Below are 56,182 nucleotides of genomic sequence, written 5' to 3' on the forward strand. Positions count from 1 at the left end.
GAAGGGGGAGGAATGCAAAAGGCCCCGGGGTTTCCCCCGGGGCCTTGGCTAGTTCGGTAGAGACTTCAGAAGGTCGAAGACTATTCGACGATCTTGGCCACCACGCCGGCGCCGACCGTGCGGCCGCCTTCGCGGATGGCGAAGCGCAGGCCCTGATCCATGGCGATCGGGGTGATCAGCTCGACGTCCAGCTCGGCGTTGTCGCCCGGCATGATCATTTCCACGCCTTCGCGCAGCTTGATGATCCCGGTCACGTCGGTGGTGCGGAAGTAGAACTGCGGACGGTAGTTGGTGAAGAACGGCGTGTGACGGCCGCCTTCTTCCTTGGTCAGGATATAGGCCTCGGCCACGAACTTGGTGTGCGGGGTGATCGAACCCGGCTTGCACAGCACCTGGCCGCGCTCGACGTCTTCGCGCTTGGTGCCGCGCAGCAGCACGCCGACGTTGTCGCCCGCCTGGCCCTGGTCCAGCAGCTTGCGGAACATCTCGACGCCCGTGCAGGTGGTCTTCTGGACCGGGCGGATGCCGACGATCTCGACTTCTTCACCGACCTTGACGATGCCCTTTTCGATCCGGCCGGTCACCACCGTGCCGCGGCCCGAGATCGAGAACACGTCTTCGACCGGCATCAGGAACGGCAGGTCCAGCGGACGGGCCGGCTGCGGGATGTAGTCGTCGACCGTCTGCATCAGCGCCAGCACCGACTCTTCGCCGATCGTCGGGTTGCCGCCGTCGATCGCCACCTTGGCCGAGCCCTTGGTGATCGGGATGTCGTCGCCCGGGAAGTCATACGACGAAAGCAGCTCGCGCACTTCCATCTCGACCAGCTCGAGCAGTTCTTCGTCGTCGACCAGGTCGACCTTGTTCATGTAGACGACCAGGGCCGGCACGCCGACCTGACGGGCCAGCAGGATGTGCTCGCGGGTCTGCGGCATCGGGCCGTCGGCCGCCGAAACCACCAGGATCGCGCCGTCCATCTGCGCCGCGCCGGTGATCATGTTCTTCACGTAGTCGGCGTGGCCGGGGCAGTCGACGTGCGCGTAGTGACGGTTGGCCGTCTCATATTCCACGTGCGCGGTGTTGATCGTGATGCCGCGGGCCTTTTCTTCCGGCGCCGCGTCGATGTCGGCGTAGTTCATCGCCTTGCCGCCACCCGACTTGGCCAGGGTGATGGTGATCGCCGCCGTCAGCGTCGTCTTGCCATGGTCAACGTGACCAATCNCGTGCGCATAGTGACGGGCGGCCGTCTCATACTCGACGTGCGCCGTGTTGATCGTGATGCCGCGCGCCTTCTCTTCCGGAGCCGCGTCGATGTCGGCGTAGTTCATCGCCTTGCCGCCACCCGACTTGGCCAGGGTGATGGTGATCGCCGCCGTCAGCGTCGTCTTGCCATGGTCAACGTGACCAATCGTGCCGATGTTGCAGTGCGGCTTGTTACGTTCGAACTTTTCCTTGGCCATTTTTCTCTAGCTCCGACCCCAGAGGGGTCTGCGATGGATTGGATTTCTGGGGTGGCTCCGGGCGGATCAGGGGATCCACCCGGACTCTTAAGTCCGCTTTTCCCGAAGGAAAAGCTTAGGCGTACTTCTTGATCACTTCGTCGGCGACGTGTTGCGGCACCGGCTCGTAGTGGTCGTACTGCATGGTGAACTGGGCGCGGCCCTGGCTCATGCCGCGCAGGGTGTTCACGTAGCCGAACATGTTGGCCAGCGGCACGAAGGCGTTCACCACCGTGGCGTTGCCGCGCATGTCTTGGCCCTGGATCATGCCACGACGGGCGTTCAGGTCACCGATGACCGAACCCAGGTACTCTTCCGGGGTCACGACCTCGACGGCCATGATCGGCTCGAGCAGCTTGGGAGCGCCCTTTTCACGCAGTTCCTTGAAGGCGGCGCGCGACGCGATTTCGAACGCCAGCACGCTGGAGTCGACGTCGTGGTACTTGCCGTCGGTCAGGGTCGCCTTGAAGTCGATCAGCGGGAAGCCGGCCAGCAGGCCGTTGTCCTTGACGGACATCAGGCCCTTTTCGACGCCGGGGATGTATTCCTTCGGCACCGCGCCGCCAACGATGTCGTTCTCGAACACGAAGCCCGAACCCGGCTCGCCCGGTTCGAAGGTGATCATGACGCGGGCGAACTGGCCCGTACCACCGGTCTGCTTCTTGTGGGTGTAGTCGATGTCGACCTTGCGGCCCAGGCTTTCGCGATAGGCAACCTGCGGCGCGCCGATGTTGGCTTCGACCTTGTAGGTCCGCTTCAGGATGTCGATCTTGATGTCCAGGTGCAGTTCACCCATGCCCTTCAGGATCGTCTGGCCGCTTTCGAAGTCGGTCGAGACGGTGAAGGACGGATCCTCGGCGGCCAGCTTGGCCAGGGCGACGCCCAGCTTTTCCTGGTCGGCCTTGGACTTGGGTTCCACGGCGATCTCGATGACCGGGGCCGGGAATTCCATGCGCTCCAGGATGACCGGCGACTTCAGGGGATCGCACAGGGTGTCGCCGGTGCGGGTGTCCTTGAGGCCGGCCAGGGCGACGATGTCGCCGGCATAGGCTTCCTTGATGTCTTCGCGGTTGTTGGAGTGCATGAGCAGCATGCGGCCGACGCGCTCGCGCTTGTCGCGCGTGGCGTTCAGCAGGCTCATGCCGGTTTCCAGCTTGCCCGAATAGATCCGGCAGAAGGTCAGCGAACCGACGAAGGGGTCGTCCATGATCTTGAACGCCAGAACCGACAGCGGCTCTTCGTCCGAGGCGTGACGCACGACGTCTTCTTCGGTCTTGAAGTCGATGCCCTTGGTCGGCGGGATGTCCAGCGGCGACGGCAGGTAGTCGACGACGGCGTCCAGAAGCGTCTGCACGCCCTTGTTCTTGAAGGCCGAGCCGCAGAGGATCGGATAGAAGGCGCCGACCAGCACGGCCTTGCGGATGCACTTCTTCAGCACGGCTTCCGAGGGCTCTTCGCCGCCCAGATAGGCTTCCATCGCCTCGTCGTCCATTTCGACGGCGGCTTCGACCAGATAGGCGTGAGCCTCCTGGGCCTTGGCCAGCAGGTCGGCCGGGATTTCCTCGTCACGGAAGTTGGCGCCCAGGGCGTCGTTGTCCCAGATGACGGCCTTCATGCGGACCAGGTCGACCAGGCCGCTCAGCGAGGTTTCCGAACCGATCGGGAACTGGATCGGCACGGCCTTGGCGCCCAGACGGTCGCGGATCGACTCGACCGACTTGTCGAAGTCGGCGCCGATCTTGTCCATCTTGTTGACGAAGACGATGCGCGGAACCTTGTACTTGTCGGCCTGACGCCAGACGGTTTCCGTCTGCGGCTCGACGCCGGCGTTGCCGTCCAGCACCGCGACGGCGCCGTCGAGCACGCGCAGCGAGCGCTCGACTTCAATCGTGAAGTCGACGTGTCCGGGGGTGTCGATGATGTTGAGGCGCTTGTCTTTCCAGAAAGCGGTCGTCGCGGCCGACGTGATGGTGATGCCGCGCTCTTGTTCCTGGTCCATCCAGTCCATGGTCGCGGCGCCGTCGTGGACTTCGCCGATCTTGTGCGACTTACCCGTGTAATACAGGATCCGCTCGGTCGTCGTCGTCTTCCCGGCGTCGATGTGCGCCATGATGCCGAAGTTACGGTAGTCTTCGATTTTATGCTGGCGGGCCATGGTCTAGCTCTGTTGACTGCCTCGCCCGGATGGTTGGGCGGGGACATTTAAACGTGCGGCGCGGGCGGTTTATCTCAAACCGCCCGCGCCTGAAAGAGTGCTGGTAAGAAAGGTTACCAGCGGTAGTGCGAGAACGCCCGGTTGGCTTCAGCCATCTTGTGGGTGTCTTCGCGCTTCTTCACCGCGGTGCCGCGGTTGTTGGAAGCGTCGAGCAGTTCACCGGCCAGCTTTTCGGTCATGGTGTTTTCGCCACGCTTGCGCGCGGCGGTCACCAGCCAGCGGATGGCCAGGGCGCGACGACGGTCCGGACGGACTTCCACGGGCACCTGATAGGTGGCGCCGCCAACGCGACGCGACCGGACTTCGATCGCCGGGGCGACGTTGTCCAGGGCGGAGTGGAAGGTCTCAAGCGGACCTTGGTCCTTGCGCTTGTTTTCCAGGATGTCGAAAGCACCATAGATGATGTTTTCGGCGACGGCTTTTTTGCCCTCGTACATCACGTAGTTCATGAACTTCGTGACAATCAGGTCCCCAAACTTGGGGTCCGGCAGGACTTGGCGTTTCTCGGCGCGACGGCGGCGGGACATACTTCTTTTTCCTTACTTCGGACGCTTGGCGCCGTAGAGCGAACGACGCTGCTTACGATCCTTGACACCTTGGGTGTCGAGGACGCCGCGCAGGATGTGATAGCGGACGCCGGGCAAATCCTTGACGCGGCCGCCGCGGATGAGCACCACCGAGTGCTCCTGCAGGTTGTGACCTTCGCCGGGGATGTAGCAAACGGCTTCGATGCCGGTGGTCAAACGGACCTTGGCGACCTTACGCAGAGCCGAGTTCGGCTTCTTCGGGGTGGTCGTGTAGACGCGCGTGCAAACGCCGCGACGTTGAGGGCAGCCCTTCAGGGCGGGCACCTTGTTCCGGACCGGCTTAGGTTGGCGCGGTTTGCGGATGAGCTGGTTGACGGTAGGCATTCAGTCTCTGCTCTGATGGAAGCGTGTGCCTGTCGGCCGAAGCGCTTCGGGTCCTTGTTGTTTTTCTTCCGGCTTTCTCGGCCCCGGAGGGGGACCTGATAAACACGAAACTCGCCGGGACGCGGGTGGCGTTCCGGCGGGCTATCCGTCGGGTTAGGGACGGGCGCTCATCAGGACGGACAAGGTCCGCCTCGAAAAGAGCGCGGAAACTACTCGCGAACGCTTCCGACGTCAATCGCGGCGTTTGCGTCGGTTAATGGGGCCCTAACGGCCACGCTTTCGCCACTTGGGATGGCAAGCCTGGGACCTGTCCACCCGCGTGAAGAGACCGCCTTGCGCCTGTCAGAGAGACGTCTTCGTCGGCGCGAGCGTGGCGCGGTGCTGGTCGCCGCCGTGGGGCTGCACGCGGCGGTGCTGGCCTTCCTGGCCTGGCCGGTCGCCCTGCGCTTTCCCGACCGGTCCACCGACGAGGGCGCCATCGATGTCACCCTGGAGCGCCCCCGGCGCGCGACCGGCGGGGCTTCGTCGTCGGGACCGGCGAGGTTGAGCCCACGGCCGCGCGCGCCACGACAGGCCCCGACCGCCGAGGCCGTCGCGGTCCTTCCCATCGCCCCCGCCCCAACGGCCTCCGCTTCGGGACCGGCGCCCGGCAAGGCCAACGGCGATCTGGGCGCCGCCCTGCGCCGCGGCGGCGTCGGTTGCGCCAACGCCCGGGCCGTCGGGCTGAACCGCGAGGAGCGCGAACGCTGCGCCGAGAAGCTGGGCGCCCAGGCCCGCGACGCCCCCTTCCTGCCGGCCCCGATCGATCCGGGGAAGCGCGCCTACTACGACGCCGTGGCCCAGGCCTACGACCATGGCGGTCCGATGGTTCCGCTGACGGCGCGGGGCGGCGCCGGGATGTTCGACGCCGACGCCAGCGCCAATTCCGGCCACGGCCCGCGCGTCGGCTGCTCGGTGAAGTTCGGCCCCAACGCACGCAAGGCGCCCAAGGGTCCGCCCAACGCCCTGCGGGCCGGCCCGTGCTTCATCCAGCCGCCCAACGGGTCGCTGACGCCGGAGGCGGACCTGCGCAAACCCTACTAGCGCGCGGTCGCCCTTCCCATCTAGCGTTCAGCGGCCATGGTTTCGCCACTCCTGGTGGAAAGTCTGACCACCCCAGTTCCTGTCGAGTTTGTTCTTGGTCCAGTTCGCGGCGCGCAGAACCCGGTTGAGAAACGGCGCCGTCCTGGCCGGGTCGGTGATGCTGCACGCGGCGATCCTGGCCGCCCTGGCCTGGTCGACGGGCGCGCGCTTTCCGGACCGCTCGAACGACGAGGACGCCATCACGGTGACCCTGGAGCGCAGCGCCGTCCCGCGCCGGGCCGCGCCGACCATCGCCGCCAGTCCGGACCGCGCGGCGTCCGTCTCGCCGTTGAAGCCGCGCGCGCCGCGTCTGGTCGCGCCGTCGTCGGTGACGCCGCTGGGCGTCGCGCCCGTTCCGGCTCCCGGCCCGCCGACCCGGCCGACCGGCATCCATCCCGCCCCCCTGCCCGCCGGACCGCGCGGCGACCTGCGCACCGCCCTGCGCGGCAGCGGCGTCGGCTGCGCCAACGCCCGGGCCGTCGGCCTCAACCGCCGCGAACAGGAACATTGCGACGAGCGGCTGGGAAACATTCCCCCGGGCGCTCCGGTCTATGACGCGCCGATGGACCCGGCCAAGCGCCGCGCCCTCGACCGACAGGCCATCCGCCAGCAGGCCGACCGCGCCTATCGCGACGCGCCAATGGGGATCGGCGTCGACCATCGCAGCCGCGAGGGTCCTGGCACGATGAAGGAGATTCCCTGGGTGCTGGGCGCCGAGCAGGACGGGTTGGGCCGGCAGAGGTCAGGCGCCTCGCAACAGCTCAAGCGCCTGGACGACGCGGACAAGGCCGACGAACGCCGGAAGAAGGCCGCGCGGGAGAGCGAGCAGCGGTAGCCTGTTTGTTCAACCTCGGACCGCCGCCCTCTTTTCCGTTTCCCCGACGAAGGTCGGGGCCCAGGTGAAACCCACGAGCCACCCCGGATGAATCTGGGTCCCGGCCTTCGCCGGGAAAACGGAGGTGGAGGACACCCTTCATGGGAGACAGCCCCCTCAGGCGGCGTTCCAGGCGGCGGTGGCCAGACTCATCGGCGAGTAGTCGCCGAACGCCCAGCGCAGCGGCAGGGCGGCCGGGCGACGCCAGGCGCGCTCGACCCGCAGGCGCCATTGGCGCTGCACGCCCTCGGGCCAGGCCCCGTCGCCCGGCGCGTCCCAATCGATCTCGGCGCGGCCTTGCAGGTGCAGCAGGTCGCCGGTCTCGAAATCGACGAACAGCAAGGCGGCGCGCGGGTCGAGCATCAGGTTGCCCAGGGTGTTGAAGAACCGATTGCCCCGGAAGTCGGGGATGGTCAGCACCTCGCCCGAGACCTTGACGAAGCCGGGCAGGCCGCCGCGGTGCGAGATGTCGACGCCGCCGTTCCGGCCACCCGCGACCGTGGCCACGAACAGGGTGTCGGCGCGGGCGATCTGGGCCAGGGCGTCCGGGGTCGGGAAGGCGATGGCCTCGGCGGGGATCGTGGAGGGGGGGCCCGGCTCCACCGCGCGGGTCTGAATATATTGCGGGCAGTTGCCGAAGCTCTGCAGCACGCGCAGCGTCAGCCCGCCCTCCTCCGCCTCGGTGATCACGCCGTTGACGCGGTTGCGGCGGCGGGTGGCGAAGTCCAGGCCCAGCGCCCCGAACGGCTGGCCGGGGCGGAACAGTTCGCCGCCCGGCTCGCCCTCCCGGGGCCGGGCGGCGACGCTCAGGGTCGTGGGGTCGGGGCTGCGGACGAAACCCGCCTCCCCGGTCAGCACGGTGGCGACCGGCCAGCCGTCCTCGTCCACCGTGGCCAGGAACAGATAGGGCAGCAGGGCGAAGAACTCTCGGTGCTGGTCGGGCATGAACGGCCGGATGCCGCCGCTACCGGGCGATCCCACCCCGGCCCGCGTCTGGGCGGCCAGTTCGCCGGGGTGGAACACACCGTCCATCTCGGCTTCCATCTCAGGCGGCCTTCGGAACGAAGTCGGGCATGGGCTGGAACCAGGGCTGGCTCTCCACCCGCGCCAGCCAGGCGCGCACGGCGGGATAGGGCTCCAGCGCCACGCCGCCGTCCGGGGCGTGGGCCACATAGCTGTAGCAGGCCAGGTCGGCGAGGGTGACGTGGTCGGCGGCCAGGAAGGTCCGGCCCGCCAGGTGGCCGTCCATGAAGGTCAGCACCCGCTCGGAGATGAGCGCCGCGCGGGCCGGGTCGTCGGGAAAGCCGAACAGGCTGATCATCCGGGCGATGGCCGGGCCGTGCATCACTTCGCCGGCGGCGATCGACAGCCAGCGCTGCACGGCGGCGGCCGCCACGGGCTCTTCCGGCAACCAGGGGCCCTCGGGCGCGTAGCGGCGGGCCAGATAGACCAGGATGGCGTTGCTGTCGGCCAGGGTCAGGTCGCCGTCCTGCAGCACCGGGATCTGGCCCAGCGGGTTCAGCGCCCGGAAGGCGGCGGAGGCGCGCACGTCGCCGGGCGCGTCCACGAACCGGTAGGGCAGGCCCAGGGCGTTCAGCATCAGCGCCACCCGGTGGGTGTGACCCGACAGGCCCATGCCATGCAGGACGATTTCGGACTTGGTCATGGGAGATCCCCTTCGATTGCGATGAAGGGATATTGGCTGTTGTGGTTTTCGGAATGAATTTAGCAGATTTGAAAGATATAATTGCGATATCCGGAATAGTCGAAACCCTCCACCTCCGTCTTCCCGGCGAAGGCCGGGACCCAGATTCATCCTGAGCGGCTCGTGGGTTTCACCTGGGCCCCGACCTTCGTCGGGGAGACGGGCGTGGGGTAGGCCGAACGAGGATACACAACCCATGGACCGTCTCGACGAACTGGCCATGCTGGTGGCGGTGATCGACGCCGGGGGACTGGCCGCCGCCGGTCGCAAGCTGCGCAAGTCTCCGGCCGCCATGACCCGGGCCCTGGCGGCGCTGGAGGAACGGATGGGCGCGCGGCTGATCGAGCGCACCACCCGTCGCCTGGCCCCCACGGAGGCCGGCCGCGACCTGGCCGACCGGGCCCGCCGGCTGCTGGCCGACTACGAGATCGCCCTGCGGGCCCCGGCCCCGGACGCCGTGCGCGGGACCTTGCGGGTCACCGGCCCGACGGTGTTCGGCCGCCGCCACCTGACGCCGGTGGTCAGCGACTTCCTGGCCGATCATCCGGGCGTCCGGGCCGACCTGACCCTGCACGACCGCAATCTGGACCTGATCGAGGGCGAGCTGCATGTGGCGCTGCGCATCGGTCCGCTGGCCGATTCCACCCTGCTGGTCCGCAAGCTGGGCGCGGTGCGCCGGCTGGTGGTGGCCTCGCCCGACTACCTGGCCCGGCGCGGCGTGCCGCTGGAGCCGGCCGACCTGGCGGCCCACGACACCATCCTGACCACCGTGATCTCGGCGACGCCGGAATGGCGGTTCGAGGCCCAGGGGCGGGTCCGGGCCGTGCGGCTGGAGCCCCGGCTGCAGATCAACCACGTCGAGGCGGCCCTGTCGGCGATCCGCGCCGGCCGGGGCGTCGGGCGGGCCCTGTCCTACCAGGTGGCCGAGGACCTGGCGGCGGGCCGGCTGGTGCGGCTGCTGCGCGACTTCGAACCGCCGCCCCTGCCGGTGCAACTTCTGACGGCGGGCGGGCGGTTCATGCCGCCGCTGGTGCGGGCGTTCCTGGACTACGCGGCGCCGCGGCTGGAACGGCTGGCGGTGTTGCGGGAGTAATAACGGTTGTCATCCCGAACGAGCGCGCAGCGCGAAGATCCGGGACCGACGCCAGGGCTCGGCGCTTCCGGCGGTCCCGGATAACGGCTTCGCCGTTTCCGGGATGACAGCCGTTATTGAGCTCCCCCTCCGTCGGCTCCGCCGACACCTCCCCCACAGGGGGAGGAACAAAACAAAACGGCCCGGGATCGCTCCCGGGCCGTTCCGTTTCGTTGCCGCGAAAGCCTTAGTTGGCTTCGGCGATGACCGCGGGCAGCGGCTCCATCGCTTCTTCGCGCTGCTGGGCCAGCTGCTCGTCGCGCTTGGCGGCGACGCGCTGCAGGCTGCGCAGGTAGGAACCCGTGCCGGCGGGGATCAGGCGACCCACGATGACGTTTTCCTTCAGGCCTTCCAGGGTGTCGGTCTTGCCGTGCACCGAGGCTTCGGTCAGGACGCGGGTCGTTTCCTGGAACGACGCGGCCGAGATGAAGCTCTTGGTCTGCAAGCTCGCCTTGGTGATGCCGAGCAGCACCGGCTGGGTGGTGGCCGGACGGCCGCCACGGGCGACCGCCTTGTCCTGCTCGATGTAGAACTCCGGCTTGTCCAGGTGGTCGCCCTTGATCAGGCCGGTGTCGCCGGGCTCGAGGATCTCGACCTTTTGCAGCATCTGACGAACGATCGTCTCGATGTGCTTGTCGTTGATCGGCACGCCCTGCAGTCGATAGACCTCCTGGATTTCGTCCACGAGGAAGTTGGCCAGGGCCTCGACGCCCAGGATGCGCAGGATGTCGTGCGGATCCGGGTTGCCGTCGATGATGTACTCGCCGCGCGCGATGAAATCGCCATCGTGCACCGCGATGTGCTTGCCCTTGGGGATCAAGAACTCGACCGGTTCGCCCTGGTTGCCGTCAGCGTCGACTTCCGGGGTGATCTTGATACGGCGCTTGTTCTTGTAATCCTTGCCGAATTCGACACGGCCGTCCATTTCCGCGATGACCGCGCAGTCCTTGGGACGGCGAGCTTCGAAGAGTTCGGCGACGCGCGGCAGACCACCGGTGATGTCCCGGGTCTTGGCGCCTTCGGTGGGGATCCGCGCGATGACCTCGCCCGGCTTCACCGTATCGCCGTCGGCCACCGACAGAATGGCGCCGACCGACATCAGGTAGCGAGCCTCGCCGCCGTTGGCGAGGCGCACATAGGCCCCGCTGTCGTCGAGGACGCCCATGGCCGGACGCAGGTCCGAGGCGCGGGCCGAGGTCCGCCAGTCGGCGATCACGCGTTGCGCGATGCCGGTGGCTTCGTCGGTTTCCTCGCGGACGGAGAAGCCGTCCACCAGGTCCTCGGCGCGGATCTTGCCGGCCACTTCGGTGATGATCGGGGTGGTGTAGGGGTCCCAATCGGCCAGACGCTGGCCACGCTTCACCTTGTCGCCGTCCTTGATCTTCAGGCGGGCGCCGTACGGCGGCTTGTAGTTCTCGCGCTCCTTGCCGTCGACCAGCACGCTCACCGAGGTGTTGCGGCTCATGACGACCAGGAAACCGTCGGCGCCGGTGACGGTGGCGCCTTGGACGCGAACCGTACCGTCGTTGCTGCTTTCGAAGAACGACTGCTCGGCCACCTGGGCGGTGCCGCCGATGTGGAAGGTCCGCATCGTCAGCTGGGTGCCGGGCTCGCCGATGGATTGGGCGGCGATGACGCCGACCGCTTCACCGATGTTGACCGGCGTACCACGGGCCAGGTCGCGGCCGTAGCAGGCGCCGCAGACGCCGACCTTGGCTTCGCAGGTCAGGACCGAACGCACCTTCACCGACTGCACGGCCGCCGCTTCGATGGCGTCGGCCATGTTCTCGGTCAGGTAGGTGTCGGCCGGAACGACGATCTCGCCGGTCGCCGGGTCCTTGATGTCCTCGGCCGAGAAGCGGCCCAGGACGCGCATGCCCAGCGAGACGAGGACGTCGCCGCCCTCGACCACGGCGCGCAGGGTGATGCCCCGCGTGGTGCCGCAGTCTTCCTCGACGATGATGCAGTCCTGCGCCACGTCGACCAGACGACGGGTCAGGTAGCCGGAGTTGGCGGTCTTCAGCGCGGTGTCCGCCAGGCCCTTACGGGCGCCGTGGGTCGAGTTGAAGTACTCCTGAACGGTCAGGCCTTCCTTGAAGTTCGAGACGATCGGGGTCTCGATGATCTCGCCGGAGGGCTTGGCCATCAGGCCGCGCATCCCGCCGAGCTGCTTCATCTGGGCCTGCGAACCACGAGCGCCGGAGTGGGCCATCATGTAGATGGCGTTGATTTCCTTCTCGCGGCCGTTCTCGTCCTTATGCTTGGTCTGCAGCTCGGCCATCATCTCGTCGGCGACGCGATCGGTGGCCTTGGCCCAGGCGTCGACGACCTTGTTGTACTTCTCGCCCTTGGTGATCAGGCCGTCGGCGTACTGTTGCTCGTACTCCTCGGCCAGGGTGCGGGTTTCGGCGACGATCGCCTCTTTCCGCTTCGGGATGATGATGTCGTCCTTGCCGAAGGAGATGCCGGCCTTGGCCGCTTCCTTGAAGCCCAGACCCATGATCTGGTCGGCGAAGATCACCGTCGCCTTCTGGCCGCAGTGGCGGTAGACGACGTCGATCAGGTTGCCGATTTCCTTCTTGGTCAGCGCCTTCTCGATCAGTCGGTGACCGATCGCGGTGTGCTGCGGCAGAAGGGCGGCGATCTTCATCCGGCCCGGGGTGGTGTCGATCACCCGGCGACGGACGACGCCGTCGGCGTCCATTTCCGTGAAGCGCGACTTGATCTTGGCGTGCAGGCTGACGACGCCGGCGTCCATGGCGGCTTCGATCTCGGCGATGTCGCTGAAGATCTTGCCTTCACCCGGTTCGCCTTCGCGGGCCACCGACAGATAGTACAGGCCCAGGACGATGTCCTGCGACGGCACGATGATCGGTCGGCCGTTGGCGGGCGACAGGATGTTGTTGGTCGACATCATCAGGACGCGCGCTTCCAGCTGGGCCTCGAGGCTCAGCGGGACGTGGACGGCCATCTGGTCGCCGTCGAAGTCGGCGTTGAACGCGGCGCAGACCAGCGGGTGAAGCTGGATGGCCTTGCCCTCGATCAGCTTCGGCTCGAACGCCTGGATGCCCAGACGGTGAAGCGTCGGCGCGCGGTTCAGCATCACCGGGTGCTCGCGGATCACCTCTTCGAGGATGTCCCACACCTGGGGCTGCTCGCGCTCGACCATGCGCTTGGACTGCTTGACGGTGCCCGACAGGCCCTTGGCGTCCAGGCGCGCATAGATGAACGGCTTGAACAGCTCCAGAGCCATCTTCTTGGGCAGGCCGCACTCGTGCAGCTTCAGGTCCGGACCCACGACGATGACCGAACGGCCCGAATAGTCGACGCGCTTGCCCAGCAGGTTCTGGCGGAAGCGGCCTTGCTTGCCCTTCAGCATGTCGGCCAGCGACTTCAGCGGACGCTTGTTGGCGCCGGTGATGACGCGACCGCGGCGGCCGTTGTCGAACAACGCATCCACCGATTCTTGCAGCATCCGCTTTTCGTTGCGGATGATGATGTCGGGGGCGCGCAGCTCGATCAGGCGCTTGAGGCGGTTGTTGCGGTTGATGACCCGGCGATAGAGGTCGTTCAGGTCGGAGGTCGCGAAGCGGCCGCCGTCCAGCGGCACCAGTGGGCGCAGTTCCGGCGGGATCACCGGCACGACCGTCAGCACCATCCATTCGGGGCGGTTGCCCGACTCGGAGAAGGCTTCGAGGATCTTCAGGCGCTTGCTGAACTTCTTCTGCTTCATGTCCGACGGGTTGCCGGCCAGCTCTTCGCGCAGGCGTTCGGCTTCCTTGTCGAGGTCGATGGCCTTCAGCAGGTTCTGGACGGCCTCGGCGCCGATTTCGGCGGTGAAGCTGTCGTCGCCGTACTCGTCCTGGGCGCGCATGAAGTCGTCCTCGCTGAGCAGCTGGTGCTGCTTCAGCGGGGTCAGGCCCGGCTCGGTGACGATGTAGTATTCGAAGTACAGGACGCGCTCGATGTCCTTCAGCGGCATGTCGAGCATCATGGCGATACGCGACGGCAGCGACTTCAGGAACCAGATGTGGGCAACCGGCGAGGCCAGCTCGATGTGACCCATGCGCTCGCGACGGACGCGGGCCAGGGTGACTTCAACGCCGCACTTCTCGCAGATGATGCCCTTGTACTTCATGCGCTTGTACTTGCCGCACAGGCATTCGTAGTCCTTGGTCGGGCCAAAGATACGGGCGCAGAACAGGCCGTCACGCTCGGGCTTGAACGTGCGGTAGTTGATGGTTTCCGGCTTCTTGATCTCGCCGAACGACCACGAACGGATCTTTTCCGGCGAGGCCAGCGAGATGCGGATCTGGTCGAAGGTCGGAGCGGCCTGGACCGGATTGAAGATGTTCAGGACTTCCTGGTTCATCTTGGTTCCTTCTGCGGGATTACCCGCGAAAATTCAAAGTTGGAGAGCGGCGATCGAAGGCCCCTCCCCTGCCCCATTCCTTCAAGTGGAAAGAGGGGCAGAGGAGGGAGCGATCGATCAGCTGTTCTCCAGCTCGACGTTCAGGCCGAGCGAGCGCATTTCCTTGACCAGCACGTTGAAGCTTTCCGGGATACCGGCTTCGAACGTGTCGTCGCCACGGACGATCGACTCGTAGACCTTGGTCCGGCCGGCCACGTCGTCGGACTTCACCGTCAGCATTTCCTGCAGGGTGTAGGCCGCGCCGTAGGCTTCCAGAGCCCACACTTCCATTTCCCCGAAGCGCTGACCGCCGAACTGGGCCTTGCCACCCAGCGGCTGTTGCGTGACGAGCGAGTACGGACCGATCGAACGGGCGTGGATCTTGTCGTCGACCAGGTGGTGCAGCTTCAGCATGTAGATGTAGCCGACCGTGACCGGACGCTTGAACTGGTCGCCGGTCTGACCGTCGTACAGGATCGACTGGCCCGACGGATCGAGACCCGCCATGCGCAGGTGGTCCTCGATATCCCCGATGCGGGCGCCGTCGAACACCGGCGTGGCGATCGGAACGCCCTTGCCGAGGTTGCGAGCCAGTTCGACCAGACCCTCCTCGGTGTCCGGCAGTTCCTCGTCCGGGCCGTAGATCTCGGTCAGACGCTCGACCAGGGCCTGCTTCTGGCCACCGGCCTGCCAGTCTTCCAGCAGAGCGGTGATCTGCTTGCCGAGACCGGCGCAGGCCCAACCCAGGTGGGTTTCGAAGATCTGGCCGACGTTCATGCGCGAAGGCACGCCCAGCGGGTTCAGAACCACGTCCACGTGCGTCCCGTCGGCGAGGAACGGCATGTCCTCGATCGGCAGGATGCGCGAGATCACGCCCTTGTTGCCGTGACGGCCGGCCATCTTGTCGCCGGGCTGAAGCTTGCGCTTCACGGCCACGAACACCTTGACCATCTTCATCACGCCCGGGGGCAGTTCGTCGCCGCGCTGCAGCTTGTCGACCTTGTCCTCGAAGCGGCGATCCAGACGCTTGCGGTTCTCGTCGAACAGCTTGCGCAGGCTTTCCAGCTCGCCCATCGCCTTCTCGTCTTCGAGCGCGATCTGCCACCAGAGGCCCGGCTGGACCTCCGACAGGTTGGCGGCGGTGATCTCGCCGCGCGACAGGCCCTTGGGACCCGACAGAGCGACGTTGCCGATCAGCAGTTCGCGCAGGCGACCCGAGATGTTGCGGTTCAGGATCGCGAATTCGTCGTCGCGGTCCTTGCCCAGACGGTCGATTTCCGAGCGCTCGATGGCCAGGGCGCGTTCGTCCTTGTCGACGCCGTGACGGTTGAACACCCGCACGTCGACGATCGTGCCGGCGACGCCCGGGGGCAGACGCAGGCTGGTGTCGCGGACGTCCGAGGCCTTTTCGCCGAAGATGGCGCGCAGGAGCTTTTCTTCCGGCGTCATCGGGCTTTCGCCCTTCGGGGTGACCTTGCCGACGAGAATATCACCGGGCTGCACTTCCGCGCCGATCGCCACGATGCCCGCTTCGTCGAGGTTGCGCAGGGCTTCCTCGCCGACGTTGGGGATGTCGCGGGTGATCTCTTCCGGACCGAGCTTCGTATCGCGGGCCATGACTTCGAATTCCTCGATGTGGATCGAGGTGAAGACGTCGTCGCGGACGATGCGCTCGGAGATCAGGATCGAGTCTTCGAAGTTGTAGCCGTTCCAGGGCATGAACGCGACGAGCGCGTTGCGGCCCAGGGCCAGTTCGCCCAGCTCGGTCGAGGGACCGTCGGCGATGATGTCGCCGGCGCTGATCTTGTCGCCCACCTTCACCAGCGGACGCTGGTTGATGCAGGTCGACTGGTTCGAACGCTGGAACTTGCTCAGACGGTAGATGTCGACGCCCGAACGGGCGGCGTCGGTCTCTTCCGTGGCGCGGACGACGATACGCGTACCGTCGATCTGCTCCACCACGCCGGTGCGCTTGGCGATGACCACGGCGCCCGAGTCACGGGCGACCACGGCTTCCATGCCGGTGCCGACCAGCGGGGCGTCGGACTGCACCAGCGGCACGGCCTGACGCTGCATGTTCGAGCCCATCAGGGCGCGGTTGGCGTCGTCGTTTTCCAGGAAGGGGATCAGGGCCGCGGCCACCGAAACCACCTGACGCGGCGACACGTCCATCAGGTCGACCATCTCCTTTTGCAGGAGCGTGGGTTCGCCGTTGATCCGGCCGGGGACCAGGTCGTCGACGATCTCGCCGTTCAACACCTTGATGTTGGACTGGGCGATGACGTGCTTCGACTCTTCCATGGCCGACATGTAGACGACCTCGTCGAGCGGCTTGCCGTCGGCGACGCGACGGTAGGGGCTCTCGATGAAGCCGTACTTGTTGACCCGGGCGTGGGTGGCCAGCGAGTTGATCAGGCCGATGTTCGGGCCTTCCGGCGTTTCAATCGGGCAGATGCGGCCGTAGTGGGTCGGGTGAACGTCGCGGACTTCGAAGCCGGCGCGCTCGCGGGTCAGACCGCCCGGGCCAAGCGCCGACAGACGGCGCTTGTGGGTGATCTCCGACAGCGGGTTGGTCTGGTCCATGAACTGCGACAGCTGCGAGGAGCCGAAGAATTCACGCACCGAGGCCGCGGCCGGCTTGGCGTTGATCAGGTCATGCGGCATCACGGTGTCGATGTCGACGGACGACATGCGTTCCTTGATGGCGCGTTCCATGCGCAGCAGGCCGACGCGGTACTGGTTTTCCAGCAGTTCGCCGACCGAACGCACCCGGCGGTTGCCGAGGTTGTCGATGTCGTCGATTTCGCCGCGGCCATCGCGCAGGCCGACCAGCAGCTTGAGCACCGCCAGCACGTCTTCCTTGCGCAGGACGCGCATCTCGTCCGAAGCGTCCAGCTCCAGACGCATGTTCATCTTCACGCGGCCGACAGCCGACAGGTCGTAGCGTTCGGCGTCGAAGAACAGCGACTTGAACATCGCCTCGGCGGCTTCCACCGTCGGCGGCTCGCCCGGACGCATCACGCGGTAGATGTCGAACAGCGCGTCCTCGCGGACGGCGTTCTTGTCGACCCGCAGGGTGTTGCGCATGTAGGCGCCGACCGTCACGTGGTCGATGTCCAGCACGTCGATGGTGCTGAAGCCTTGGGCGGCCAGGGCCTCGATCGAGGCCACGTCCAGCTCGTCGCCGGCTTCGGCGTAGATCTCGCCGTTCTCGAAGTTGACGGCGTCGCGGGCCAGGTAGCGGCCGGTCAGGGCCTCGGGAGCCAGCAGCAGGGTCTTCAGGCCGCCGTCGGCCAGCTTCTTGGCCTGGCGAGCGGTGATCTTGATGCCGGCCGGAGCCACTTCTTCGCCGGTGTCGGCGTCGATCAGGGCGAATTCCGGCTTCACGCCGCGCCAGCGCTCGGGCTTGTACGGGGTGGCCCAGCCTTCGGCGCCGGCCGCGGTGCGCTTCTCGAAGGGCACGACGTCGTAGAAGGTGGTCAGGATCTCTTCGCCGTCCATGCCCAGGGCATAGAGGAAGGTGGTGGCCGGCAGCTTGCGGCGACGGTCGATGCGGACATAGACCACGTCCTTGGCGTCGAACTCGAAGTCCAGCCACGAGCCGCGGTAGGGGATCACGCGGGCGGCGAACAGCAGCTTGCCCGAGGCGTGGGTCTTGCCCTTGTCGTGGTCGAAGAACACGCCGGGCGAACGGTGCATCTGCGAGACGATGACCCGCTCGGTGCCGTTGACGATGAAGGTGCCCTTGTCGGTCATGAGCGGGATATCGCCCATGTAGACGTCCTGCTCCTTGATGTCCTTGACGGACCGGGCGCCGGTTTCTTCCTCGGTTTCGAACACGATCAGGCGCAGCTTGACCTTCAGCGGCGCCGCGAAGGTCATGTCGCGCTGGATGCATTCCTCAACGTCGTACTTGGGCTCTTCGAATTCGTACGAGACGTATTCGAGCACCGCGCGCTCGTTGAAGTCCTTGATCGGGAACACCGACTTGAAGACCGCCTCGATGCCCTCGTCCTTGCGCACGCCCGGACGGACTTCGCGCTGGAGGAACTGTTCGTAGGAGGAGCGCTGAACCTCGATCAGGTTCGGCATTTGCACAGCTTCGGGGATGCGGCCGAAAGACTTCCGGATCCGCTTCTTGCCGGTGAAGGATTGCGCCATGTTTTTTCCCTGCGGCGCGGAACTGGAGTCCGCGCGTAAATTCGAATGCCTTAGCGTCCACCCTCGCCGTTCTCCGCTTAGGAGAACGCTGGACGCTGGAATTCCCCTGCCAGGCGACCGGGACCGGAAGCTTGGCGGGCGCCCCTTCGCGCGGATCGGAGGGCGGCTGACCGCGCCTCGGGGCGTAATATGCGGACGCGCGCGTGCGCGCTCCGCCGAATGTCTTCGTGAACGGGCGGATATAGGACAACCAGATGGGGATGGAAAGGGGTTTATCCACAAAAACCCGCGCGAGGCCCGGGAACTGGCCGCGCGGTCGCGAGATAGGGGCCCTCGCCCCCCGCCTAGACCTTGCGAAACACCGCGATCGCCTGGCCGCAGAAGGTCTCGCTGCTGGACCGGTGGGTGACCAGGGTCAGATCCGGCCCTGCCAGTTCGGCCAGTCGCTCCGCCGTGACATAGGCCGACAGCAGGTTGCTGCCCTCGTGGCTGTCGAACCGAACGCCATAGCCCTCGGCGGCCAGCGTGGGCGGCGGCGTCCCGCCGCGCGCGGCGTGGACCAGGTCGTGGAAGGTGATCAGCGCCTGGCCGCCGGGCGTCAGCACCCGGCTCAGGTCGGCCAGCCAGTCGGCGGCGGTGGACTCGCGCAGGTGAGTGATCACCGAGCAGGCGTAGAGGGCCTCGATGCTGGCGTCGGCCACCGGCAAGGGCGCGCCCAGCTCCACCCGGCGCCAGGCGCCCGGCAGATGGCGCCGGCTCCAGGCCAGGAGCCTGGCGTTGATGTCGACGCCGATCAGCCGATCGGCCGCTTCCGGGGGCAGCCAACGCGCCAGCCGGCCGCAGCCGCAACCGATGTCGAGGATGGTCCTGGCCTGGCCGAGGCCCAGGCCGGTCGCGGACAGCAGGGCGTCGAACTCGGCCAGGGTGTTCTGGCCCGAGCTGGCGAAATAGTCGGGGTCGGCGTTCCCCACCACCATGACCCGCAGGATGGCCGGCGGCATCGGCTTGCCGTCCGGGAAGCGCGCGGCGCCGGGATGGGCTCTCGCCGCGCCGATTTCCCACAGGCGGAACCTCAGCCCCTCCAGCCCAAGGGCCCAGATGAGACGGCGGACGAGCGAACGCGGGGAAATCAAGAGGCGGATCCGGGAACGACGCGACTATCCATAGGCCGCCATTTCTCTTCGCACCGCGGGCGCGAAGCGCAAGGCGCTTTCGTCCAGGACCTCATCGTGGTCATAGCGGTCGAAATCGTTCTCCGGCCGGGTGATGTCGCGGTAGCCGCGCCGCATCTTCTCGTCCCACTGGACACGCGACCGCGTGAAATAGTGGTTCAGCTGGCAGACCTCGTAGCCGGGCGGGTCGCGGACGACGCCGTTGTCCGCCCAGTCAACCGGGAGCCCCGACGCCAGCACGTAAGGTCCTTTCGTGCGGAAGGAATGCGGGGTGTGGTAGTGGGCGCCGCGCGGCTTGACGATCGACTTGACCACGCGGTGATCGGACAGGTCGTCCCGCGCCCGCCGGGTGAAGCTTTCGATCACCAGGCCCGGCGGCGGCTGGACGTGGCCAGACGAACCGAACATCGCGAACGGCACGGCGATCGCCGAGGCCGCGGCGTTGGCCTTCAGCAGATCCCTCAAGACGTAGCCCGGCTTGAAGACCAGGAATTCGTCGGAATCCAGGAAGGCGATCCAGTCGAACTCATGGCCGAACAGCCGCAGGCAGACCTCGTAGGCAAAGACCTGGGAGCGCTTGAGCGTCAGCGGCCAGGGCACCAACCGCACGTCCCGGACCTTGCCGGCGGCCCGCACCAGGCGCGGCGTGCCGTCGCGCGACCGGTTGTCGAACACGATCACGGTGTCGAAGCCGATGACGAACTGAAAGGCTATCCATTCCTCGATGCATCGCGCCTCGTCCCGCACATAGAGGCATACCGCCGACTTCATGCTCACCTCGATTGCATCGCACCGCCAAGCCCGATGACGTCCCCACGCCGCCAGGTCAATGGCCGATCGCTCGAACGCGTCGCCCGGCGGAACGACAACGGCCCCGGAGGTTTCCCTCCGGGGCCGCGATCTTGGCGTCGGAACTGACGCCGGCAGGTCGTTCCCACGCCGGAGCGTGGGACGTGAATTACTTCACGGTGACGCTGGCGCCGGCTTCGGTCAGCTTCTTGGCGATCTCTTCAGCGACTTGCTTGGAGACGTTTTCGACGACGTTCTGCGGAGCGCCTTCGACCAGGTCCTTGGCTTCCTTCAGGCCGAGGTCCGGACGGACGCCGCGGACTTCCTTGATCACGTTGATCTTCTTGTCGCCACCGGCGGTCAGAACAACGGTGAACTCGGTTTGCTCTTCGGCGGCTTCGGCCGGAGCAGCGGCGGCGCCGCCAGCGGCGGCGACGGCGACCGGAGCAGCGGCCGAAACGCCCCACTTTTCTTCCAGCATCTTGGACAGATCAGCGGCTTCGAGGACCGACAGGGTGGACAGTTCTTCAACCAGCTTTTCGAGCTTGGACATGTTCATTTTCCTAAAACGAATGAGGGATGTACGCGGAGATGACCGTTACGCGGCGTCTTTGGTCGCATAAGCGTTGAAGACGCGCGCCAGTTGGCCAGCCGGGGCCTGCAGGACGCCGGCGATCTTGGTCGCCGGAGCCTGGATGAGGCCGATAAGCTTGCCACGGATCTGGTCGAGCGACGGCAGCGTGGCGAGAGCCCGCACCGCTTTTTCGTCCAGAACAGTCGTCTGACCCAGGATGCCGCCGACAAGCTTGAGCTTCTCGTTTTCCTTGGCGTACTGGGTGACGATCTTGGCGGCGGAGACCGGGTCCTTGCCGAAGGCGATGGCGACCGGGCCGGTGAACAGGGCGTCGCCCGCTTCACCGATCGAGCCACCGAGGGCCTTCTGGACCAGGGTGTTCTTCACCACCTGGAACGTGGCCTCTTCCTTGCGGAGGCGGCTACGCAGTTCAGTCATTTCCGCAACGGTCATGCCCATGTAGTGGGTCACGACGACAGCGCCGGCGCCTTCGAACACGCCTTTCAGCGATTCGATCGACTCCTGCTTTTGAGCGCGGTCCATTGCGGTCTCCTACTCAATTACAGCGGCCGGACCATTCCGGCAGCCAAATGCCCGACGCATGAGGGATCGCTCCCGCACGCGAGTTGCATCAGCCTGTTCCAAGGAAAGTCAGCCGCGCGTCCCATCCGTGAAGGAGGAAATAGCGTGGTCTTGTCCATCCCTGTCTCCCGACGGCGAGGAAGGGCTCTTCCTCGATTATGGCGTGGTGACCCCACGTCCCGCAGTTCTCAAACAGGATCGCCGCCGGGCGAGCCCAGCGGAGAAGGGGCGGCGTATAGACGGTTTGCAGATGGATTTCAACCGGGGCTTTTCAACGCCCCTCCCTACCAAACATCCGTCATCCCGGGCCTCGTGCCCGGGATCCCTGGTTCAGCTGACACGTGAGGCGCAAGCGGTTCGCTGGCGAACCGCCCCTCCCGCACCTGCGGCGGACGGAGGGGTCCCGGGCACAAGGCCCGGGATGACGAGCATATGAAGCGCGAGGACTAGCCTGCTCCTCACCTTTGTGGATAACAGCAAGGCAGTATCGAGGGGGACTTCACGCATGAAGCGCACGATCACCGCCGGCTTGGCCGCCTTGATGTTTAGTGCTCTGGCCTCCGCTGGCCCCGCCCAGGCCGAGCCACGCTTCGCGCCGATCCCCAAGGCGGTGGTCGCCGACACCGCCCGCGACGCGGCCCATCCGGCCGACCTGGCCGCCTTCACCGTTCCGACCGGCGGCGTCCGCGTCAACGCGGTGATGTACCTGGCCTCCGGCGAAGCGCCCCACCCCACCCTGCTGTTCCTGCACGGCTTCCCGGGCAACGAGACCAATGTCGACATCATGCAGGCCGTGCGCCGGGCCGGCTGGAACGTGATGCGGATCAACTATCGCGGCTCGTGGGGCAGCCCGGGCAAGTTCTCGTTCGCCAACGCCCGCGCCGACGGCGAGGCGGCCGTGGCCTTCCTGCGCGCCCCGGCCAATGTCGCCACGTACCACATCGACCCGACGCGGATCGTGGTGGCCGGCCACAGCATGGGCGGCTTCATGGCCGCCGACGCCTCGTCCGCCGACCCCAAGGTGGCCGGGACCATCCTGGTCGACGCCTGGGACATCGGCGGCGAGAAGGCGAAGATCACCAGCCCGGCCGCGCGCAAGGCCGCCGCCGAGGCCCTGCGCCCGGACACCGTCCCCCTGGCCGGGACCAGCGCCGAACTGCTGATCAAGGAGATCGAGACCAGCGGCTCCAGGCTGAACCTGGAAAGCCTGGTGGCCCGGATCGCCGATCGTCCGCTGCTGCTGGTCGGCGCCGACCATGGCATCGGCGCCGCCAAGCTGGCCCAGGCCGCGCGCCAGGCCGGCGCGCCGGCCCTGACCGAAACCCGCATGGCCACCGACCACAGCTTCTCGGACGCCCGCATCGCCCTGTCGGCCGAGATCCTCCGCTGGCTGGGCCGCTTCGACCCGGCCTCGGCCAAGGTCGGCACGCCGGGGATCCCGCTGAAGGCGGCCTATGACGAGACCAACCCGTTCGCCCGGATCCTGCGCGGCGAGATCGCCGTGCCCAAGGTCTATGAGGACGACCAGGTCCTGGCCTTCATGGACCATGCCCCGGCCGAGCCCGGCCACGTACTGGTGATCTCCAAGACCTCCAAAGCGCGAAACTTGCTGGAGATCGCGCCGCAGGACCTGTCGCGGATCATGGCCGTGGCCGCCCGCGTCGGCCAGGCCCAGGTCGACGGCCTGGGGGTGGAGGGCTTCACGATCGTCCAGAACAACGGCGTCGGCCAAAGCGTGCCGCACCTGCACGTCCACGTCATCCCGCGCGTCGCCGGCAAGCCGCTGATGTTCGTCGAGAACGAGAAGGGCGACCCGAAGGACATCGAGGCGATGGCGGCGAAGATCCGGGCGGCGATGAAATAGGGACGGGCCCCTTTGATCCGCTCATCCCGGCGAACGCCGGGACCCAGATCCCAAAGCGGTGTGGATGATTGGATGGATTCAGCGCTTGTGGCGTCAACCACACCGCCATTCCATCTGGGTCCCGGCGTTCGCCGGGATGAGCGGATTTAAAGAGTCAACCGCTCCATCACCGCCCGCGCCGCCGCCACGCCCGTCGCGAAACAGGCCTGCAGCAGGTAGCCGCCGGTCGGGGCCTCCCAGTCCAGCATCTCGCCGGCCACGAACACCCCGGGCGCCGCCTTCAGCTCCAGCCCGTCCAGCGCCGCGAAGCCCAGGCCGCCGGCCGACGAGATCGCCCGCTCCAGTCCCTGGACGCCGGTCAGCGCGATCGGCGCGGCCTTGATCGCCGCCGCCAGGACGTCGGGCGCGACCGGCAAGGCCACGCCGTGGGCCTCGCGCAGCAGGCCGATCTCGACCGGCGACAGGTGGGCGGCCTTGCGCAGCCAGCTCGACAGCGACTGCCCACCGCGCGGCCGGCTCAGCCTGGCGGTCAGTTGGGCGACGGACAGGTCGGGCCGCAGGTCGACCATCAACCTCGCCGCGCCCCGCGCCTCGACCGCGTCGCGCAACGCCGCCGACAGGGCGTAGACCGCCCCGCCCTCCAGGCCGTAGCCCGCCACCAGGGCGTCGCCGCGCGAGGCCGCGCCCTCGAAGTTCACGGAAATGTTCTTCAGCGGCGCGCCGGCGAAGCGCTCGCGGAACACCGCGCTCCACGCCACGCCAAAGCCGACATTGGCCGGGCGGAACGGCGCCACCGCCGCGCCTCGCGCCGCCAGCAGCGGCGCCCAGGCCCCGTCCGAGCCGAGCCGCGCCCAGCTGGCGCCGCCCAGGGCCAGGATCGTGGCGCGCGGCCGCACGGTCAGCGGCCCCTCGGCCGTGTCGAAGGTCAGGTCGCCCGCCGCGTTCCATCCCATCCAGGCGGTCCGGGTGTTCAGCGCCACCCCCTGCCCCTCCAGCCGCGCGATCCAGGCCCGCAGCAGCGGCGAGGCCTTCAACGCCTTGGGAAACACCCGGCCGCTGGAGCCGACGAAGGTCGCCTGCCCCAGCCCTTCCGCCCAGGCCACGAGATCGGCGGGGGCGAAGGCCTCCAGCATCGGCCGCAACCGCTCGCCCGCCGCGCCGTAGCGTCCGGCGAACTGTTCGAAGTCTTCCGAATGGGTGAGATTCAACCCGCCGCGCCCGGCCATCAGGAACTTGCGCCCCAGGGTCGGCATGCGTTCGTACACCGCCACCGACAGCCCCGCCGCGCTCAGCACCTCGGCCGCCATCAGGCCGGCCGGCCCGCCGCCGATCACGGCGACGTCTGGGGCTTGGAGAGGGGTCACGCGACCTCGATGTCGGTCAAAGGAAAGTCATCGCCCTTGTAGAGCAACGGCACGCCATTCGTTCGCGCGCAGGCATAAGCGAAGCAATCGCCCATGTTGAGGCGAGCGGGATGCACGCCCTTGCCGAAGCGGGCGTGGGCGAGGAGCGCCTGCTCCTGTTCGGCTTCGCCGATCGGCACGAGACGAGCGCCGACGCCTCGCTGATAGCCGGCGACGATCATCTGAACCTTGGCTTGGGATTGAAGCGAAACACGCATGACGGCCCGTACGGTTTCCCAGGTCGCCAGGGCGGACGTCAGAACGAAACCCGCATTGAACACCTTCGCCTCGAACGCATCGACCTCGGGTTCGCTCAGGATGATGGCCGCCCAGGCCGAGGCGTCGACGAACATCAATCGCCGGACAGTTCGTCGAAGAACGCCTTGTCCGCCTTGAGGCCCGTGCGCGGCCAAGACGCGACCTCGTCACGAATTGCCTTGAGAGCGGCCAGCTTCTCGGCTCGCGCCTTCTCGCGCGTCGCCAGCGCCTCGGCGGCCGCCAGCTTCACCGCCTCGGTGATGCCGACATGGGCCTTCTCAGCCAGTTCGCGCACTAGCGCGTCGGTTTCGGGGTCACGGATGTGAAAGGCCATGGATAGTCTCCGTCTAGCCAAAACATAACATCGGCTAGCCGCTCCGCCAAACCCGCGCCCCAGACACGAAAACGGGCGCTGGATCGCTCCAGCGCCCGTTCCGTGATCCTGGGTCGAAAAACGCCTTAGGCGTTGATCGAGGCCACGTCGATCTTGAAGCCCGGACCCATCGTCGAGGACAGGCCGATACGCTTCACATAGATGCCCTTGGCGCCGGTCGGCTTGGCCTTGACCAGCGCGTCGACGATGGCCTTGACGTTCAGCAGCAGGGCTTCGTCGGTGAACGAGATCTTGCCGATGCCGGCGTGGACGATGCCCGCCTTCTCGACGCGGAACTCGACGGCGCCGCCCTTGGCGTCCTTCACGGCTTGGCCGACGTTCGGGGTCACGGTGCCGACCTTCGGGTTCGGCATCAGGCCGCGCGGGCCCAGCACCTTACCGAGGCGACCGACCAGGGCCATCATGTCCGGGGTCGCGATGACGCGATCGAAGTCCATGAAGCCGCCGGCGATCTTTTCGTACAGATCTTCCGCGCCGACGTGTTCGGCGCCGGCCGCGGTGGCTTCGGCGGCCTTGGCGTCCTTGGCGAAGACGGCGACGCGGACGTCGCGGCCGGTGCCCGACGGCAGGTTGACGACGCCGCGGACCTGTTGGTCGGCGTGGCGCGGGTCGACGCCGAGGTTGATCGAGATCTCGACCGATTCGTCGAACTTGGCCTTGGCGTTGGCCTTGACCAGGGCGATGGCTTCGGAGACGGCGTGAGCGGACTCACGGTCGCCGGTCCAGGCCTGGATGCGCTTGGGTTGCTTGGCCATGGTCTTAGGCCTCCACGATCTTCAGGCCCATGGCCTTGGCGGAGCCTTCGATGATCTTGGCCGCGGCCTCGAGATCGTTGGCGTTCAGGTCCTTCATCTTCTTTTCGGCGATCTCGCGCAGCTGGGTGCGGGTCACTTCGCCGACGGTCTCGCGACCGGTCAGCTTGGCGCCGGACTTCAGGCCGGTGATCTGCTTCAGATAGTGCGTCGCCGGCGGAGTCTTGGTGACGAAGGTGAACGACTTGTCTTGGTACACGGTGATCACGGTCGGCAGGGGGGTGCCCTTTTCGACGTTCTCGGTGCGCGCGTTGAACTCCTTGCAGAAGCCCATGATGTTGACGCCGCGCTGGCCCAGTGCGGGGCCGATGGGCGGTGAAGGCGTGGCGGAGCCGGCCTTCACCTGGAGCTTGATATAGCCCAGGATCTTCTTAGCCATTGTATCCTCTCAAGAAAGCCGGGTTTAGCGGCCTTCGCTGTGTGGCCGTGGTGCGGGCTGGCGGCCCTCCCACGGATTTGGGTTCGCCGATAACGACGAGCACGCCCCGGGACAGGGTCCTGGGGCGAAGGCGCGGCATGTAGCAGGCGGCGGCGGGTGAGTCCAGCGAACAGCGCGTACCGCCAGCATACCCCTTAGCATCGCATATCGATCTTATCGAACTCGGCGAACACGGACGGGCTCGTCCATGCCTTCGACCTGTAATTGCGGCCCATCCACACCGTCAATCACGATCGCTTCTGGTCGATAGGCATACTGATAGCTGTATTTATATTCAGCTTGCTGCCACACGTGCCCATTTTGGAATTGAAACAGACTTTGACCTTGAAATCCCTTGAAGTCAGACACAATGACGCCCTCATCCAAGGTATCTACTTGTATAATAGGCACACCGGACGGCATACCTTGGACTTGCAACATAAGCTGTTGCCCATTCCAATAAACGGTTGCCCTAGGCCTATAAGCATACACGTAAACGTAGGCGGCGCTCGCTTGCTGAAGCACCAGCCCGTTGTCCAAGCGAAAAATGGCCCCGTAGTCGTAGCCGTTGAAATCGCCCTCTATCCAACTATCAACCTGACGCGACATGATCGCACCACCACAGGAATGTTCATGATTTGATCCAAATATCAGGGTTTTATCGATTCGCCGAATCTATATGTGCGAATGCGGTGACTAGATTTGCTGAAAACTCCCCATGAGCAGTCTTGCAGAGCCGCCTAGGGTAGAGGGGGGGCAATCACAGCTCAAAACGGATCGACATTCGCTCTACGGAAGCAAAAGCCTCATCCTTCGACCAGCTCAGGATGAGGCTTTCTACCGCTCAGGCCTGCACTGTGGTCCTCATTCTAAACTCGTCGAAAGACAAGGACCAAGCACCGCGCTGGATGTCGATAAATCCTAGAACGTCTCGCCGACCATCCGCTCGCTCAGCGCCCACAGCGCCTGGGCTTGGGCGGGATCGAGGGCGTAGGACCGCACGCCAGCGCGGATCTGCGAGGCGTCGTCGACCAGCTCGGCCACGTGGCAGTCCTCGCTATAGCGGCCGGCGACCTCTTCGACCGGCGCCACGACCCCGGCCCAGACGCTGGTGGCCGCGCCCTGCGGAATGGTCTTCCACTCGATGGGCGGCTGGCCGGCGGCGGCGGCCTGGGCGTTCAGCTGGTCGATCCACTGCTGGATGAAGGCCGGGTCCAGGTGCCGGGCCAGTTCGGTCTGGATGCCGCCCGGATGGACCGCTATGGCCCGCACGCCGCGTTCCTCGTGGCGGCGGTCGAACTCGACGGCGAACAGGATGTTGGCGGTCTTGGAGCGGCCATAGGCCTCGAACGGCACGTACTCGGTGGCCTCGAAGTTCGGATCCTCGAGGTTCACGTCCGAGAAGCGATGGCCCGACGAGGCCAGAGACACCACCCGCGAACCCGCCTTCAGCAGGCTGGCGATGCGGTTGATCAGCACGAAATGGCCCAGGTGGTTGGTCCCGAACTGGGTTTCGAAGCCGTCGGCGGTCTTGCCGAACGGCGGGGCCATCACCCCGGCGTTGGCGATGACGATGTCGAAGGTCCGGCCATCGGCGACCAGGGCGTCGGCGCAGGCGCGCACGCTCTTCAGGTTCGCCAGGTCCAGCTCGACCAGCGCCAGCGAACCACCGCTCTTGGCGGCGGCTTCGCGGACGACGGCGGTCGCACCCTCGGCCTTGGCCAGGTCGCGGGCCGCGCCGACGACGTCCGCGCCGTGGGCGGCCAGGACACGGGCGGTCTCCACGCCCAGGCCGGCCGAGACGCCCGTGACCAGGACTCGCTTGCCCGATAGATCGACGCCGGCCAGGACGTCGTCGGTGGTGGATTTGGCGCCGAATTGCTCGCTCATGACTCTCGATTCCCTTTCAGGGTTGTTGTCCGAGCCCCGCCGCGGGTTTAAATGGAGGAAGGCTCCGGATACATATTCGGAGGAGCCCTCCGTTTTTCAAGGCCGATGCCCGAAGATTCCGCACTCAAACCCCGCAAGCCCCGCGCCGACAGCCTGCGAAACCGCGACCTCCTGCTGACCGCGGCCAAGACGGCCTTCACCCAGCTAGGGGCCGAGGCTCCACTGGAAGAGATCGCAAGGCGGGCCGGCGTCGGCATTGGCACGCTCTATCGGCACTTTCCGACGCGGGAGGCCCTGATCGCCGCCGTCTACGCGCGGGAGATCGAGCAACTCGCCGCCTCGGCCGACGCCCTGCTGGTCGAGCGCTCCGCCGGCGAAGCGCTGGAGGTTTGGCTGAACCTGCTGATCGACTACATGGCCACCAAGCGGGTCGTGGCTCCCGCCTTGCGCGCCGATCCCGGCGAAGGCTCGAAACTCTACGCCAGCTCGGGCGCGACCATCCTGCCGACCCTGGAACGCCTTACCGAAGCGGCCCGCGACGCCAACGACATCCGGCCCGACATCGGCTTCGAAGACGTCCTGCGGATGATGAGCGGCATCAGCCAAGGCTACGAGCAGCCCGGCTGGGAGCACAGCGCCCGGCGGCTGCTGGATGTGATGATGACCGGACTGCGAGCGAAGTGAGCCCTTCCGCCCGAGGCTCAGAGCAGCTTCCGGTAAACCAGAAACCCCGACTTCTCGGCCACCTGGTCGTACAGCCGCATCGCCGTCGCGTTGGTCTCGTGCGTCTGCCAATAGACCCGGGGCGCGCCCGCCGTTCGCGCCGCGCCGTACACCCCTTCAATCAGCGCCCGCCCCACGCCATGCCCCCGCGCCTCTGCGATGGTGAACAGGTCCTGCAGGTAGCAGATGGGCGCGATCGCCGTGGTGCTGCGGTGGAACAGGTAGTGGGTCAGGCCCAGCAGCCGGCCGCCGCGCTCGGCGACCAGGGCGTGGACGGGCTCGTGGGCGTCGAAGAACCGGCTCCAGGTCATGACCGTGACCGCCGGATCCAGGGCGGTGTCGCCGGTCCGGCCGTAGAAGGCGTTGTAGCCGTCCCACAGCGGTAGCCACCGGTCGTGGTCGCCCTGGGCGATCGGGCGGATGATGAGGTCGTCGGCCATGAGGGTCAGTCCGCCCACACCGCCGGCCGTCGGTGGGCCCAGGGCTGGGCCGCCTCCAGTTCGAAAGCCAGTTCGAACAGGGTCCGCTCGTCGCCCGCCCGCGCGGCGAACTGCAGGCCGACCGGCAGGCCGTCGTCGGTCCAGTGCAGCGGGACGCTCATGGCCGGGGCGCCGGCGATGTTGTGCAGGGTGGTGTAATTGCTGAAGCGCCCCAGTCGCTCGAACATGGTCCCGAACGGCACATCGCCGGCGATCTGGCCGATCGGTATCGGCGGGGTGGTCAGCACCGGCGACAGGATGACGTCGAAATCGGCGAACCACCGGTCGTAGGCGGCCGCCACGGCGCGCAGGCGCGTCCGGGCGGCGTCCAGAGCGCCCTCCGGGGCGGCGGCCGCCATCTCCGCCATCGCCAGGGTGAAAGGTTCCAGTTGGCGCGCGTCGGGGGGCTGTCCGGTCATCTGGCGGATCAGCCGCGTGACGTCGAAGGCCGCGTTGGTCCACAGCGTCATGAAATCGGCGCCCTGCTCGCGCCCGTCGATCGGCCAGTCGGTCGGTCGCACCGCGTGGCCCAGGCCGGCCAACAGGCGGACCGTCGCATCGACTCCGGTCTGGACCTGGGGATCCGCCGCCCGTCCGTTCAGGCCATGGGGAACGAGCCCCACCCGCAGTCGACGGAGGTTGGCGGTGGTCACCACGCCGACCGGCGCGAAGACCGCGCTCTCGCCCTGACGTTCCGTGGCCGCGAACAGGGTCGCCGAGTCGCGCACGGTGCGCGTCAGGCCGTGCTGCACCGTCACGTCGAAACCGGCGGCCGGCATCTGGTCGCCGACCATCCGGCCGCGCGACGGCTTCAGGCCGAAGAGACCGCAGGCCGAGGCCGGAATGCGGATCGAACCGCCGCCGTCGGCCGCGTCGGCCATGGGCACGGCGCCCGAGGACACGGCCGCCGCGGCGCCGCCGGACGAGCCGCCCGGCGTGCGCTCCGGGTTCCAGGGACTGCGCGTCGGGCCGAAGGCCAGGGGCTCGGTGGTCGGCAGGAAGCCGAACTCGCCCAGGGCCGAGCGTCCGATCAGCACCAGCCCCGCGCGCTCCAGGGCGTCGATCATCGGTCCCTGCGCCCCGGCCGGCGGCAGGGCGGCGCTGAAGCGCGAGCCGTAGCGGGTGGTCGAGCCAACGACGTCGAACATGTCCTTGATCAGATAGGGCACCCCGGCGAACGGCCCGCTCAGCCCGCCCGCCTTGGCCCGGTCGCGCGCCCGCTCGTAGGTTTCGGCGACCAGGAAGTTCAGCTTGGGCTGCAGGACCTCGATCCGGGCGATGGCGGCGTCGATCGCCTCGATCGCCGTCAGGTCGCCACGCCGGATCATGGCCGCCAGTTCGGTGCCGTCGGGAGCCTCGGCCATCGCGCGTCTTCCTCGTCGCGGCGCTCTCTTCCGTATGCGGACCGCCTGCCCGAGAAAACAATAGTAGTGGCTATCGCCCGTCAATCAGCCACGGCGCGGGCGCTGGAAGTCACGACCCCAGCAGCGCCTCCACCTGGCCCAGGCGCTCCTTGCCGAAGAACATCTCGTCGCCGACGAAGAAAGTCGGGATGCCGAACACGCCGCGGGCGACGGCGGCTTCGGTATTGGCCATCAGCTGGGCCTTGACCTCCGGGTCGCCGGTGGCCGCCAGCAGGGCCGCTCCGTCGAGGCCGGCCGCGTCGAGGGCGGCGGTGAACACGGCCGGGTCGTCCAGCTTCAGCCCCTCCTCCCACATGCCGCGCAGCATGGCGTCCAGATAGGGCTCGCCCGCCCCGGCCCGCTGGGCCGCGACCATGCCGCGCATCAGCAGCAGGGTGTTGACGGGAAAATGCGGGTTGAACCGGAAGGCGGTCAGGCCGTGGACCTCGATGAACCGCCGGGTCTCGAGCATCTCGTAGGCCATCTTGCCCTTGATCCCGCCGAACGCGACCATCGGGGCCTGGTTGCCGGTCAGCTTGAAGATTCCGCCCAGCAGGCAGGGCAGCAGGACGACCGTCGCGCCGGTCCGTGCGGCGATGGCCGGCAGCACCTTCCAGGCCAGATAGGCGTTGGGACTGCCGAAATCGAAGATGAACTCAATGATCTTGGGGTTGGGCGTCTTGGAGTTGGTCATGTCGCGCCCTCACCAGGTCTCGGCCCAGGGCCGCAGGTCCAGTTCGTGGGTCCAGGCCGACCGCCCCTGCTCGTGCAGCCAGACGAAGTTCGCGGCGATTTCGTCGGGCTTGAGGATCTCGTCGCGGGCCAGAAGCCCCTCGACGTCGTCGCGGTTGGACCGGGTAAAGACACCGTCGATCGACCCGTCGACCACCACGTGGGCCACGTGCACGCCCTTGGGGCCCAGCTCCCGCGCCAGGCTCTGGGCCACGGCCCGCAGGCCGGCCTTGGCCGAGGCGAAGGCGGCGAAGCCCTCCTTGCCGCGCAGACTGGCGCTGGCCCCGGTGAACAGGATCGAGCCCCGGCCGCGCGGGACCATGGCCTTGGCCGCCTCGCGCCCGGTCAGGAAGCCGGCGAAACAGGCCATCTCCCAGACCTTGCTGAACACCTGGGCCGTGGTCTCGGCGATCCCGAAGCGCACATTGGCCCCGATGTTGAAGACCACCACCTCCAGCGGCCCGACCTCGCGCTCGATGGTCTCGAACAGCGCCACCATGTCGGCCTCCTGGCGGGCGTCGACGCCATAGGCGCGGGCCCGGCCGCCCGCGGCGCGGATCTGCTCGGCCAGGGCCTCCAGTTGATCGAGATGGCGCGGCCGGCGGGTGACGCAGACCTCCAGGCCCTTGGCGGCGAAGGCCCGGGCGATCGCCCCGCCGACGCCGTCGCCCGCGCCGACCACCAGGCAGACGCCCTTGGAATCAGGTTTGGCGGCCATGTCGCGTCTCCTCCGTTTGTTTCGCCCATCGTTCGTATTGAATCTGTACCGAGTCAATGGCAGTCTGACGGCATGGCGATACGAGACGCGACATGAAGTGGGACGCCCTGGCCGACCAGCCGTGCTCGATCGCCCGGTCCCTGGCGGTGATCGGCGATCGCTGGACGCTGATGATCCTGCGCGACTGCTTCCTGGGCGTGCGGCGGTTCGAGACCTTCCAGGCGCGCCTGGGCATCTCGCGCACCATCGTCACCGACCGCCTGCGGGTGCTGGTCGAGGAAGGCGTGCTGCGCCGCGAGGCCTATCAGCACAACCCGCTGCGCCACGAGTACCGGCTGACCGCCAAGGGGATGGAGCTGCATCCGGTGATCCTGGCCATCGCCCGGTTCGGCGACGACCACTATGCCGGCCAGGCGGGGCCGCCCGTGGTGCGCCGCCACAAGGGCTGCGGCTGCGACTTCCAGCCGGTGCAGGTGTGTTCGGAATGCGGCGAGAGCGTCACGGCGCGCGACGTCGAGGCCCGGCCGGGCGTGGGGTTCGAGGGGCTGTGAACTCCACCAACGTTGTCATCCCGGACAAGCGCGCAGCGCGCCGATCCGGGATGACAGCACGCTTTGGCGCCTCAGGCCGCCCGCGCCTTCAGCGCCGCGACCACATCGGCCAGTTGGTCCAGGCCCGACTCCGTGCCTTCCTTGAAGCCCATCGCGGCGTATTCGTCGCGCACCGCCACGGAGTCGAAGGTGGAGACCGACGTCAAGGTCGTCTTGCCGCCGACCTCCTCGAAGGTGATCTCGACCACGAAACGCGGCGAACCAGGCTTCTTGAAGCCGTTGCTGTAGACGATCCGCCGGTCCGGCTCGATCTCGAGATATTCGCCGCCGAACGGCGGGCCCGGCTCGCCGTCGGGGCCGGTCATGGCGAAGTGGTACCGGCCGCCGACCCGGAAATCCATGTCGCAGGTCGTCAGCGGCCAGCCCACCGGACCGAACCACTTCATGACGTGCTCGGGCTTGCTGTGGGCCAGGAACAGGAGGCGGGCCGGGGCGTCGAACTGGCGGGTGATGATGATCTGGCGGGCGGCTTGCGGTTCATTCGTCGTGGGGGGCGTCGTGGGGGGCGTCGTGGGGGGCGTCATGCGAGGTCTCCTCGGCTTGCAGGGTTTTCACATAGGCGTCGAGGCGGTCGTGGCTCTCCGCCCAGAACCGCCGATAGCCGCCGACCCATTGGGCCACGTCCTCCAGGGGCGCGGCCTCCAGGCGCACGGGGCGGAACTGGGCGCTGCGTCCGCGCGACACCAGGCCCGCCCCTTCCAGCACCTTCAGGTGCTTGGAGATGGTGGGCTGGGCCAGGGCGAAGGGCTCGACCAGGTCGTTCACCGTCGCCTCGCCCAGCGACAGCCGCGCCAGGATCGCCCGCCGGGTCGGATCGGCCAGGGCGGCGAAGACGCGGTCGAGTTGCTGGGGCTGAACGGAGGGCATGAACATCGCCTCATGGCTATATTGCCATATAGCTATATTGTAGGCCGCACGTCAACGCCGAGTAGTCGGCTAGTGTCGGGGACAGGCACATGTGCCTGTCCCCATGTCCCAACCGTTCCAGACAGCAAAAACCCCGCGCCGTTGCCGACGCGGGGTTTTCGAAGCTTCGGAAGGAAAGCCGCCCTTAGGCGATCTTCTCGACCTGGCTGTATTCCAGTTCCACCGGGGTGGCGCGGCCGAAGATCGAGACGGTGACGCGCAGGCGGGCCCGCTCTTCGTCGACCTGCTCGACCGAGCCGTTGAAGCTGGCGAACGGACCGTCGGTGACGCGGACGTTCTCGCCGATCTCGAACAGCACGACCGTCTTGGGACGCTCGACGCCTTCCTCGATCGCGCCGACGATGCGCTGGACTTCCTTTTCCGACACCGGCTGCGGCTTGGACGCGCTGCCCAGGAAGCCGGTGACCTTCGGGGTGTTCTTGATCAGGTGGTAGGCTTCGTCCGTCAGATTCATCTTCACCAGCACGTAGCCGGGGAAGAACTTGCGCTCGGCGTTGACCTTGCGGCCACGACGGATCTCGACGACGTCCTCGGTGGGCACCAGGATTTCGGAGAAGCTGTCTTCCAGGCCGTGGCTCTTGGCCTGTTCGCGGATGCTCTCGGCCACCTTCTTCTCGAAGTTCGAGTAGGCGTGGACGATGTACCACTTGTGGTTCGGGTTGGACGCGGTTTCGGTGCTCATGGTGCTTAATTTCCCGCGGCGAACTTGAGGAGCAGGTTTGCGCCCATGCCCAGCAGCCAGTCGGCGAAGGTGAAGAACAGCGCCGTGATCACCACCATGATGAAGACCATCACCGAGGTGATCCAGGTCTCCTTGCGGGTGGTCCAGGTGATCTTGCGGGCTTCGGCGCGCACTTCACGGGCGAACTGCAAAGGATTGATAGGCTTCTTCGGCGCGGCCGGAGCCTTGGCCAGGGCGCTGGACGCCTGACCCGCGGGCGCGAGCGCCGCCGCCGTCTTGGCGGCGCGGCTCTTGATCGCTGACGGGCTCGAACCCGGTTTCCTGGCCATGACTTAAGAGGCTCGCGACTTTCGGTGGGGCAGCCCGAGAAGCCGGGCCGACCGATGACATATAGTGGCAGGAGTGGAGGGACTCGAACCCACGACCCTCGGTTTTGGAGACCGATGCTCTACCAGCTGAGCTACACTCCTGCGGAACCGCGATCCCTTTAGGGGGAATCTTGGCTTTCTGACAATGAACAGCGCGCCGGTAGGCCTTTGCGGCCCGCCAGCGCGTTGGTCTCATCGCCAGAGCCGCGTCGTTTAGCAGGGTCGTTCGAGCCCGGCAAGCGGCCCAATGCTGGGTTGGCGCGGGTTCTACGACCGTTCCGTCCGATGGGCGTGTCCGGGGGCGTGTCCAGCGGACGCTTTACGTAAGGTTCAGGGTCATAAGGTTCAGGCGCGCGAGCGACGGGCCAGGGCTGGACGCCCAGCCACCCCGCCCGGAGGAACCATGCCATGCCGACGCCGCCAGGCCCGACCCAGGGCCGGCCATCCAGCGGCAAGGTTCGCGTCCACGACTCAGCCTCCCCCAAAAAAAGGAGGGCGCCGAGGATAGCTCAGGCTCGCCAAAGACCCGGACCGATCCGGGCTCCAGCGAGCCCTGAGACGGTCAGCCGGCCTTTTCCGGCGTCGCCGCTGGCGCGGTCGTCAGCGCCGCGCACTGGATGTTGAGATAGGACCACTTCACGTCGTCGAGCTGGCGCCCGCACTCGGTGTTCTTGCCGTTGTCCCGGCCTCGCAGCGAAACCGCCACGCCCTTGCTGGGATCGGGGGCCGGCGAAGCTCCGGAGATGTCGTAATAGCCGCCGCCTGGGCCGCGAACCACGATGCACGACGTCGATTCCACCGGTCGAACACAGCCCGAGGCGGTGACCGCCTTGCCTTCCAGAGACACCGACTGGGCCTTTTGAGACGCTGGTCCCGTTTCCTGCCCGCAGGCAGCTACGCTTAACGCTAACAGACTGGCCGCCGCGGCGGCCTTTACGAACCTTACCCGCATACGTTCCTCCGTATCGTTGGCTTCGCGTCCACTGGACAAACGAAGCGATGGGAAGAGTGCGCCCGGTTTCGGGAGGCGGCAATCACAATTTTGACACGGTTCAAAAAACAGGCGCCGCGTTTTTTGACCGTTTTGGGGAAGATTTTCTCAACGCGCTTTCAGACCACGAAAGTTGACATCGGGCCGGCTCTGCTCACATGAGACGAACGTCGCTTCAGGGCCGTGGCGACGCCCTTTGAAATCGCGCGCGCCTGTTCTCTTCTGGGACGGACGCGGCAAGGACTTAAGAAGACGCAAAGCATGACGGCCATAGAGACGACCATCGCGCCCGTGAAGGAAGCCGCTCAGCACACCGAGACCGTGCTGTGGGTCAAGCACTGGACGGACCGCCTGTTCAGCTTCGCCATCACCCGCCCCGCCAGCTTCCGTTTCCGCTCGGGCGAGTTCGTGATGATCGGCTTGCCGCCGCGCGAGGAACTGGGCGAGAAGAAGCCGATCCTCCGCGCCTATTCGATCGGTTCGCCCAGCTTCGCCGAAGAGCTGGAATTCTTCTCGATCAAGGTGCCCGACGGCCCCCTGACCTCGCGCCTGCAACAGATCCAGCCCGGCGATCCGGTGCTGCTGGGCAAGAAGCCGACCGGCACCCTGGTGCTGGACGCCGTGCGCCCGGGCAAGCGCCTGTTCCTGTTCGGCACCGGCACGGGCCTGGCCCCCTGGCTGGCCGTGGCCCGCGACCCCGACGCCTACAGCCGCTTCGAGCGGGTGATCGTCGCCCACGGCGTGCGCGAGGTGCAGGAACTGGCCTATCGCGACCTGTTCACCTCGGAGATCCACGACGACCCGCTGGTCGGCGACGAGGCCAAGGCCCAGCTGGTCTATTATCCCACCGTCACCCGCGAGCCGTTCGAGCGCCAGGGCCGGTTCACCGACCTGATCGAGAGCGGCCAGCTGTTCCGCGACCTCGAGATCGACGGCGTGAAATTCGACCCCGAACACGACCGCGCCATGCTCTGCGGCTCGATGGCGATGATCAAGGACACCGCCGCCCTGCTGGAAGCCCACGGGCTGAAGGAAGGCTCCAACGCCGAACCGGGCGACTTCGTGATCGAGCGGGCGTTCGTGGGGTAGCTTCCGGTCCGCATAGCGCACCCTCGACTTGTCATCCCGGACGAAGCGCAGCGAAGATCCGGGACCGACGCCTGAGCGCATGCGCTTCCGGCGGTCCCGGATAAGCGCTACGCGCTTTCCGGGATGACAAGGTTTGATGGGATGAGCAGCACGTGACGCCACCGCCCCAACTCAAGAACCTCACCGTCGCCGAGGCCCGCGCCCGGATGCTGGCCGACGCCGCGCCGCTCGGCGTCGAGGAGGTCGAACTGGCCAAGAGCGTCGGCCGCGTGCTGGCCGCCCCCGTCGTCGCCGATCGCGACCAGCCGCCGTTCGACGCCTCGGCCATGGACGGCTGGGCCATCCGCCGCGCCGACCTGACGCCCGGGGCCCGCTTCAAGGTCGCCGGCGAAAGCGCGGCTGGCCGCGCCCACGCCCGCCCCGTCGAGGCCGGCCAGGCGGTGCGGATCTTCACCGGCGCCCCCGTGCCGCCCGGCGCCGATCTGGTGGTCATCCAGGAGAACGCCGCGCGCGACGGCGACGTCGTCGGCTTCCAGATCGACCGCGATCCGCCGCCCGGCAACATCCGCCTGGCTGGCGGCGACTTCCGCGTCGGCGACGTCCTGCTGACGGCGGGGACCCGCATCGACGCCTGGACCCTGGCCCTGGCCGCGGCCGCCGGCTGGCCCAACCTGGACGTCGCGCGCCGCCCCCGCGTCGCCATCCTGGCCACCGGCGACGAACTGGTGCCGCCCGGCCATGTCCCGGCGCCCGACCAGATCTTCGAGTCCGGCTCGTTCGCCCTGGCGGCCCTGGTCCGGGCCTGGGGCGGCGAGGCCGTGCGACTGAAGGCCCAGGCCGACGACCTGGCGGCCATCGCCGCCGCCGTGAAGGACGCCCAGGCCGACCTGATCGTCACGGTCGGCGGGGCCTCGGTCGGCGACCACGACCTGGTCAAGCCGGCCCTGGAAACCCTGGGCCTGGCCCTGCGGGTCGAAACCATCGCCGTGCGGCCCGGCAAGCCGACCTGGTTCGGGACCCTGGGAGACGCCTCCTTAAAGGATGGGCGCCGCGTGCTGGGTCTGCCCGGCAACCCGGCCTCGGCCCTGGTCTGCGCCGAGCTGTTCCTGCGCCCCCTGCTGGCCGCCCTGTCCGGCGCCGATCCAGCCCTGCCGATCACCGCCGGCGTCCTGGCCCAGCCCCTGCCCGCCAACGGCCCCCGCGAACACTGGCTGCGCGCCGCCCGTGCGGTCGACGCCCTGGGCCGGGTGATGGTCACCCCCTTCCCCGACCAGGACTCCTCGCTGATCGGCGTGTTCTCGCGCGCCGACTGCCTGGTGGTCCGGCCGGCCGGCGCGGCGGCGGCGGGCGTGGGGGACGTGGTGAGCTTGCTGCCGCTGGCGCGAGCTTAGAGGGAAGGACCATAAGGACGCGGAGGGATGGGTGCGCCTAGTCGGTACCCACCGAGCCGGCCCGGACCTTCGCGCTGATTGCCTGCAAAGAAGAGCCTAGCAACGCCCTTTGGGCCGCCGGTGGCATAACCGTCCCGCGGCCGCCAAGGGTCAAAACCTGTTGGCGGTCCAGCGGCTTGAGTTGGATGCTCCATCGCCACGGAACGCGCGCCATCGCCCCTCAACCGGCGACGGCGCGCGGCGAGCGTGCTAAGTCCACCTCGGACCGCTTCACGGCGGTCGCGGCGGGAGTGCGTCTATGGGTCGAGCGGTCAAAGTCGGGGCGCACATGGCGCTGGCCTTCATGGGCCTGCTCCTGGCCCAACTTCTGAGCGCCGGCGTCGCGCCCTTCGTCCCTTCGGCCCTGCTCCTCGCCGCGTTGTTCGCCGGCTGCGCCCTCGTGGTCGAGATCCTGTTCCAGGTCGAGCGCTCGCCCTGGCGGTTCTTCGCGGCCAGCGATGGTCTGCGCCTGGCGCGGTCGGCCCTGCTGACCACCCTGACCTTCGCCCTGCTGGCCTATCTGGCCGGCGTGCGCCAGCCCGGCGGCCTGCGGACCCTGGCCGCCGCCTTCATGATCCTCACCGCCCTGCTGGCCGGCCTGCGCATCGTCCGTCGCGCCCTGCACGAGAGGATGCTGGTCGATTCTCTGCTGCGGCTGCGCCCCGCGCCCGCCTCGCCGGCCCTGCCGCGTCTGCTGATCGTCGGCGCGGCCAACGAGGCCGAGGCCTTCCTGCGCGCCCCCGCCGCCCTGGGCGAGCGCTACGCCCCGGTCGGGGTGCTGACCCCGCGGGCCCGCGAGACCGGCGACGAGTTGGGCGGGGTCTGCGTGCTGGGCGCGATCGGCGACTTCGACGCCGTCATGACCCAGCTGCGCGACGGCGGCCTGCAGCCGGCCGCCCTGCTGTTCCTCACCGACGGCCCGCTCAGCGCCTTCGGGGCCGAACGCCTGGGTCGGCTGAAGACCGAGGGCGTGCGCCTGCTGCGCCGCCAGGGCCTAGTCGACATGAACGCGGGCGGAGGCGGCGGCTCGCACCTGCGCGAGATCAGCCTGGAAGAACTGCTCAGCCGCGCCCCGGTGCGGCTGGACCCCGAGCCCGTCCGCGCCCTGGTCGCCGGGCGGCGGGTGCTGGTCACCGGGGCCGGCGGCAGCATCGGCTCGGAACTGGCCCGGCAGATCGCCGCCAGCGGCCCGGCCCAGCTGACCCTGCTGGACGCCGCCGAGGCCAACCTCTTCCACATCGATCGCGAGCTGGGCGAGGCCTGGCCGTCGCTGGCCCGCCGCGACGTGCTGTGCGACGTGCGCGACGCCGCCCGCCTGCACCTGGTGTTCGCCGCCGAGAAGCCCGAGATTGTCTTCCACGCCGCCGCCCTCAAGCACGTCACCCTGGTCGAGAACCACCCCTGCGAGGGCGTGCGCACCAACGTTCTGGGCAGCCGCAACGTCGCCGCCGCCGCCAAGGCCTGCGGCGCGGCGCACCTGGTGCTGATCTCCACCGACAAGGCCGTGGCCCCGGCCAGCGTGATGGGCGCGACCAAGCGGGTGGCCGAGGCCGTGGTCCGCCAGTTCGGCGGCGGCGGTTCAACCCGGGTCAACGTCGTGCGGTTCGGCAACGTACTGGGTTCGGCCGGTTCGGTGGTGCCGATCTTCCAGCATCAGATCGCCCGCGGCGGCCCGGTCACCCTGACCGACGCCCAGGTCGAGCGCTATTTCATGACCATCCCCGAGGCCGTACAGCTGGTGCTGCGGGCGGCGGCCCTGTCGGCCGTCGATCCCGAACCGCCGGTCGGGGTGCTGACCCTGGAGATGGGCGAGCCGGTCAAGATCATCGACCTGGCCCGGCGGATGATCGAGCTGCAGGGCCTGGTCCCCGACCGCGACATCGAAATCCGCATCACCGGCCTGCGTCCCGGCGAGAAGCTCACCGAGGCCCTGGTCGACGTCAACGAGACCGCCCGCCCCAAGGCCCCGGGCGTCACCGAGGCCACGCCGCTGCGGCCCCTGGCCCCGATCACGCCCGCCGCCCTGGCCAAGCTGGAAGCCGCCGCCCTGGCCGGCGACGAGTTCGGCGTGCGGCAACAGCTGTTCGCCATGGTCGAAGGCTTGCGGGACGTCGCCCCGCCCAAGCGCCAGCCCGTTGAGACGCGGACCAAAGTCTAGCCTCTCCGTCCCACGCAAAGCTCGCCTATCAGGCGAGCGTGCAACCCAGAATCGCCGCCAAATGCTCTAGCTTCCTCAGGGTCATTCCAGGACGTAGTGGCGTAGGCGAGGATCGGCATGGACGGACAGATCCTGGACGTCACCCGGCTGGACGGGTTCGTTCGCTATACGCGTGGGCTGGTGCTCTCGCGCCTGGGCCTGGTCGCCTGTTTCGTCGGGCTGCTGGCGATCTATACGCCGTTGGGCATGATCCTGTTCGGCGGCGTCGAGTTGGTCCTCTACGCGTCTCTGCTGGGCGCCACCGAGCTGGCGGTCCGCCATCGCGACCCGGTCGTGGCCTTCCGCTGGCTGCGTCGAGCGTCGATCGTTCTGGTCTTTTTGCTGTCGATCAACGCCTGCTGGCTAGCCGTCCAGATCCGCGAGTTCGGCGCGCCGATCGTCAGGGTCGAGGCGGCGCTGCTGGTGATCTGCGTGCTGCTGTTCGCCGCCCTGCGCGTCCACACCAACCGCGTCAGCTACGTCACGGCCATCGGCCCGCCGGTGGTCACCCTGATCTGGTTCGCGCTCGACCGGCCGACGCGGCTGGCCGACAACCACTACGCCATCGCCATGGCGCTGTTCGTGGCCGCGGTGCTGAGCGCCACCTGGCGCCAGCAGAAGACCGACCTGGCCCTGGCCCGGGCCCTGCGCGACCTGGCCCGCAAGAACGTCGCCCTCACCCAGGCCATCGAGGAGGCCCAGGCGGCCAGCCGCGCCAAGTCCGAGCTGCTGGCCGTGGCCAGCCACGAGATCCGCACGCCGCTCAACGCCGTGATGGGCTTCGCCCACGCCCTGCGGCGCGAGACCCTGCTGACCCCCATCCAGGCCGAGCTGGCCCAGGGCGTGCTGGACGGCGGCGGCCAGCTGACCCGGCTGCTGGACACCGTGCTGGACCTGACCCGCCTGGAGGCCGGCAAGGCCCAGCTGCGTCCGGCCCCGGTCGACCTGCGCCAACTGGCGCGCACCGTCGTGCGGGTGTGGAGCGCCCATGCCGAGGCGGTCGGCGTGGTGCTGAGCTTCGAAGACGCCGATCCCGCCCTGTCCTTCGGCCTGCTGGCCGACGAGGCCAAGCTGGAGCAGACCCTGGTCAACCTGGTGTCCAACGCCCTGAAGGCCACGCCGTCGGGCGGCCAGGTCGTCGTGCGGCTGGCCGGCGTCGCCAGGGACCAGGCCCTGGCCGCGCTGATCGAAGTCCGTGACACCGGTTCCCGCGTCCCGCCCGACGATCGCGCCAGGATGTTCGAGGCCTTCGAGCAGACCGAGCGCGGACGCCGGCTGGGCGGCGGCGGCCTGGGCCTGGCGATCTGCGCCGCCAACCTGGCCCTGATGGGCGGCGAGATCGGCGTCGACGACGCCCCCACGGGCGACGCGGGCGGACAGGGAGCGGTGTTCTGGTTCGCTTTCGAGGGGCCGATCCTGGCGTCCCCCGCCGTCGCCCCCTTCCCCGCCGTGGCCGAGCCGCGCGTCGCCGGCCCGATCCGGGTGCTGGCCGCCGAGGACAACCCCGCCAACCGCCGGGTTCTGGCCGCCCTGCTGGCCGCCTCGCCGGTCGAGCTGGTGTTCGCCGAGGACGGGGCCCGGGCCCTGGACGCCTGGCGGGCCGAGGCCTTCGACCTGGTCCTGATGGACGTCAACATGCCGGTGCTGGACGGGCTGGCCGCCCTGGGCGAGATCCGCCGCGCCGAGCCCGCCGGGACCCGCATCCCGGTCTGGATGCTGACGGCCAACGTCTTCGACGACGACGTGGCCCGCTATCGCCGGGCCGGCGCCGACGGCGTGCTGCGCAAGCCGATCGACACCGTGGCGCTGTTCTCGCTGCTGGCGGCGGTGGCGGAGGCGCGGGCCGACGCGGAAGCCGGGGCGACCGTGGTCTCGCCTAGTCGTCAATGACCTGGATCGGGCAGTGCTCGCCGCGCTGGATTCTGGCGACCTGCGTCCACCAACCCTTGTCCAGCGCCGCCATCGCCGCTTCCCGTCCCTCCACGGCCAGCACTCGCCGCGCGACGATCTCGCCGTCCTGAGCCTGCAACATCACCTCCAGCGGCGCGCCCTCGGCGAAGGCCCGCGCCAGGGCTGGGCTTTCGAGCCGCACCTCCTTGTAGAAGCCGTCCGCCGCGAGGACGCCCTTGGCGAGGTCGGGCGCCTTGACCGTCCGAGCCTCATCTTGGTGATGGCCAGGCAGGAAGAAGGCCTCCTGCACCGTGGCCTCGCCCATCCGAGCCACGATCCATAGCGGCTGCCGAGGGGTGGGCGCGGCCCGAACCTGGGCCACGAGATAGGCCGCTCGCGCCACCGCCTCGCCCGGCCTGGGCGGGAAAAAGCCCATCCGCAGAGAGCGAACGCTCTCATCGCGCGGAAAACCATCCGGACGAGGCGTCCACGACAGGACCCCTTTCAAAAGGGTCGGCTCGACGGGCGCGGCGTAGGTTTTTCCCGCGCCGACCCGGCGTTCGTCGCCGCAATCATAGAGGCCGCGGGCCAGGACCGGGAACGGCGCCAAGGCGGTCAGGACGCCGAGCACGGCGAAGGCGTCACGCCACCCCATCGATAACCCCTCCGCGCTCCTTCGCCGATTTTCGAAGGACCGCCCGGTGGAGTGTGTGTCCGCGCGGCACGGCTTGCAAGGCTCGGTTGAGCGCCTCTTCGCCGGCTGGCGCGCGCGCTCACCCGATCCTAGAGCGTTTCCCGACCGGATTGCATCAGGCCAGGGCTCTAGGTTTTTGTTTTGGCGCATTGTCTTCACGCGAACCGGAAGCCACTTCGCTCGAAAATGCTCTAGTCTGCCGGTCGCGAATGGGGAGACATTACGCGCGTGCTGAACACCGCCGAACAGGAAGCCTGGGATTTTCTCAGCAAGGCGCCGCACTATGTCGAGCCCGAACAGGTCGAGGCGCACTTCGGGCGCGCCCTGGCGGCGTTCGGCTATGACCGCTTCTGCGCCACCCTGATCAACGCCGAGCAGCTGGGCCGCGAGCCGCCCACCCTCAGCCGCCGCGACTTCGACGAATGGGACGCCCGCTACTGGGGGGCCCGCCACGTGGTCCACGACCCGTGCATCAAGCTGCTGCAGAAGTCGGGCCGGCCGTTCGCCTGGAGTGACGCCAAGCCGCTGGGCGACAACCGCGCCCGGGCCATGTGGGGCGAGGCCGCCGAATTCGGCATGAACGACGGCTATGTGGTGCGAGTGTTCGGCCCGGCCGGCCACGAGGTGCTGATCCGCATGGCCACGGGGGCCCCCCAGACCGACCCCACGGCCCGGGCCGTGATCGAGAGCCTGGCCACGGTGTTCGGCACCATCATGCTCAAGCACTGGGAACTGCAGGACGACAATCCCGACTATGGGGTGATCTCCGAGCGCCAGGCCCAGTGCCTGTTCTGGGCCAGTCGCGGCAAGACCGACTGGGAGATCGGCGCGATCCTCACCCTGTCGCCCCGCACCGTCCACCACCACATCGAGGCCGCCAAGAAGCGGCTGGGCGTGGTCAAGCGCCAGGAAGCGGTGATGAAGGCGGGCGAACTGGGGCTGCTGGCGAAGATGGGGTGAAGGTTTTCCCCCTTCCCCCTTGATGGGGGAAGGATCAGCTTCTCCTGAACATCGCCGAGCGCTTGGCCATGAACGCCGCCACCGCCTCGCGATGGTCGGCGCTGGCCGTCAAGGCCGGCAGTTCTTCCTCGACATAGGAGCGCCCGTCCACCACTCGCTTGGTCGCCTCCACCGCCAGGGGCGCGCGCGAGGCGATCCATTCGGCCAGGCGGAAGGCTTCCGGCAGCAGATCGGCCGGCGGGTGGACGGCGGTGACGATCCCGTCAGCCAGGGCCCGCTCGGGTCCGAACTGGGCGCCGGTCAGCAGGTGGGCCTTGGCCCGCGCCACGCCGATCAGCCGCGGCAACCGGGTCACCGAGGCCATCAGCCCGATATTGACCCCCGAGGCCGCGAACATCGCCCGGTCGCTGGCCAGGCGGATGTCGCAGGCCAGGGCCAGCTCCAGCCCGCCGCCGAAGCACCAGCCGTCGACGGCGGCGACCACCGGCACGCGCAGGGCCTCGACCCAATCCATCAGCCGGTTGAAGCCCTCGACCGCCTCCAGGGCGTCGGCGGCGTCACGGCCATGGGCCTCGCGCAGGTCGTCGCCGGCGCAGAACACCCCGCCCCGGCCGGTCAGCACGACGGCGCGCGTGTCATCGTCGGTGGCGATCTCGTCGAGAATCCTGACCAGCTCGGCGCGGACCGCCAGGCCCAGGGCGTTGGCTGGCGGCGCGTCCAGCTCGACCAGCAGGATCGAGCCCGTGGGGCGGCTGACGTGGATAAGCGAACTCATGCCGCGACCCTGGCGGATGGGGACGGATTTGAACAGACCTCCGCTTCTTCTCGCCCGCCCCCTCTGTCATCCCGGACAAGCGCGTAGCGCGCCGATCCGGGACCGACGCGTGAACTCAGCGCTTCCGGCGGTCCCGGATCTTCGCTTCGCTACGTCCGGGCAAATTCGTTTCAAATGCAACCATGCTGCGTCGCACAAGATTTCCACTTGCCAGATTTAAACAGTTGTCACAGCTTAGGCGGCCTTCGCGATGGAAAACCTCCAGCGCGAAGCGAAAAATGATGGATCGACGCTGCGAATTGCCCGCGCGGAACGACCCACGGAGCGCAGAGAGCCGTTCGAGCGTTGTGTTGCAGCGCCGAAGAAGACCGGGGAGTGAGTATGACCGCCGCCACGCTGGACAAGACCGCCGTCAAGGACCTGTACGAGATCGGCGAGATCCCGCCGGCCTTCCACGTGCCCAAGACCATGTACGCCTGGAGCATCCGCAAGGAGCGCCACGGCAAGCCGACCCAGGCCATGCAGGTCGAGGTCGTGCCCACCTGGGAGATCGGCGAGGACGAGGTGCTGGTCCTGGTGATGGCCGCCGGGGTCAACTACAACGGCGTCTGGGCCGCCCTGGGCGAACCGGTCAGCGTGCTCGACGTCCACAAGCAGGCCTACCATGTGGCCGGGTCCGACGCGTCCGGCGTCGTCTGGAAGGTCGGCGCCAAGGTCAAGCGCTGGAAGCTCGGCGACGAGGTGGTGATCCACTGCAACCAGGATGACGGCGACGACGAGGAGTGCAACGGCGGCGACCCGATGTTCTCGTCCAGCCAGCGCATCTGGGGCTACGAGACCCCGGACGGCAGCTTCGCCCAGTTCTGCCGGGTGCAGTCGCGCCAGTTGATGCCGCGCCCCAAGCACCTGACCTGGGAAGAGAGCGCCTGCTACACCCTGACCCTGGCCACCGCCTACCGCATGCTGTTCGGCCACAAGCCGCATGAGCTGAAGCCCGGCCAGAACGTGCTGGTCTGGGGCGCCTCGGGCGGCCTGGGCGTGTTCGCCGTGCAGCTGGCCGCCGTGGCCGGGGCCAACGCCATCGGCGTGGTGTCGTCCGAGGACAAGCGCGAGTTCGTGCTGCAGATGGGCGCCAAGGCGGTGCTGAACCGCAACGAGTTCAACTGCTGGGGCCAGCTGCCCACCGTCAACGGCCCCGAGTTCAACGACTACATGAAGGAGAGCCGCAAGTTCGGGAAGGCGCTCTGGCAGATCACGGGAAACAAGGACGTCGACCTGGTGTTCGAACATCCGGGCGAGTCGACCTTCCCGGTCTCGGTGTTCGTCGTCAAACGCGGCGGCATGGTCGCCATCTGCGCTGGCACCAGCGGCTTCAACCTGACCATGGACGCCCGCTTCCTGTGGATGCGCCAGAAGCGCGTGCAGGGGTCGCACTTCGCCAACCTGATGCAGGCCAGCGCCGCCAACCAGCTGGTCATCGACCGCCGCGTCGACCCCTGCCTGTCGGAGGTCTTCCCCTGGGACGACATCCCCGCCGCCCACGAGAAGATGCTGGCCAACCAGCACCTGCCGGGGAACATGGCGGTGCTGGTCTGCGCCCAGCGGCCGGGCCTGCGGACGTTCGAGGAAGTGGTCGAGGTCAGCGAGGGGCTCTAGATGTTGACGGCCGCCGCGCATCGACGCGGCGGCCGCCCGCCTGAAATGCCCTAGGCGACGGCGCTCCAATGGGCGCGGAGCTCCTGGTTGAACGCCGCCCATCGCTCCTCGGGAAAGAAGATCCGCGCGCCGTCAAACTCCACGCGGCGGCGGACGCCGGGAATGGTGTCGGCCAGCCAGACCGACCATTTCACGTCGAAATACACATCGTCGGTTCCCCAGACGATCAGGGTCGGGGCCCGCAACGTCTTCAGCCGATCCTCGACGGCCAGGGTGTGCCGGTTGTCGAAGGCCGCCAGGAAGCGCTGGAAGTCGCGCGTGCGCCGCTCGGTGGCGACCAGCGGCCGAAGATAGGTTTCGATGCTGTCGTCGGTCAGCCGCTCGGGATGCTCATAGGCCGGCCCCAGGGCCTGGGGCGAGCGATAGACCGCCTTGTCGGCCAGCATCGCCGCCAGCGTGTCGCCCAGGCCGCCGGCCGCCGCCATGGCCAGGAACGGCTTGAAAGCCTCGGGCGGCCAGTTGTCGTGCGCGTCGCAGTCGGTGAGCGTCAGGCTGCGCACGCGTTGCGGATGGAGCGCCGCGAAGATCTGGGCGATGCCGCCGCCGCTGTCATTGCCGACGAGATCGACCTGGTCGATGTCCAGGGCGTCGAGGAATTGCGCGATCATTTCGGCGTTGGCCGTCATGGACACGTCCTGGTCGCCGGCGATCTCGGTGCCGCCATGGGCCAGCAGGTCCAGGGCGACGCACCGGCGGATGTCGGACAGGTGCTCCAGCTGATGACGCCACAGATGCCCGTTCAGCAGCACGCCGTGCACGAACAGGGCGACCGGACCCGCGCCCTGCTCGACATAGCTGATGAGGCCCGACGCCGTCTGGACGCTACGCCGGACCGGCGATGAAGATTGCTCCGTCATGGCTCAGCCTCCCGTCTGGGCCACGGCCGAGGCGTGGGCTTCGCCCAGCCTCCGCGCGCAGTCGTCGCAGCAGACCTCCACGATGTCGCCGCCGATCGTCACCTTGATCGCATCGACGTCCAGCTCGCAGTCGCAAGCCGCGCAGGTTTTCCTGATCACAGTACTGTCTCCAACAGCGCCAAGGACCGGCGCGAGGCGACAGGACCATTTCGGGAGAACCGGCCGCTATCAGGATCTTTAGCGACCTGCCGCGCGAGACCCGCCGCCGGCCCACCGCTCAGCGACGGGAGGCCGACCGCCGGAATTCCGAGGGCGAGCGCCCGTAGGTTTCGCGGAACGCGGCGCTGAAATGACTGTGGCTGGAGAAGCCGAGATCCAGGCCCAGCGCCGTCAGGTCGTCATATTGGGGCAAGAGGTCGAGCGCCCGGGCCAGCCGCAACCGCAGCTGATAGCGATAGAGCGGCAGGCCCTCGACCTGCTGGAAGACCTGGGTGAGATAGACCGGCGATCCGCCCACCTCGGCGGCGATATCGGCCAGGGTCCAACGGCGCGCCAGGTCGCCCGACAGCACCAGCTTGACCCGGTCGGCCAGCCGCTGGCGTCCGGCGCTGGCCCCCGCCGCGTGGGTGGTGCGCGGTCCGAGCGCGCGCCGCACCAGCGTCAGAGCCAGGCTCTCGGCTTCCAGCGGTTCGGCGACGCCCTGGCGCAGGCCGTGCCGGAGCAGGGCCACCAGGGCCTGGGCCCGCGGATCAATCCGCAGGCGCTGTTCGCGAAAGGCCAGGGCTCGACCGTCGCGCAGCAGGGCCTTCGGGGCCAGTTCCCGCAGCAAGGGCTCGCTGATGGCCAACGACAGGCAGGCGTCGCCGCCCGACACCGGGTGGCTGATCCGGTAGCCCTCGCCGGCGTTGAAGAACAGCGCCTGGTTCGCCTCGGCGATGGCCTGGTCGCGCCCCAGGTGTCGCGCATAGACGCCGCGATAGGGGAAGACCAGTTCCGTGGCGTCGGCGCACTCCTCGGCGCTCTGATGCCGACAACTGCCCCGGCAACAGACGTCCCGGACCGTGACGGTCGGCGTCTTCAGCAGGGTCTGGACGGCGACTTCAGGCACGGATCTGTTTCGTCCTCGATATCAGGTCGGCGCGAGCCGGAGACCTATCCTACCATGGCGATGGCCGCGATGGCGGAGCGCGCGCCGAAATCCTAGGTCGACGCCGCGCTCGGCCGCGCCACCAACGTCAGCAACCCCGCCGCCACGCCCGCCGCGACCACCACCGGGACCAGCGCTCCGACCACCGCCGCGCCGCCCGCCCCGCCGCCGATCAGGCTGGCCGCCGCCAGCGGTCCCAGGATCGAGCCGACGCGGCTGGCGGCGATGGCCGCGCCGACCCCCGTGCCGCGCACGGCGGCCGGGTAGTACAGCGGGCCCAGGCCGTAGAGGGTGAACTGTCCGCCCATCAGCAGGAAGCCGCCGGCGAAGGCCAGGGCGGCGATCGCCCCGCCGTCGGCCGCCACCGCCAGGGCCACCAGCACCGCCGCCAGCCCGGCGAACCCGGCCAGCAGCGGCCAGCGCGCGCCCAGCCGGTCGACCACCAGCCCGAAGGCCAGGCCGCCGGCCGCCCCGCCCAGGTTGAACAGCGCCGCCACGCCCGACGCCGACGACGGCGGCAGGCCGCGCGCCACCAGCAGGGTCGGCAGCCAGTTGAGCAGCAGGTGCAGGGTCAGGGCCACCAGGGCGTAGCTGACCCACAGGCAGAGCGTCGCGGGCCAGCGTCCCGGTCCGAACAGGGCGCGGGCCGCGTCGCCGGCCTTGGCCTGGCCGCGGTCCGGCCGTCCGACCGGCAGCACCAGGCGCAGCAGCGGCGCGACGACCAGCGGCGCCAGGCCGCCGACCAGGAAGATCGTCCGCCAATCGGCCAGGGCCATGGGCGTGCGCGCCACCAGTCCGGCCAGGGCCCCGCCCAGCGGCATGCCGCAGGCGATCAGCGCCACCATGGTCGCCTTGCGGGCCGGGCTGGCGCGCTCGGAGGCCAGGGCGATCAGCATCGGCATGGCGCCGCCCAGGCCCAGGCCGGTCAGGACCCTTACGATCAGCAGCGAGGTGATGTCGCCGGTCACGGCCGTGGCCAGGGAGAACAGGCCGAACGCCGCCACCGACGCGACCAGCACCGGCCGTCGCCCAATGCGGTCGGCGATCGCCCCGCCCAGGCTGGCCCCGACCATCAGCCCGATCAGGCTGGCGCTGAACGCCCATCCCGCCTGGCCCGGCGTCAAGCCCAGGGCCGGCAGCATGCGCGGCGCCGCCACCCCCATCGACTGGATGTCGAAGCCCTCGATCATCGCCGCCAGCAGGCAGACGACCCAGGCCGGCCAGGTGGGCAGACGCGTCGCGACGCTCGTTTCGGTCATGGCCCGCCCCCGGTGGTTCGCCTGGCTTGCGACTATAGTTCAAGCCCCATGAAAACCGCGAGGCGGCGCATCGTCGGTCAGAACATGCCGTCGGTTTCGCGGCGAACCTTACGCTTGGGCCGCTCCCACATCACGCCCGGATACCCCTTCAAGGGCGCCAGGGCCTCGCCCGCATAGCGCCAATCCGGGGCCTCGTGCAGCGACAGGTGATAGCGCGGTTCCCGGCCGGTGCGCTCGGTGAACAGCGCCCGGGGGATGTTGACCATGGTCGGCGAGCGGGCCCGTTCGTAGAACAGCGGCGTCCCGCATTTCGCGCAGAAGCCGCGCGCCGTCCCCGCCTCGGCGTCCTCGAACCGGGTGATGGCCTCGGCGCCCCGCAGGATCCGGAACCGACTGCGATAGCTGCCGACATAGGTCGCGTAGGCGCAGCCCTGGGCCCGGCGGCTGGCCTCGGAATGGTCGTGCCAGGCCCAGCGGGCCGGAACGTCGATCTCCAGCGCCACCGCGCCGCAGACGCACTGGCCCGTCGCCTGGACGGCGGAGGCCTTGCGTGGCTTGGCGTCGAGACCGGTCTTGGGACGGTTTGCAGCCTTGCGCATGTCGACCTCTCTACCGCCCCATCTCGTCGGCCACCGTCCGTTCCAGGACGTCCTCCAGCGGCGTCGGCTCGGAATAGCCCAGCCGCCGCCGGATCTTGGCGTTGTCGACGAACAGCGGGTAGCTCAGGTCCAGCCCGGCCACCGCCGCCGCCAGCGCCCCGCGCGCCACGTCGGGGTGGGCCAGATGGACCTGGCCAGGCCAGCCCAGGTGCTCGGCGAAGGTCGCGGCCCAGGCCAGGTTGGTCGGGGTGTTGGCCCGGCCGAGGTTGAAGGTTTCGCCGCCCGCGCGGGGATGGACGGCCGCCAGGGCGATCCCCGCCGCCACGTCGTCGACATAGCCGACGGTCGCCCGCCAGGACGCCCAGGGGTGGGGGATCACGAAGCGCGGCCGGCCCTGGACCATCGGCCGGATCGCCCAGGAGAACCGCCGCTGGCGGTCGCCCGGTCCGAACACCATCGGCAGGCGCAGGATGGTCGCCTCCAGCCCACGGGCGGCGCGAGCCGCCTCTTCAAGGGGGATCTTGTCGTAGTCGTCCATCCAGGCCTGCGGGTCGCTGGGCGAGCGCGGCTTGGCCAGGCGGTAGGGGAAGCGCGTTTCGCGCAACGCCGCGTCCTCGGTCAGCCGGTCCCAGACCGGCGTCGGCCGGCCCTTGCGGTGCAGGCCCTCGTAGTTGGCGTAGACGTCGACCGAGCTGGCCATCACATAGCGCGCGATGCGGCCCGACAGGGCGTCCAGCAGCGGCAAGGTGTCGGCCCGGGTATAGGCCAGCAGGTCGATGACCGTGGTCGCCGAGACGTCGCGCACCGCCGCCAGCACCGCGCCCGGGTCGCGCCGATCGAGCACGCACGAGGTCGCGCCGGCCGCGACCTCGCCGATCCCGCGATGGCCGACCGCCGTCTCGACGCCGTCGGCGACCAGCCGCCGGACCAGCGGGGCGCCGATGAAACCTGTTCCGCCCAGGACCAGGACGCTCATGCCGTTCTCAAAACTCCGTCCAATCACGAGCCTCAGCCTATGCGGGAGGCGCGGCCGCAAAGCAAACGAGCGATGTATGGCGCCCCACCCTCATTCTCCAATCGTCATCCCGGGCCTTGTGCCCGGGATCCCGCTATCCGCCGCAAGTGCGGACGTGTGGCGCGCCAGCGCGCCATTTCACGTCACCGTCAGCTGAACCAGGGTCCCGGGCACAAGGCCCGGGATGACGGCTGAAAAGATGGCGTGCATCACTGGACGCCTCGGCCCGCCGCCACGCCGCGAACTTGCCGGTTGGCACGTTCTCCAACTCGTCGCACAGTCGCGCCCAAACAAACGTTCGGGGGAGTGAGATCATGGGCTGGAAGAGCAAGACCGCGCTGACGGCGGTGGGCCTGGTGCTGGCCGTGGCCGGCGTGGTCGCGGTGCGCACCGCGACCTTCAAGGCTCCGGCGGCGGTCGACACCTCGAGCATCCGCCTGGCCTCCGCCCGCCCGGTCGACGTCAACCTGGCCGCCCGGCACCTGGGCGAGGCCGTGCGCTTCCAGACCATCAGCCACCAGGACAAGGCGCAGGACCAGCCGGCCGAGTGGGACAAGCTGCACGCCTGGCTGCAGGCGACCTATCCCGACGCTCACCGGGTGATGAGCCGCGAGGTCGTGGCCGGCCACGCCCTGGTCTACACCTGGAAGGGCAGCGACCCGTCCCTGGCTCCGATCGTGCTGATGGCCCACCAGGACGTGGTGCCGGTGACGCCGGGCAGCGAAGGCTCGTGGACCCATCCGCCGTTCGACGGGGTGATCGCCGACGGCGCGGTCTGGGGTCGCGGCTCGATCGACGACAAGGGCAGCCTGGTCACCCTGTTCGAGGCCCTCGACGGCCTGGCCAAGGTCGGCTTTTCGCCCCGGCGCACGGTGATCCTGGTCAGCGGCCACGACGAGGAGGTGCGCGGCGGCGGGGCCCGGGCGGCGGCGGCGCTGCTGAAGTCGCGCGGCGTCAAGGCCCAGTTCGTGCTCGACGAGGGCATGGTGGTGGTCGAGGACCACCCGGTGACCAAGAGCAAGGTCGCCCTGATCGCCACGGCCGAGAAGGGCTACGCCACCCTGACCGTCACGGCCCCGGCCGTCGGCGGCCACTCGTCGGCCCCGCCGCCCCAGACCGGGGTCGCCACCCTGGCCAAGGCCGTGCTGGCCATCGCCGACAAGCCGTTCCCAATGAAGTTCGACGGCCCCGGCGCCGACATGCTCAAGACCCTGGCCCCCAGCGCCTCGCCGGCCATCAAGATGGCGGCGGCCAACACCTGGCTGTTCTCGCCTCTCCTGGTGAAAGAGACGTCCCGCACACCCGCGGGCGCGGCCATGCTGCACACCACCATCGCCCCGACCATGCTGAAGGGCTCGCCCAAGGAGAACGTCCTGCCGCAGGACGCCACCGCCTGGATCAACTACCGCATCGCGCCGGGCGACAGCTCGGCCGACGTGATGGCCCGGGCCAAGGGCGCGGTCGGCGACCTGCCGGTCAAGCTGGCCTGGGTGAAGGCCCCCGACGAGCCCAGCAAGATCTCCTCGACCACCTCGGAAGGCTGGAAGACACTGGCCGCCCTGGCCGGCGACGAGAGCCGCGCTCCGGTCGCCCCGGCCCTGATGACCGCCGCCAGCGACAGCCGCTACATGGGCCCGATCGCCGACGACATCTACCGCTTCCAGCCGCTGGTCCTGACGGTGGACGCCACCAAGATGATCCACGGCACCGACGAGCACGTCTCGATCGCCAATGTCGAGCGGATGGTGCGGTTCTATCAGCGACTGGTGGAGACCGCGGCGCGGTAGGCCGTTTGAGACCCTCTCCCTCTGGGAGAGGGTTTCCCTTACCGCCACAAACTCTTCACAGGCCGAGACGATCGGTCGCTCTGGACGCCAGCCCCGGGATCAGGCCTAGTACGCCTGGGGGCTAGCTTACCGTGAAATCCTGTCCGGGGACCGCCTAAGGCGGGACGGGTTTCGCGCCTGCAAGCTGCACAACAGAACGATGGACATGGCTGACGACGCGCAACTACTGGCCATGACGCCGGCCTCCAGAGCGGTGAAGTTCGGCGAAGGCTTCGTGCTGGACGCCTGGTACATGGCCTGCCTGTCGCCCGACCTGAAGCCCGGCAAGATGGAAAGCCGTGAGTTCCTGGGCGAGCCGGTGCTGATCGGCCGCACCAAGGCCGGCGCGGTCTATGCCCTGCGCGACGTCTGCCCGCACCGCGCCGCCAACCTGTCGGCCGGCAAGGTTCGCGCCGAGGCCGACGGTCGCGAGACGGTGGAATGCCCCTATCACGGCTGGCGGTTCCACACCGACGGCGCCTGCGCCAAGATCCCGTCCCTGACCGCCGACAACCCGCTCGACATCAGCAAGGTGCGGGTGCGGAAATATCCCCTCGTCGAGAGCCAGGGCCTGGTGTGGATCTGGATGTCGGGCGACCCGCGCTTCGACGGCCAGCCCCCCGCCCCGCCGCCGGTGATCCCGGGCGTGGTCGGCGGCAAGCCCAAGCTGGTCGACCGCCTGGACTACGACATCCATATCGACCACGCGGTGCTGGGCCTGATCGACCCGGCCCACGGGCCCTTCGTGCACCAGCAGTGGTGGTGGCGCACCAGCGCCAGCCAGCACGAGAAATGCAAGGCCTTCGCACCGTCGGAAGCCGGCTTCACCATGACGCGGCACGAGCCGTCGAAGAACTCCAAGGCCTACGCCATCCTCGGCGGCGAGCCGCTGACCGAGATCACCTTCCGCCTGCCGGGCCTGCGCTGGGAGCATGTGAAGGTCGGCGACAAGCAGGTGCTGGCCCTATCAGCCATGACCCCCATCAACGCCGGCAAGACCCGGATGAACCAGATCATCTGGTCCGACCATCCGGCCTTCACCATGCTGTATCCGGTGATCCGCGTGGCGGCCCGGACCTTCCTGCGCCAGGACGGCAAGATCGTCGCCGCCCAGACCCGCGGCCTGCAGGACAACCCGGCCCTGATGTGGGTGGGCGACGCCGACCAGCAGGGCCGCTGGTACCACCAGCTGAAGCGCGAATGGAACGCCGCCCACCGCGAACGCCGCCCCTTCGCCAACCCGATCGAGGCGACGACGCTGCGGTGGCGGACGTAGGGGTTCGGACGCTGACGGGGACACACACTCACGGCGAGGCCTGTGGGTCCCTAGCCAAGACAGAGGGGTGAGTGTGTGTCCCCAATCGTGTCCCCGATCTTCAACCGCCTCGCTCGTTCCCTGACCACCCTACCCACCACCCGTGGCTGGGCGCTGTGCGGACTGATCGCCCTGGCGACCGCCGCGCTGATGGTGGCCATCGGCTTCACCACCGGGCTCTACGCCCTGACGCCGACCGTCCCCGGCCTGCCGCTACGGCTGCTGACCGTGCTGTTCGTACCGGCCCTGGGCGAGGAAATCCCGTTTCGCGGCCTGCTGGTCCCCGGGCCGGAAGCCCGGCGACCGTGGGGCGCGATCGCTCTCTCGACCGTGCTCTATGTCGCCTGGCATCCGCTGGAGGCCCTGACCTTCATGCCGCGCGCCACGATGTTCCTGCGACCGGACTTTCTGGCCTGCACCGCGATCCTCGGCCTGGGCTGCGCCCTGATGCGCTGGCGGACCGGGTCGCTGTGGCCGGCGGTGATCCTGCACGGCGGCTTCGTGGTGGTGTGGCAGACGTGGCTGGGCGGGGTGATCCTCTGAACGGGGCCACCAAGCAAACAGAGGTGTCGCCTATGGATCTCCAGCGAAAATAGCCTGTCATCCCGGACGAGCGCGCAGCGCGAAGATCCGGGACCGACGCGTGAACTCGGCGCTTCCGGCGGTCCCGGATCTTCGCTTCGCTACGTCCGGGATGACAAGTTTTTGCAACAGGGAAGACGCCGCGCCGTCGTCCGGCTAAGCTCCCCGCCATGTCCACTTCCCTCTACGACCTCACCGTGCCGGTGCTGATCCGCGCCCTGCGCAACCTCTCGGCCATCCTGGAAAAGGGCGCCGCCCACGCCAAGGCGCAGGGCATCGACCCCAACGACCTGATCGAGGCCCGGTTGGCCCCCGACATGCTGGCCCTGCCCGGCCAGATCCAGCGGGCCAGCGACAGCGCCAAGGGCTGCGTCGTCCGCCTGGGCGGCATCCCCAACCTGGCCATGGCCGACGACGAGACCACCTTCGAACAACTGCAGGCTCGCATCGCCGCCACCATCGCCTTCCTCGAGGCCGCGCCCCGCGAGGCGATCGACGGCCAGGAAGAGCGCGAGGTGGTGCTGCAGACCCCTGGCGGGAACTTCCCGTTCAACGGCCGGGCCTTCGCCCTGGGCTTCGTGCTGCCCAACGTCTTCTTCCACGTCACCACCGCCTACGCGATCCTGCGCCACAAGGGCGTGCCGCTGGGCAAGTTCGACTATCTCGGAGGGGTCTGAGAGCTAGCCGCCCTACTCCGCCGCGGCCGGCACGGGCTTGGAGCTGGCGGCGACCCGGCTCAGCGGTCGCCAGGCGCCGTAGGTCACGGCGCGCAACAGCCACTCGGCCGGACCCATCTCATAGCGGCGCAGCCAAAGCACGCTGAACACGCTCTGGACGCTCCAGATCAGCACGGCCACGCCCATCAGCTGGGCGAAGCCGAGCTTGCCGAACAGGCCCAGGCCGTAGAACAGGATCGAGGTCATCACCGACTGGCCGATATAGTTGGTCAGGGCCAGACGGCCGACCGCGCCCAGCACCCCGGCCAGGGGGCCGATCAGGCCGTGGCGGAAC

The 56,182-nt window shown here is 68.3% G+C and carries 53 protein-coding genes, 1 tRNA gene and 1 pseudogene (1 of these 55 cut by a window edge); 16 read left to right on the forward strand and 39 right to left on the reverse strand.

Annotation, left to right across the window (positions count from 1 at the left end):
- Window positions 1-80: 80 nt before the first annotated feature.
- The 5 genes and pseudogenes from tuf to rpsL form a co-directional block, all read right to left on the reverse strand.
- Entirely contained in the window at window positions 81-1,220 is a 1,140-nt protein-coding gene (tuf, locus tag ASD79_RS09050) for an elongation factor Tu (RefSeq protein ID WP_235524379.1), read from the reverse strand.
- Between the two features lie 2 nt (window positions 1,221-1,222).
- Window positions 1,223-1,460, reverse strand: a pseudogene (locus tag ASD79_RS25515) (GTP-binding protein); the annotation flags it as partial.
- A gap of 115 nt (window positions 1,461-1,575) precedes the next feature.
- Complete coding sequence (fusA, locus tag ASD79_RS09055; RefSeq protein ID WP_056720770.1) at window positions 1,576-3,654, reverse strand: elongation factor G; 2,079 nt, start codon at window positions 3,652-3,654, stop codon at window positions 1,576-1,578.
- A gap of 113 nt (window positions 3,655-3,767) precedes the next feature.
- Window positions 3,768-4,241, reverse strand: a complete 474-nt coding sequence (gene rpsG / locus ASD79_RS09060; protein WP_007661568.1) for a 30S ribosomal protein S7 — start codon at window positions 4,239-4,241, stop codon at window positions 3,768-3,770.
- 12 nt (window positions 4,242-4,253) lie between these two features.
- On the reverse strand, window positions 4,254-4,625 hold the full coding sequence (rpsL, locus tag ASD79_RS09065) for a 30S ribosomal protein S12 (protein WP_007661566.1): 372 nt from the start codon (window positions 4,623-4,625) through the stop codon (window positions 4,254-4,256).
- Between the two features lie 333 nt (window positions 4,626-4,958).
- Here rpsL and ASD79_RS09070 point away from each other — a divergent pair, with 333 nt between their 5' ends.
- Together ASD79_RS09070 and ASD79_RS09075 are read left to right on the forward strand one after the other, a co-directional pair.
- Window positions 4,959-5,708, forward strand: coding sequence for a hypothetical protein (locus ASD79_RS09070; RefSeq protein ID WP_056720772.1), 750 nt, complete (start codon window positions 4,959-4,961; stop codon window positions 5,706-5,708).
- Window positions 5,709-5,802: 94 nt separating this feature from the next.
- Window positions 5,803-6,582 carry a hypothetical protein gene (locus ASD79_RS09075; protein WP_056721634.1) on the forward strand — a complete coding sequence of 260 codons (780 nt, stop codon included), beginning with the start codon at window positions 5,803-5,805 and terminating at the stop codon, window positions 6,580-6,582.
- Between the two features lie 156 nt (window positions 6,583-6,738).
- On the opposite strand, the gene ASD79_RS09080 is transcribed toward ASD79_RS09075, so the two are convergent.
- Complete coding sequence (locus ASD79_RS09080; RefSeq protein ID WP_235524380.1) at window positions 6,739-7,665, reverse strand: pyridoxamine 5'-phosphate oxidase family protein; 927 nt, start codon at window positions 7,663-7,665, stop codon at window positions 6,739-6,741.
- A gap of 1 nt (window position 7,666) precedes the next feature.
- A complete protein-coding gene (locus ASD79_RS09085; protein ID WP_056720774.1) occupies window positions 7,667-8,287 on the reverse strand; it encodes a glutathione S-transferase in 621 nt (206 codons plus the stop codon).
- A gap of 235 nt (window positions 8,288-8,522) precedes the next feature.
- On the opposite strand from ASD79_RS09085, the gene ASD79_RS09090 reads away from it, so the two are divergent.
- Complete coding sequence (locus ASD79_RS09090) at window positions 8,523-9,419, forward strand: LysR family transcriptional regulator (protein ID WP_056720776.1); 897 nt, start codon at window positions 8,523-8,525, stop codon at window positions 9,417-9,419.
- 226 nt (window positions 9,420-9,645) lie between these two features.
- Here the strand turns inward: ASD79_RS09090 and rpoC are convergent, their stop codons facing one another.
- From rpoC to rplJ, 6 genes are all read right to left on the reverse strand, one after another.
- A complete protein-coding gene (gene rpoC / locus ASD79_RS09095) occupies window positions 9,646-13,830 on the reverse strand; it encodes a DNA-directed RNA polymerase subunit beta' (protein ID WP_056720779.1) in 4,185 nt (1,394 codons plus the stop codon).
- Window positions 13,831-13,947: 117 nt separating this feature from the next.
- Window positions 13,948-18,030, reverse strand: coding sequence for a DNA-directed RNA polymerase subunit beta (rpoB, locus tag ASD79_RS09100; RefSeq protein WP_056720781.1), 4,083 nt, complete (start codon window positions 18,028-18,030; stop codon window positions 13,948-13,950).
- Between the two features lie 344 nt (window positions 18,031-18,374).
- Window positions 18,375-19,163 (reverse strand): class I SAM-dependent methyltransferase, encoded by a 789-nt coding sequence (locus tag ASD79_RS09105; RefSeq protein WP_056720783.1) that lies wholly within the window; start codon window positions 19,161-19,163, stop codon window positions 18,375-18,377.
- Between the two features lie 24 nt (window positions 19,164-19,187).
- Window positions 19,188-19,973, reverse strand: a complete 786-nt coding sequence (locus ASD79_RS09110; RefSeq protein WP_056720784.1) for a glycosyltransferase family 2 protein — start codon at window positions 19,971-19,973, stop codon at window positions 19,188-19,190.
- A 187-nt stretch (window positions 19,974-20,160) separates the two neighbouring features.
- The gene (gene rplL / locus ASD79_RS09115; protein WP_007661543.1) at window positions 20,161-20,544 is read right to left on the reverse strand and encodes a 50S ribosomal protein L7/L12; all 384 of its coding nucleotides are present in this window, start codon (window positions 20,542-20,544) and stop codon (window positions 20,161-20,163) included.
- Window positions 20,545-20,589: 45 nt separating this feature from the next.
- Complete coding sequence (rplJ, locus tag ASD79_RS09120) at window positions 20,590-21,108, reverse strand: 50S ribosomal protein L10 (RefSeq protein ID WP_056720786.1); 519 nt, start codon at window positions 21,106-21,108, stop codon at window positions 20,590-20,592.
- Window positions 21,109-21,652: 544 nt separating this feature from the next.
- On the opposite strand from rplJ, the gene ASD79_RS09125 reads away from it, so the two are divergent.
- Entirely contained in the window at window positions 21,653-23,011 is a 1,359-nt protein-coding gene (locus tag ASD79_RS09125; protein WP_056720788.1) for an alpha/beta fold hydrolase, read from the forward strand.
- Window positions 23,012-23,157: 146 nt separating this feature from the next.
- Here ASD79_RS09125 and ASD79_RS09130 read toward each other — a convergent pair whose 3' ends face one another.
- The 7 genes from ASD79_RS09130 to ASD79_RS09160 all read right to left on the reverse strand — a co-directional run bounded on the left by ASD79_RS09130 (window position 23,158) and on the right by ASD79_RS09160 (window position 28,186).
- Complete coding sequence (locus tag ASD79_RS09130; protein ID WP_056720790.1) at window positions 23,158-24,375, reverse strand: TIGR03862 family flavoprotein; 1,218 nt, start codon at window positions 24,373-24,375, stop codon at window positions 23,158-23,160.
- Window positions 24,372-24,767 carry a type II toxin-antitoxin system VapC family toxin gene (locus ASD79_RS09135; protein WP_056720792.1) on the reverse strand — a complete coding sequence of 132 codons (396 nt, stop codon included), beginning with the start codon at window positions 24,765-24,767 and terminating at the stop codon, window positions 24,372-24,374. Before ASD79_RS09135 ends, ASD79_RS09130 begins: the two co-directional genes overlap by 4 nt.
- Entirely contained in the window at window positions 24,767-25,006 is a 240-nt protein-coding gene (locus tag ASD79_RS09140) for a type II toxin-antitoxin system VapB family antitoxin (protein ID WP_056720794.1), read from the reverse strand. Before ASD79_RS09140 ends, ASD79_RS09135 begins: the two co-directional genes overlap by 1 nt.
- A gap of 125 nt (window positions 25,007-25,131) precedes the next feature.
- Entirely contained in the window at window positions 25,132-25,821 is a 690-nt protein-coding gene (rplA, locus tag ASD79_RS09145; RefSeq protein ID WP_056720796.1) for a 50S ribosomal protein L1, read from the reverse strand.
- A gap of 4 nt (window positions 25,822-25,825) precedes the next feature.
- Window positions 25,826-26,257 carry a 50S ribosomal protein L11 gene (gene rplK / locus ASD79_RS09150; protein ID WP_007661528.1) on the reverse strand — a complete coding sequence of 144 codons (432 nt, stop codon included), beginning with the start codon at window positions 26,255-26,257 and terminating at the stop codon, window positions 25,826-25,828.
- Between the two features lie 213 nt (window positions 26,258-26,470).
- Window positions 26,471-26,905, reverse strand: coding sequence for a hypothetical protein (locus ASD79_RS09155; protein WP_056720798.1), 435 nt, complete (start codon window positions 26,903-26,905; stop codon window positions 26,471-26,473).
- Window positions 26,906-27,217: 312 nt separating this feature from the next.
- Window positions 27,218-28,186 carry an SDR family NAD(P)-dependent oxidoreductase gene (locus tag ASD79_RS09160; RefSeq protein ID WP_056720800.1) on the reverse strand — a complete coding sequence of 323 codons (969 nt, stop codon included), beginning with the start codon at window positions 28,184-28,186 and terminating at the stop codon, window positions 27,218-27,220.
- 105 nt (window positions 28,187-28,291) lie between these two features.
- Here ASD79_RS09160 and ASD79_RS09165 point away from each other — a divergent pair, with 105 nt between their 5' ends.
- Entirely contained in the window at window positions 28,292-28,870 is a 579-nt protein-coding gene (locus tag ASD79_RS09165) for a TetR/AcrR family transcriptional regulator (RefSeq protein ID WP_056720802.1), read from the forward strand.
- Between the two features lie 17 nt (window positions 28,871-28,887).
- On the opposite strand, the gene ASD79_RS09170 is transcribed toward ASD79_RS09165, so the two are convergent.
- The 4 genes from ASD79_RS09170 to ASD79_RS09185 all read right to left on the reverse strand — a co-directional run bounded on the left by ASD79_RS09170 (window position 28,888) and on the right by ASD79_RS09185 (window position 32,241).
- The gene (locus ASD79_RS09170; protein ID WP_056721638.1) at window positions 28,888-29,349 is read right to left on the reverse strand and encodes a GNAT family N-acetyltransferase; all 462 of its coding nucleotides are present in this window, start codon (window positions 29,347-29,349) and stop codon (window positions 28,888-28,890) included.
- Window positions 29,350-29,354: 5 nt separating this feature from the next.
- The gene (locus tag ASD79_RS09175) at window positions 29,355-30,752 is read right to left on the reverse strand and encodes an amidase (protein ID WP_056720809.1); all 1,398 of its coding nucleotides are present in this window, start codon (window positions 30,750-30,752) and stop codon (window positions 29,355-29,357) included.
- 109 nt (window positions 30,753-30,861) lie between these two features.
- Window positions 30,862-31,485: a 2-hydroxychromene-2-carboxylate isomerase gene (locus tag ASD79_RS09180; RefSeq protein ID WP_056720810.1), complete on the reverse strand. Its 624-nt coding sequence runs from the start codon at window positions 31,483-31,485 to the stop codon at window positions 30,862-30,864.
- Between the two features lie 9 nt (window positions 31,486-31,494).
- Entirely contained in the window at window positions 31,495-32,241 is a 747-nt protein-coding gene (locus tag ASD79_RS09185; protein WP_056720811.1) for an SDR family NAD(P)-dependent oxidoreductase, read from the reverse strand.
- Between the two features lie 92 nt (window positions 32,242-32,333).
- Here ASD79_RS09185 and ASD79_RS09190 point away from each other — a divergent pair, with 92 nt between their 5' ends.
- Entirely contained in the window at window positions 32,334-32,792 is a 459-nt protein-coding gene (locus tag ASD79_RS09190) for a helix-turn-helix domain-containing protein (RefSeq protein ID WP_056720813.1), read from the forward strand.
- Between the two features lie 71 nt (window positions 32,793-32,863).
- Here ASD79_RS09190 and ASD79_RS09195 read toward each other — a convergent pair whose 3' ends face one another.
- From ASD79_RS09195 to ASD79_RS09220, 6 genes are all read right to left on the reverse strand, one after another.
- Complete coding sequence (locus ASD79_RS09195; RefSeq protein ID WP_056720821.1) at window positions 32,864-33,376, reverse strand: SRPBCC domain-containing protein; 513 nt, start codon at window positions 33,374-33,376, stop codon at window positions 32,864-32,866.
- On the reverse strand, window positions 33,330-33,719 hold the full coding sequence (locus ASD79_RS09200; RefSeq protein ID WP_056721640.1) for a helix-turn-helix transcriptional regulator: 390 nt from the start codon (window positions 33,717-33,719) through the stop codon (window positions 33,330-33,332). The genes ASD79_RS09195 and ASD79_RS09200 overlap by 47 nt, the downstream gene beginning before the upstream one ends.
- 184 nt (window positions 33,720-33,903) lie before the next feature.
- Window positions 33,904-34,461: a transcription termination/antitermination protein NusG gene (gene nusG, locus ASD79_RS09205; protein ID WP_056720822.1), complete on the reverse strand. Its 558-nt coding sequence runs from the start codon at window positions 34,459-34,461 to the stop codon at window positions 33,904-33,906.
- Between the two features lie 5 nt (window positions 34,462-34,466).
- Window positions 34,467-34,790 carry a preprotein translocase subunit SecE gene (gene secE, locus ASD79_RS09210; RefSeq protein WP_007661515.1) on the reverse strand — a complete coding sequence of 108 codons (324 nt, stop codon included), beginning with the start codon at window positions 34,788-34,790 and terminating at the stop codon, window positions 34,467-34,469.
- Between the two features lie 65 nt (window positions 34,791-34,855).
- Window positions 34,856-34,931, reverse strand: a tRNA-Trp gene (locus tag ASD79_RS09215).
- Window positions 34,932-35,391: 460 nt separating this feature from the next.
- Window positions 35,392-35,676 (reverse strand): hypothetical protein, encoded by a 285-nt coding sequence (locus ASD79_RS09220; protein WP_235524382.1) that lies wholly within the window; start codon window positions 35,674-35,676, stop codon window positions 35,392-35,394.
- Between the two features lie 405 nt (window positions 35,677-36,081).
- Here ASD79_RS09220 and ASD79_RS09225 point away from each other — a divergent pair, with 405 nt between their 5' ends.
- The 4 genes from ASD79_RS09225 (at window position 36,082) to ASD79_RS09240 (ending at window position 42,426) form a co-directional block, all read left to right on the forward strand.
- Window positions 36,082-36,909, forward strand: a complete 828-nt coding sequence (locus ASD79_RS09225; RefSeq protein ID WP_007661511.1) for a ferredoxin--NADP reductase — start codon at window positions 36,082-36,084, stop codon at window positions 36,907-36,909.
- A 152-nt stretch (window positions 36,910-37,061) separates the two neighbouring features.
- Window positions 37,062-38,300 carry a gephyrin-like molybdotransferase Glp gene (gene glp, locus ASD79_RS09230; protein ID WP_082584862.1) on the forward strand — a complete coding sequence of 413 codons (1,239 nt, stop codon included), beginning with the start codon at window positions 37,062-37,064 and terminating at the stop codon, window positions 38,298-38,300.
- Between the two features lie 298 nt (window positions 38,301-38,598).
- Entirely contained in the window at window positions 38,599-40,497 is a 1,899-nt protein-coding gene (locus ASD79_RS25420) for a nucleoside-diphosphate sugar epimerase/dehydratase (RefSeq protein WP_056720828.1), read from the forward strand.
- Between the two features lie 117 nt (window positions 40,498-40,614).
- Window positions 40,615-42,426, forward strand: a complete 1,812-nt coding sequence (locus tag ASD79_RS09240; protein WP_056720831.1) for a response regulator — start codon at window positions 40,615-40,617, stop codon at window positions 42,424-42,426.
- Here the strand turns inward: ASD79_RS09240 and ASD79_RS09245 are convergent.
- Complete coding sequence (locus ASD79_RS09245; protein WP_056720833.1) at window positions 42,413-43,081, reverse strand: hypothetical protein; 669 nt, start codon at window positions 43,079-43,081, stop codon at window positions 42,413-42,415. The two genes, ASD79_RS09240 and ASD79_RS09245, sit on opposite strands and share 14 nt — an antisense overlap.
- A gap of 267 nt (window positions 43,082-43,348) precedes the next feature.
- Here ASD79_RS09245 and ASD79_RS09250 point away from each other — a divergent pair, with 267 nt between their 5' ends.
- A complete protein-coding gene (locus ASD79_RS09250) occupies window positions 43,349-44,080 on the forward strand; it encodes a LuxR family transcriptional regulator (RefSeq protein ID WP_056720835.1) in 732 nt (243 codons plus the stop codon).
- Window positions 44,081-44,114: 34 nt separating this feature from the next.
- Here ASD79_RS09250 and ASD79_RS09255 read toward each other — a convergent pair whose 3' ends face one another.
- Entirely contained in the window at window positions 44,115-44,855 is a 741-nt protein-coding gene (locus tag ASD79_RS09255) for an enoyl-CoA hydratase/isomerase family protein (RefSeq protein WP_056720837.1), read from the reverse strand.
- Window positions 44,856-45,236: 381 nt separating this feature from the next.
- On the opposite strand from ASD79_RS09255, the gene ccrA reads away from it, so the two are divergent.
- On the forward strand, window positions 45,237-46,511 hold the full coding sequence (gene ccrA, locus ASD79_RS09260) for a crotonyl-CoA carboxylase/reductase (RefSeq protein WP_056720839.1): 1,275 nt from the start codon (window positions 45,237-45,239) through the stop codon (window positions 46,509-46,511).
- A 50-nt stretch (window positions 46,512-46,561) separates the two neighbouring features.
- Here ccrA and ASD79_RS09265 read toward each other — a convergent pair whose 3' ends face one another.
- The 6 genes from ASD79_RS09265 to ASD79_RS09285 all read right to left on the reverse strand — a co-directional run bounded on the left by ASD79_RS09265 (window position 46,562) and on the right by ASD79_RS09285 (window position 51,409).
- Window positions 46,562-47,428, reverse strand: a complete 867-nt coding sequence (locus tag ASD79_RS09265) for an alpha/beta fold hydrolase (RefSeq protein ID WP_056720841.1) — start codon at window positions 47,426-47,428, stop codon at window positions 46,562-46,564.
- A gap of 3 nt (window positions 47,429-47,431) precedes the next feature.
- Complete coding sequence (locus ASD79_RS24585; protein WP_200952291.1) at window positions 47,432-47,587, reverse strand: hypothetical protein; 156 nt, start codon at window positions 47,585-47,587, stop codon at window positions 47,432-47,434.
- Window positions 47,588-47,705: 118 nt separating this feature from the next.
- Window positions 47,706-48,536: a helix-turn-helix domain-containing protein gene (locus ASD79_RS09270; RefSeq protein ID WP_056720844.1), complete on the reverse strand. Its 831-nt coding sequence runs from the start codon at window positions 48,534-48,536 to the stop codon at window positions 47,706-47,708.
- A 92-nt stretch (window positions 48,537-48,628) separates the two neighbouring features.
- The gene (locus tag ASD79_RS09275) at window positions 48,629-49,834 is read right to left on the reverse strand and encodes an MFS transporter (RefSeq protein WP_056720846.1); all 1,206 of its coding nucleotides are present in this window, start codon (window positions 49,832-49,834) and stop codon (window positions 48,629-48,631) included.
- A gap of 77 nt (window positions 49,835-49,911) precedes the next feature.
- Window positions 49,912-50,433 carry a GFA family protein gene (locus ASD79_RS09280; RefSeq protein ID WP_056720848.1) on the reverse strand — a complete coding sequence of 174 codons (522 nt, stop codon included), beginning with the start codon at window positions 50,431-50,433 and terminating at the stop codon, window positions 49,912-49,914.
- Window positions 50,434-50,443: 10 nt separating this feature from the next.
- Window positions 50,444-51,409, reverse strand: coding sequence for an NAD-dependent epimerase/dehydratase family protein (locus ASD79_RS09285; RefSeq protein ID WP_056720850.1), 966 nt, complete (start codon window positions 51,407-51,409; stop codon window positions 50,444-50,446).
- A gap of 353 nt (window positions 51,410-51,762) precedes the next feature.
- Here ASD79_RS09285 and ASD79_RS09290 point away from each other — a divergent pair, with 353 nt between their 5' ends.
- From ASD79_RS09290 to ASD79_RS09305, 4 genes are all read left to right on the forward strand, one after another.
- Window positions 51,763-53,235, forward strand: a complete 1,473-nt coding sequence (locus tag ASD79_RS09290; protein WP_056720852.1) for a M20 family peptidase — start codon at window positions 51,763-51,765, stop codon at window positions 53,233-53,235.
- A gap of 199 nt (window positions 53,236-53,434) precedes the next feature.
- A complete protein-coding gene (locus tag ASD79_RS09295; RefSeq protein WP_156400426.1) occupies window positions 53,435-54,550 on the forward strand; it encodes an aromatic ring-hydroxylating dioxygenase subunit alpha in 1,116 nt (371 codons plus the stop codon).
- A 75-nt stretch (window positions 54,551-54,625) separates the two neighbouring features.
- On the forward strand, window positions 54,626-55,132 hold the full coding sequence (locus tag ASD79_RS09300) for a CPBP family glutamic-type intramembrane protease (RefSeq protein WP_056720854.1): 507 nt from the start codon (window positions 54,626-54,628) through the stop codon (window positions 55,130-55,132).
- 209 nt (window positions 55,133-55,341) lie between these two features.
- On the forward strand, window positions 55,342-55,848 hold the full coding sequence (locus tag ASD79_RS09305; protein WP_056720856.1) for a DUF1993 family protein: 507 nt from the start codon (window positions 55,342-55,344) through the stop codon (window positions 55,846-55,848).
- A gap of 12 nt (window positions 55,849-55,860) precedes the next feature.
- Here the strand turns inward: ASD79_RS09305 and ASD79_RS25425 are convergent, their stop codons facing one another.
- Window positions 55,861-56,182, reverse strand: partial view of a DUF418 domain-containing protein gene (locus ASD79_RS25425; protein WP_056720857.1) — the 3' portion only. 1,028 nt of this gene lie beyond the right edge of the window; the window shows 322 of its 1,350 coding nt (coding positions 1,029-1,350); its start codon lies beyond the right edge, outside the window; its stop codon occupies window positions 55,861-55,863.

Origin of the sequence: Caulobacter sp. Root655, from assembly GCF_001427665.1 — a bacterium.
Lineage (GTDB): Bacteria > Pseudomonadota > Alphaproteobacteria > Caulobacterales > Caulobacteraceae > Caulobacter.

Coding starts and splice junctions, on each gene's coding strand:
- nusG (WP_056720822.1), bottom strand. CDS start 34,461: ATGAGCACCGAAACCGCGTCCAACCCGAACCACAAGTGGTACATCGTC.
- ASD79_RS09170 (WP_056721638.1), bottom strand. CDS start 29,349: ATGGCCGACGACCTCATCATCCGCCCGATCGCCCAGGGCGACCACGAC.
- ASD79_RS09080 (WP_235524380.1), bottom strand. CDS start 7,665: ATGGAAGCCGAGATGGACGGTGTGTTCCACCCCGGCGAACTGGCCGCC.
- ASD79_RS09225 (WP_007661511.1), top strand. CDS start 36,082: ATGACGGCCATAGAGACGACCATCGCGCCCGTGAAGGAAGCCGCTCAG.
- fusA (WP_056720770.1), bottom strand. CDS start 3,654: ATGGCCCGCCAGCATAAAATCGAAGACTACCGTAACTTCGGCATCATG.
- ASD79_RS09280 (WP_056720848.1), bottom strand. CDS start 50,433: ATGCGCAAGGCTGCAAACCGTCCCAAGACCGGTCTCGACGCCAAGCCA.
- ASD79_RS09290 (WP_056720852.1), top strand. CDS start 51,763: ATGGGCTGGAAGAGCAAGACCGCGCTGACGGCGGTGGGCCTGGTGCTG.
- ASD79_RS09275 (WP_056720846.1), bottom strand. CDS start 49,834: ATGACCGAAACGAGCGTCGCGACGCGTCTGCCCACCTGGCCGGCCTGG.
- rpsG (WP_007661568.1), bottom strand. CDS start 4,241: ATGTCCCGCCGCCGTCGCGCCGAGAAACGCCAAGTCCTGCCGGACCCC.
- ASD79_RS09200 (WP_056721640.1), bottom strand. CDS start 33,719: ATGCCCTCCGTTCAGCCCCAGCAACTCGACCGCGTCTTCGCCGCCCTG.
- ASD79_RS09255 (WP_056720837.1), bottom strand. CDS start 44,855: ATGAGTTCGCTTATCCACGTCAGCCGCCCCACGGGCTCGATCCTGCTG.
- ASD79_RS09305 (WP_056720856.1), top strand. CDS start 55,342: ATGTCCACTTCCCTCTACGACCTCACCGTGCCGGTGCTGATCCGCGCC.
- ASD79_RS09240 (WP_056720831.1), top strand. CDS start 40,615: ATGGACGGACAGATCCTGGACGTCACCCGGCTGGACGGGTTCGTTCGC.
- ASD79_RS25420 (WP_056720828.1), top strand. CDS start 38,599: ATGGGTCGAGCGGTCAAAGTCGGGGCGCACATGGCGCTGGCCTTCATG.
- ASD79_RS09265 (WP_056720841.1), bottom strand. CDS start 47,428: ATGACGGAGCAATCTTCATCGCCGGTCCGGCGTAGCGTCCAGACGGCG.
- ASD79_RS09090 (WP_056720776.1), top strand. CDS start 8,523: ATGGACCGTCTCGACGAACTGGCCATGCTGGTGGCGGTGATCGACGCC.
- ASD79_RS09285 (WP_056720850.1), bottom strand. CDS start 51,409: ATGAGCGTCCTGGTCCTGGGCGGAACAGGTTTCATCGGCGCCCCGCTG.
- ASD79_RS09110 (WP_056720784.1), bottom strand. CDS start 19,973: ATGAAGTCGGCGGTATGCCTCTATGTGCGGGACGAGGCGCGATGCATC.
- ASD79_RS09185 (WP_056720811.1), bottom strand. CDS start 32,241: ATGGCCGCCAAACCTGATTCCAAGGGCGTCTGCCTGGTGGTCGGCGCG.
- rplL (WP_007661543.1), bottom strand. CDS start 20,544: ATGTCCAAGCTCGAAAAGCTGGTTGAAGAACTGTCCACCCTGTCGGTC.
- ASD79_RS09195 (WP_056720821.1), bottom strand. CDS start 33,376: ATGACGCCCCCCACGACGCCCCCCACGACGCCCCCCACGACGAATGAA.
- rplJ (WP_056720786.1), bottom strand. CDS start 21,108: ATGGACCGCGCTCAAAAGCAGGAGTCGATCGAATCGCTGAAAGGCGTG.
- rpsL (WP_007661566.1), bottom strand. CDS start 4,625: ATGCCTACCGTCAACCAGCTCATCCGCAAACCGCGCCAACCTAAGCCG.
- ASD79_RS09140 (WP_056720794.1), bottom strand. CDS start 25,006: ATGGCCTTTCACATCCGTGACCCCGAAACCGACGCGCTAGTGCGCGAA.
- ASD79_RS09190 (WP_056720813.1), top strand. CDS start 32,334: ATGAAGTGGGACGCCCTGGCCGACCAGCCGTGCTCGATCGCCCGGTCC.
- rplK (WP_007661528.1), bottom strand. CDS start 26,257: ATGGCTAAGAAGATCCTGGGCTATATCAAGCTCCAGGTGAAGGCCGGC.
- ASD79_RS09160 (WP_056720800.1), bottom strand. CDS start 28,186: ATGAGCGAGCAATTCGGCGCCAAATCCACCACCGACGACGTCCTGGCC.
- ASD79_RS09165 (WP_056720802.1), top strand. CDS start 28,292: ATGCCCGAAGATTCCGCACTCAAACCCCGCAAGCCCCGCGCCGACAGC.
- ASD79_RS09180 (WP_056720810.1), bottom strand. CDS start 31,485: ATGACCAACTCCAAGACGCCCAACCCCAAGATCATTGAGTTCATCTTC.
- ASD79_RS09135 (WP_056720792.1), bottom strand. CDS start 24,767: ATGTTCGTCGACGCCTCGGCCTGGGCGGCCATCATCCTGAGCGAACCC.
- ASD79_RS09295 (WP_156400426.1), top strand. CDS start 53,435: ATGGACATGGCTGACGACGCGCAACTACTGGCCATGACGCCGGCCTCC.
- rpoC (WP_056720779.1), bottom strand. CDS start 13,830: ATGAACCAGGAAGTCCTGAACATCTTCAATCCGGTCCAGGCCGCTCCG.
- rplA (WP_056720796.1), bottom strand. CDS start 25,821: ATGGCCAAGCAACCCAAGCGCATCCAGGCCTGGACCGGCGACCGTGAG.
- secE (WP_007661515.1), bottom strand. CDS start 34,790: ATGGCCAGGAAACCGGGTTCGAGCCCGTCAGCGATCAAGAGCCGCGCC.
- ASD79_RS09175 (WP_056720809.1), bottom strand. CDS start 30,752: ATGGCCGAGGCTCCCGACGGCACCGAACTGGCGGCCATGATCCGGCGT.
- ASD79_RS09085 (WP_056720774.1), bottom strand. CDS start 8,287: ATGACCAAGTCCGAAATCGTCCTGCATGGCATGGGCCTGTCGGGTCAC.
- ASD79_RS09245 (WP_056720833.1), bottom strand. CDS start 43,081: ATGGGGTGGCGTGACGCCTTCGCCGTGCTCGGCGTCCTGACCGCCTTG.
- ASD79_RS09155 (WP_056720798.1), bottom strand. CDS start 26,905: ATGTCGCGTCAGGTTGATAGTTGGATAGAGGGCGATTTCAACGGCTAC.
- rpoB (WP_056720781.1), bottom strand. CDS start 18,030: ATGGCGCAATCCTTCACCGGCAAGAAGCGGATCCGGAAGTCTTTCGGC.
- ASD79_RS09125 (WP_056720788.1), top strand. CDS start 21,653: ATGAAGCGCACGATCACCGCCGGCTTGGCCGCCTTGATGTTTAGTGCT.
- ccrA (WP_056720839.1), top strand. CDS start 45,237: ATGACCGCCGCCACGCTGGACAAGACCGCCGTCAAGGACCTGTACGAG.